The 57,671-nt window shown below is 43.8% G+C and carries 52 protein-coding genes, 1 tRNA gene and 1 pseudogene (1 of these 54 running past the window's edge); 31 read left to right on the top strand and 23 right to left on the bottom strand.

Going from position 1 to position 57,671, the window contains the following annotated elements:
- The 3 genes from ACM0OZ_RS13780 to ACM0OZ_RS13770 all read left to right on the top strand — a co-directional run.
- On the top strand, positions 1–348 hold the end of the coding sequence (locus ACM0OZ_RS13780; protein WP_414583383.1) for an acyl-CoA desaturase. 468 nt of this gene lie to the left of the window's left edge; only the last 348 of its 816 coding nucleotides appear in the window; its start codon lies beyond the left edge, outside the window; it ends in the stop codon at positions 346–348.
- A 261-nt stretch (positions 349–609) separates the two neighbouring features.
- Positions 610–1,662 carry a fatty acid desaturase gene (locus ACM0OZ_RS13775; RefSeq protein WP_414583382.1) on the top strand — a complete coding sequence of 351 codons (1,053 nt, stop codon included), beginning with the start codon at positions 610–612 and terminating at the stop codon, positions 1,660–1,662.
- A 494-nt stretch (positions 1,663–2,156) separates the two neighbouring features.
- Positions 2,157–3,239, top strand: coding sequence for a fatty acid desaturase (locus ACM0OZ_RS13770; protein ID WP_414583381.1), 1,083 nt, complete (start codon positions 2,157–2,159; stop codon positions 3,237–3,239).
- A gap of 89 nt (positions 3,240–3,328) precedes the next feature.
- Here the strand turns inward: ACM0OZ_RS13770 and ACM0OZ_RS13765 are convergent, their stop codons facing one another.
- The 5 genes from ACM0OZ_RS13765 to psbZ form a co-directional block, all read right to left on the bottom strand.
- Positions 3,329–4,597 (bottom strand): glutamate-5-semialdehyde dehydrogenase, encoded by a 1,269-nt coding sequence (locus ACM0OZ_RS13765; RefSeq protein ID WP_414583444.1) that lies wholly within the window; start codon positions 4,595–4,597, stop codon positions 3,329–3,331.
- 2 nt (positions 4,598–4,599) lie between these two features.
- Positions 4,600–5,007, bottom strand: a complete 408-nt coding sequence (locus ACM0OZ_RS13760) for a hypothetical protein (RefSeq protein WP_414583380.1) — start codon at positions 5,005–5,007, stop codon at positions 4,600–4,602.
- Positions 5,008–5,441: 434 nt separating this feature from the next.
- Positions 5,442–5,513, bottom strand: a tRNA-Gly gene (locus tag ACM0OZ_RS13755).
- Between the two features lie 115 nt (positions 5,514–5,628).
- Positions 5,629–6,189, bottom strand: a complete 561-nt coding sequence (ribH, locus tag ACM0OZ_RS13750) for a 6,7-dimethyl-8-ribityllumazine synthase (RefSeq protein ID WP_041034410.1) — start codon at positions 6,187–6,189, stop codon at positions 5,629–5,631.
- Positions 6,190–6,392: 203 nt separating this feature from the next.
- Positions 6,393–6,581 (bottom strand): photosystem II reaction center protein PsbZ, encoded by a 189-nt coding sequence (gene psbZ, locus ACM0OZ_RS13745; protein WP_041035580.1) that lies wholly within the window; start codon positions 6,579–6,581, stop codon positions 6,393–6,395.
- Positions 6,582–6,847: 266 nt separating this feature from the next.
- Between psbZ and ACM0OZ_RS13740 the strand changes: the two genes are divergently transcribed.
- Complete coding sequence (locus ACM0OZ_RS13740; protein WP_414583379.1) at positions 6,848–9,598, top strand: CBS domain-containing protein; 2,751 nt, start codon at positions 6,848–6,850, stop codon at positions 9,596–9,598.
- 15 nt (positions 9,599–9,613) lie between these two features.
- Here ACM0OZ_RS13740 and ACM0OZ_RS13735 read toward each other — a convergent pair whose 3' ends face one another.
- Positions 9,614–10,699: an FG-GAP repeat domain-containing protein gene (locus ACM0OZ_RS13735; protein WP_414583378.1), complete on the bottom strand. Its 1,086-nt coding sequence runs from the start codon at positions 10,697–10,699 to the stop codon at positions 9,614–9,616.
- Positions 10,700–11,765: 1,066 nt separating this feature from the next.
- Entirely contained in the window at positions 11,766–12,851 is a 1,086-nt protein-coding gene (locus ACM0OZ_RS13730; RefSeq protein WP_414583377.1) for an FG-GAP repeat domain-containing protein, read from the bottom strand.
- Between the two features lie 475 nt (positions 12,852–13,326).
- On the opposite strand from ACM0OZ_RS13730, the gene abc-f reads away from it, so the two are divergent.
- Positions 13,327–14,937, top strand: coding sequence for a ribosomal protection-like ABC-F family protein (gene abc-f, locus ACM0OZ_RS13725; protein WP_414583376.1), 1,611 nt, complete (start codon positions 13,327–13,329; stop codon positions 14,935–14,937).
- On the opposite strand, the gene ACM0OZ_RS13720 is transcribed toward abc-f, so the two are convergent.
- The 3 genes from ACM0OZ_RS13720 to ACM0OZ_RS13710 all read right to left on the bottom strand — a co-directional run bounded on the left by ACM0OZ_RS13720 (position 14,934) and on the right by ACM0OZ_RS13710 (position 15,851).
- Positions 14,934–15,230 (bottom strand): hypothetical protein, encoded by a 297-nt coding sequence (locus ACM0OZ_RS13720; protein WP_414583375.1) that lies wholly within the window; start codon positions 15,228–15,230, stop codon positions 14,934–14,936. The two genes, abc-f and ACM0OZ_RS13720, sit on opposite strands and share 4 nt — an antisense overlap.
- Positions 15,227–15,517, bottom strand: a complete 291-nt coding sequence (locus ACM0OZ_RS13715; protein ID WP_414583374.1) for a hypothetical protein — start codon at positions 15,515–15,517, stop codon at positions 15,227–15,229. The genes ACM0OZ_RS13720 and ACM0OZ_RS13715 overlap by 4 nt, the downstream gene beginning before the upstream one ends.
- A 193-nt stretch (positions 15,518–15,710) precedes the next feature.
- Positions 15,711–15,851 (bottom strand): hypothetical protein, encoded by a 141-nt coding sequence (locus tag ACM0OZ_RS13710; protein ID WP_414583373.1) that lies wholly within the window; start codon positions 15,849–15,851, stop codon positions 15,711–15,713.
- 305 nt (positions 15,852–16,156) lie between these two features.
- Between ACM0OZ_RS13710 and ACM0OZ_RS13705 the strand changes: the two genes are divergently transcribed.
- The 6 genes from ACM0OZ_RS13705 to ACM0OZ_RS13680 all read left to right on the top strand — a co-directional run bounded on the left by ACM0OZ_RS13705 (position 16,157) and on the right by ACM0OZ_RS13680 (position 21,975).
- On the top strand, positions 16,157–16,483 hold the full coding sequence (locus tag ACM0OZ_RS13705) for a DUF6825 family protein (RefSeq protein WP_414583372.1): 327 nt from the start codon (positions 16,157–16,159) through the stop codon (positions 16,481–16,483).
- A gap of 110 nt (positions 16,484–16,593) precedes the next feature.
- A complete protein-coding gene (locus ACM0OZ_RS13700) occupies positions 16,594–18,279 on the top strand; it encodes an ABC1 kinase family protein (protein WP_414583371.1) in 1,686 nt (561 codons plus the stop codon).
- Positions 18,280–18,295: 16 nt separating this feature from the next.
- Positions 18,296–19,021, top strand: coding sequence for a PP2C family protein-serine/threonine phosphatase (locus ACM0OZ_RS13695; RefSeq protein ID WP_414583370.1), 726 nt, complete (start codon positions 18,296–18,298; stop codon positions 19,019–19,021).
- 387 nt (positions 19,022–19,408) lie between these two features.
- Positions 19,409–19,993 carry an IS607 family transposase gene (locus ACM0OZ_RS13690; RefSeq protein WP_414583369.1) on the top strand — a complete coding sequence of 195 codons (585 nt, stop codon included), beginning with the start codon at positions 19,409–19,411 and terminating at the stop codon, positions 19,991–19,993.
- Positions 19,977–21,200 (top strand): RNA-guided endonuclease InsQ/TnpB family protein, encoded by a 1,224-nt coding sequence (locus tag ACM0OZ_RS13685; RefSeq protein ID WP_414583368.1) that lies wholly within the window; start codon positions 19,977–19,979, stop codon positions 21,198–21,200. The genes ACM0OZ_RS13690 and ACM0OZ_RS13685 overlap by 17 nt, the downstream gene beginning before the upstream one ends.
- 577 nt (positions 21,201–21,777) lie before the next feature.
- Positions 21,778–21,975 carry an NblA/ycf18 family protein gene (locus tag ACM0OZ_RS13680; protein WP_041034419.1) on the top strand — a complete coding sequence of 66 codons (198 nt, stop codon included), beginning with the start codon at positions 21,778–21,780 and terminating at the stop codon, positions 21,973–21,975.
- 629 nt (positions 21,976–22,604) lie between these two features.
- Here ACM0OZ_RS13680 and ACM0OZ_RS13675 read toward each other — a convergent pair.
- The gene (locus tag ACM0OZ_RS13675; protein WP_414583367.1) at positions 22,605–24,125 is read right to left on the bottom strand and encodes a serine/threonine-protein kinase; all 1,521 of its coding nucleotides are present in this window, start codon (positions 24,123–24,125) and stop codon (positions 22,605–22,607) included.
- A 208-nt stretch (positions 24,126–24,333) separates the two neighbouring features.
- On the bottom strand, positions 24,334–25,806 hold the full coding sequence (locus ACM0OZ_RS13670; RefSeq protein WP_414583366.1) for a PLP-dependent aminotransferase family protein: 1,473 nt from the start codon (positions 25,804–25,806) through the stop codon (positions 24,334–24,336).
- Between the two features lie 108 nt (positions 25,807–25,914).
- Between ACM0OZ_RS13670 and ACM0OZ_RS13665 the strand changes: the two genes are divergently transcribed.
- From ACM0OZ_RS13665 to ACM0OZ_RS13655, 3 genes are all read left to right on the top strand, one after another.
- The gene (locus ACM0OZ_RS13665) at positions 25,915–26,391 is read left to right on the top strand and encodes a GNAT family N-acetyltransferase (RefSeq protein ID WP_414583365.1); all 477 of its coding nucleotides are present in this window, start codon (positions 25,915–25,917) and stop codon (positions 26,389–26,391) included.
- A gap of 3 nt (positions 26,392–26,394) precedes the next feature.
- Positions 26,395–26,880: a GNAT family N-acetyltransferase gene (locus ACM0OZ_RS13660; protein ID WP_414583364.1), complete on the top strand. Its 486-nt coding sequence runs from the start codon at positions 26,395–26,397 to the stop codon at positions 26,878–26,880.
- Positions 26,881–26,946: 66 nt separating this feature from the next.
- Complete coding sequence (locus ACM0OZ_RS13655) at positions 26,947–27,642, top strand: pyridoxamine 5'-phosphate oxidase family protein (RefSeq protein ID WP_414583363.1); 696 nt, start codon at positions 26,947–26,949, stop codon at positions 27,640–27,642.
- A gap of 45 nt (positions 27,643–27,687) precedes the next feature.
- Here the strand turns inward: ACM0OZ_RS13655 and ACM0OZ_RS13650 are convergent, their stop codons facing one another.
- Positions 27,688–28,620, bottom strand: coding sequence for a hypothetical protein (locus ACM0OZ_RS13650; protein WP_414583362.1), 933 nt, complete (start codon positions 28,618–28,620; stop codon positions 27,688–27,690).
- Positions 28,621–28,951: 331 nt separating this feature from the next.
- Between ACM0OZ_RS13650 and ACM0OZ_RS13645 the strand changes: the two genes are divergently transcribed.
- A complete protein-coding gene (locus ACM0OZ_RS13645) occupies positions 28,952–30,394 on the top strand; it encodes a RecQ family ATP-dependent DNA helicase (protein WP_414583361.1) in 1,443 nt (480 codons plus the stop codon).
- 79 nt (positions 30,395–30,473) lie between these two features.
- On the opposite strand, the gene pheS is transcribed toward ACM0OZ_RS13645, so the two are convergent.
- Positions 30,474–31,466, bottom strand: coding sequence for a phenylalanine--tRNA ligase subunit alpha (pheS, locus tag ACM0OZ_RS13640; protein WP_414583360.1), 993 nt, complete (start codon positions 31,464–31,466; stop codon positions 30,474–30,476).
- 141 nt (positions 31,467–31,607) lie between these two features.
- On the opposite strand from pheS, the gene ACM0OZ_RS13635 reads away from it, so the two are divergent.
- From ACM0OZ_RS13635 to ACM0OZ_RS13615, 5 genes and pseudogenes are all read left to right on the top strand, one after another.
- The gene (locus ACM0OZ_RS13635; RefSeq protein ID WP_414583359.1) at positions 31,608–31,811 is read left to right on the top strand and encodes a hypothetical protein; all 204 of its coding nucleotides are present in this window, start codon (positions 31,608–31,610) and stop codon (positions 31,809–31,811) included.
- 90 nt (positions 31,812–31,901) lie between these two features.
- Complete coding sequence (surE, locus tag ACM0OZ_RS13630) at positions 31,902–32,699, top strand: 5'/3'-nucleotidase SurE (RefSeq protein WP_414583443.1); 798 nt, start codon at positions 31,902–31,904, stop codon at positions 32,697–32,699.
- A 291-nt stretch (positions 32,700–32,990) separates the two neighbouring features.
- On the top strand, positions 32,991–33,911 hold the full coding sequence (locus ACM0OZ_RS13625; protein ID WP_414583358.1) for an MBL fold metallo-hydrolase: 921 nt from the start codon (positions 32,991–32,993) through the stop codon (positions 33,909–33,911).
- A 205-nt stretch (positions 33,912–34,116) separates the two neighbouring features.
- Positions 34,117–35,187: a bifunctional riboflavin kinase/FAD synthetase gene (locus ACM0OZ_RS13620; protein WP_414583357.1), complete on the top strand. Its 1,071-nt coding sequence runs from the start codon at positions 34,117–34,119 to the stop codon at positions 35,185–35,187.
- A gap of 99 nt (positions 35,188–35,286) precedes the next feature.
- A pseudogene (locus ACM0OZ_RS13615) lies at positions 35,287–35,418 on the top strand (magnesium chelatase); the annotation flags it as partial.
- A gap of 6 nt (positions 35,419–35,424) precedes the next feature.
- Here ACM0OZ_RS13615 and ACM0OZ_RS13610 read toward each other — a convergent pair.
- Positions 35,425–35,670 carry a hypothetical protein gene (locus ACM0OZ_RS13610; protein WP_073627680.1) on the bottom strand — a complete coding sequence of 82 codons (246 nt, stop codon included), beginning with the start codon at positions 35,668–35,670 and terminating at the stop codon, positions 35,425–35,427.
- A gap of 89 nt (positions 35,671–35,759) precedes the next feature.
- Positions 35,760–36,383, bottom strand: a complete 624-nt coding sequence (locus ACM0OZ_RS13605; RefSeq protein WP_414583356.1) for a TetR/AcrR family transcriptional regulator — start codon at positions 36,381–36,383, stop codon at positions 35,760–35,762.
- A gap of 217 nt (positions 36,384–36,600) precedes the next feature.
- Between ACM0OZ_RS13605 and ACM0OZ_RS13600 the strand changes: the two genes are divergently transcribed.
- The 5 genes from ACM0OZ_RS13600 to ACM0OZ_RS13580 all read left to right on the top strand — a co-directional run bounded on the left by ACM0OZ_RS13600 (position 36,601) and on the right by ACM0OZ_RS13580 (position 40,273).
- The gene (locus tag ACM0OZ_RS13600) at positions 36,601–37,497 is read left to right on the top strand and encodes an oxidoreductase (protein WP_414583355.1); all 897 of its coding nucleotides are present in this window, start codon (positions 36,601–36,603) and stop codon (positions 37,495–37,497) included.
- A 54-nt stretch (positions 37,498–37,551) separates the two neighbouring features.
- Complete coding sequence (locus ACM0OZ_RS13595) at positions 37,552–38,460, top strand: NmrA family NAD(P)-binding protein (protein WP_414583354.1); 909 nt, start codon at positions 37,552–37,554, stop codon at positions 38,458–38,460.
- A 128-nt stretch (positions 38,461–38,588) separates the two neighbouring features.
- The gene (locus ACM0OZ_RS13590; protein WP_414583442.1) at positions 38,589–38,990 is read left to right on the top strand and encodes a nuclear transport factor 2 family protein; all 402 of its coding nucleotides are present in this window, start codon (positions 38,589–38,591) and stop codon (positions 38,988–38,990) included.
- A 19-nt stretch (positions 38,991–39,009) separates the two neighbouring features.
- A complete protein-coding gene (locus ACM0OZ_RS13585) occupies positions 39,010–39,567 on the top strand; it encodes a hypothetical protein (RefSeq protein ID WP_414583353.1) in 558 nt (185 codons plus the stop codon).
- Positions 39,568–39,874: 307 nt separating this feature from the next.
- Entirely contained in the window at positions 39,875–40,273 is a 399-nt protein-coding gene (locus tag ACM0OZ_RS13580; RefSeq protein WP_414583352.1) for an SDR family NAD(P)-dependent oxidoreductase, read from the top strand.
- Positions 40,274–40,377: 104 nt separating this feature from the next.
- Here ACM0OZ_RS13580 and ACM0OZ_RS13575 read toward each other — a convergent pair whose 3' ends face one another.
- The 3 genes from ACM0OZ_RS13575 to ACM0OZ_RS13565 all read right to left on the bottom strand — a co-directional run bounded on the left by ACM0OZ_RS13575 (position 40,378) and on the right by ACM0OZ_RS13565 (position 43,435).
- Complete coding sequence (locus tag ACM0OZ_RS13575) at positions 40,378–41,979, bottom strand: 2-isopropylmalate synthase (protein WP_414583351.1); 1,602 nt, start codon at positions 41,977–41,979, stop codon at positions 40,378–40,380.
- 93 nt (positions 41,980–42,072) lie between these two features.
- Positions 42,073–42,594 (bottom strand): NYN domain-containing protein, encoded by a 522-nt coding sequence (locus tag ACM0OZ_RS13570; RefSeq protein ID WP_041034447.1) that lies wholly within the window; start codon positions 42,592–42,594, stop codon positions 42,073–42,075.
- A gap of 565 nt (positions 42,595–43,159) precedes the next feature.
- A complete protein-coding gene (locus tag ACM0OZ_RS13565) occupies positions 43,160–43,435 on the bottom strand; it encodes a hypothetical protein (protein WP_414583350.1) in 276 nt (91 codons plus the stop codon).
- Between the two features lie 859 nt (positions 43,436–44,294).
- Between ACM0OZ_RS13565 and ACM0OZ_RS13560 the strand changes: the two genes are divergently transcribed.
- Entirely contained in the window at positions 44,295–46,727 is a 2,433-nt protein-coding gene (locus tag ACM0OZ_RS13560) for a CHASE2 domain-containing protein (protein ID WP_414583349.1), read from the top strand.
- A gap of 285 nt (positions 46,728–47,012) precedes the next feature.
- Here the strand turns inward: ACM0OZ_RS13560 and ACM0OZ_RS13555 are convergent, their stop codons facing one another.
- Complete coding sequence (locus ACM0OZ_RS13555) at positions 47,013–48,491, bottom strand: FecR domain-containing protein (protein ID WP_414583348.1); 1,479 nt, start codon at positions 48,489–48,491, stop codon at positions 47,013–47,015.
- A 359-nt stretch (positions 48,492–48,850) separates the two neighbouring features.
- Here ACM0OZ_RS13555 and ACM0OZ_RS13550 point away from each other — a divergent pair, with 359 nt between their 5' ends.
- Positions 48,851–50,389 (top strand): hypothetical protein, encoded by a 1,539-nt coding sequence (locus ACM0OZ_RS13550; protein ID WP_414583347.1) that lies wholly within the window; start codon positions 48,851–48,853, stop codon positions 50,387–50,389.
- Positions 50,390–50,413: 24 nt separating this feature from the next.
- Here the strand turns inward: ACM0OZ_RS13550 and ACM0OZ_RS13545 are convergent, their stop codons facing one another.
- Positions 50,414–51,265, bottom strand: a complete 852-nt coding sequence (locus tag ACM0OZ_RS13545) for a sulfurtransferase (RefSeq protein WP_414583346.1) — start codon at positions 51,263–51,265, stop codon at positions 50,414–50,416.
- Positions 51,266–51,481: 216 nt separating this feature from the next.
- On the opposite strand from ACM0OZ_RS13545, the gene ACM0OZ_RS13540 reads away from it, so the two are divergent.
- From ACM0OZ_RS13540 to glmU, 3 genes are all read left to right on the top strand, one after another.
- Positions 51,482–52,450 (top strand): tRNA (5-methylaminomethyl-2-thiouridine)(34)-methyltransferase MnmD, encoded by a 969-nt coding sequence (locus ACM0OZ_RS13540; RefSeq protein WP_414583345.1) that lies wholly within the window; start codon positions 51,482–51,484, stop codon positions 52,448–52,450.
- Positions 52,451–52,998: 548 nt separating this feature from the next.
- Positions 52,999–54,207 (top strand): HD domain-containing phosphohydrolase, encoded by a 1,209-nt coding sequence (locus ACM0OZ_RS13535; RefSeq protein ID WP_414583344.1) that lies wholly within the window; start codon positions 52,999–53,001, stop codon positions 54,205–54,207.
- Positions 54,208–54,294: 87 nt separating this feature from the next.
- A complete protein-coding gene (gene glmU, locus ACM0OZ_RS13530) occupies positions 54,295–55,665 on the top strand; it encodes a bifunctional UDP-N-acetylglucosamine diphosphorylase/glucosamine-1-phosphate N-acetyltransferase GlmU (RefSeq protein WP_414583343.1) in 1,371 nt (456 codons plus the stop codon).
- A gap of 62 nt (positions 55,666–55,727) precedes the next feature.
- Here the strand turns inward: glmU and ACM0OZ_RS13525 are convergent, their stop codons facing one another.
- Both ACM0OZ_RS13525 and ACM0OZ_RS13520 read right to left on the bottom strand, forming a co-directional pair.
- Positions 55,728–56,696, bottom strand: coding sequence for an isoaspartyl peptidase/L-asparaginase (locus tag ACM0OZ_RS13525; protein ID WP_414583342.1), 969 nt, complete (start codon positions 56,694–56,696; stop codon positions 55,728–55,730).
- A gap of 33 nt (positions 56,697–56,729) precedes the next feature.
- Positions 56,730–56,894 (bottom strand): DUF2256 domain-containing protein, encoded by a 165-nt coding sequence (locus ACM0OZ_RS13520; RefSeq protein ID WP_096570052.1) that lies wholly within the window; start codon positions 56,892–56,894, stop codon positions 56,730–56,732.
- Between the two features lie 222 nt (positions 56,895–57,116).
- On the opposite strand from ACM0OZ_RS13520, the gene ACM0OZ_RS13515 reads away from it, so the two are divergent.
- Positions 57,117–57,623 (top strand): GNAT family N-acetyltransferase, encoded by a 507-nt coding sequence (locus ACM0OZ_RS13515; protein WP_414583341.1) that lies wholly within the window; start codon positions 57,117–57,119, stop codon positions 57,621–57,623.
- Positions 57,624–57,671 lie beyond the last annotated feature (48 nt).

The raw sequence follows: 57,671 nt of genomic DNA, 5'->3' as shown, positions 1-57,671 counted from the left end.
TTCATCCAGGTCGCCCTGGGTGTAGTACTGTTGTTGCTGGGTGGCTGGTCTTTTGTAGTATGGGGGATTTTTGTTCGCCTGATCTTTGTGTGGCATTGCACTTGGTTTGTCAACAGTGCTACTCATAAATTCGGTTATCGAACTTATGAATCAAGCGATCGCTCTACAAACTGCTGGTGGGTGGCGTTACTTACTTATGGTGAAGGGTGGCATAATAATCACCATGCCTTTCAGTACTCGGCTCGTCACGGGTTAAAATGGTGGGAATTCGACCTCACTTGGATGACCATTCAATTGCTACAAGTACTCGGTCTGGCTACGAATGTGAAGCTGGCACCAGAAAAGTAGTAAGCGGTCAGTAGTTAGCAATCCTTATCTTATCCAATTTTCAATGTAAAAGCCCGGTGGGCAGCTTCCCAAAGGGTATTTTGAATTGCTTACTCTCCCCCGCAGCTTCTGGACTACTGCTTAAGCATCGGCGGGGGTTTATTGCGGGTGCGCTGAGGTGCATTAGATTGCTATAATCCAAAGCGCGAATGTTACAAAACTTTGCGACAGCCACTTAGTTTAGTGATTTGGTAGTGAGGTTTGTTGTCTTTTCAGGTATTCATGACTACATCAACAATCAACAGCCAGAAGTCAGGTTATGACTTTGGCAACTCGGACTTTAAGCTAAAAGATATTATCAAAAGCCTGCCAAAAGAATGTTTTGAGCAGGATCGCCGCAAAGCTTGGACAAAAGTGCTACTCAGTGTCTTGATGGTTGGCTTGGGCTACTTCAGCCTCACCATTGCTCCTTGGTTTCTCCTACCCTTGGCATGGATTTTTACTGGCACTGCTTTGACCGGTTTTTTTGTCATCGGGCATGATTGCGCTCATCGTTCATTTGCCAAGCGTCGCTGGGTAAACGATTTGGTGGGGCATTTGATGATGATGCCGTTGGTTTATCCGTTCCACAGTTGGCGCATTCAGCACAATTATCACCACACTCACACGAATAAGCTGCATGAGGACAACGCTTGGCACCCAATCACCATAGAAGTTTTTGAAAATTGTGGAAAAATCCCGCAGTGGGGCTTCGAGCTATTTCTGCGCTATAAATTGTGGTGGATAGGCTCAATCGTTCATTGTGGAATTTTGCACTTTGATTGGTCTAGGTTCCGAGAAAAAGACCAATCCAGCGTGAAGTTTTCTGTAGCTGTGGTTGTTCTATTTGCCGCGATCGCTTTCCCAATTCTCATCGCCACAACGGGGATTTGGGGATTTGTGAAATTTTGGCTACTTCCGTGGCTGGTTTACCATTTTTGGATGAGTACCTTTACCTTGGTTCACCATACTGCTCCAGACGTTCCTTTTGTGGCAGAATCGAAGTGGAACCAGGCTCTAGCCCAGCTATATGGCACGGTTCATTGCGACTACCCCCGTTGGGTAGAAATCTTTTGCCACGATATCAATGTCCACGTTCCCCATCACATTTCGACTGCCATTCCTTCTTATAATTTGCGGATGGCTTATGGCAGTATCAAAGAAAATTGGGGAGCGTATCTGCATGATGAATGTCGGTTTTCTTGGTCTTTAATCAAGCGAATTACAGATCAGTGTCACCTGTACACAACCGATAGTAGCTATCAGTCTTTTAAAGAGTATTACGCAGGGCGATAAATACTGCTTCCTTAAAGCTTCACCATGAGCGCAACTTATGCTCATCAAGTCACTAGTACCGCAGGCGCGGAATTCACGCATTCAAAATTCACGCATTCAAAATGCTTACATCACAAAGTTTGTGCTGATGAGTGAATGGTGAAGCAGCGCTCTTGGTAGGGTTTCCCTCCGCAGGCGACTGCTGTAAGCGCAAGCGCACACTACGTGAACGCATGATTGCGTGCGCTTTGCGCATACCCGAAGGGTAGCTTTATTTCCCTGTCTTGTGTACTAGAGCGCGTTTTTTCTCGTGTCTGTGGATTAGGGATTGGGGACTTTTGCAGACTGTTCCCGAGTCCCTAGTCACCGTTAACAAAAAACGTGCAATTTGGACGCCGAACAACTTAAGGAAATTGCCACATACTAGCCTTCTGCAAAGATTTAGGCATTGCAGAGGTTACATTACATTGCCTAAAAAACTTAACACCCGTTTCATATTCCAATCACAGAATCAAGTGCAATCAAATACAATCAAATCAAACAATCCTCATCGTTTTGAATCATTTGAGGATAAAACCAAGCTGCCCTTCACTCTTCAAGATTTAAAAGCTGCAATTCCATCTGAATGTTTTCAGCCCAAAGTCGGGAAATCACTGTTCTATTTTTTTCGTGACATCCTGATTATCGGTCTGCTTTATGCAGTTGCTCATTACCTAGATTCTTGGTTTTTCTGGCCAATTTTCTGGGTCACGCAAGGAACGATGTTTTGGGCTTTGTTTGTCGTTGGACATGACTGCGGACACCAATCTTTTTCTAAGAAGAAATGGCTTAATGATTTGATTGGACATCTTTCCCACACACCAATACTTGTTCCTTACCACGGTTGGCGAATTAGCCATAGAACCCACCACAAAAATACTGGTAGCCTCGATAATGATGAAAGCTGGTATCCAGCAACTGAGTCAGAGTACAAAGGCGTGAATTGGGTGCATAATATAGGTCGAAATTACTTGTTTTTATTGGCTTATCCGCTGTATTTGTTTACGGGTTCTCCTAATAAACGAGGTTCTCACTTTTTACCTAGCAGCCGACTTTTCAAACCCTCTGAAAAATGGGATATCATCACCAGCACGACACTCTGGACTTTAATGGTAGCTTTCCTGGGTTTCCTTACCTATCAATGGGGTTGGATGTGGTTGTTGAAATACTACGTTGGACCCTATCTTGTATTTGTCATTTGGCTAGACTTGGTAACGTTTTTGCACCACACTGAGCCAGATATCCCCTGGTATCGTGGGGAAGATTGGACTTTCTTGAAAGGTGCTATTTCTAGCATTGACCGCGATTACGGTTTTATCAATCACATCCATCATGATATCGGTACTCATGTAGCTCACCATATATTTCTCAACATCCCTCACTACAATTTGAAGAAGGCAACTGAGGCGATTAAACCGATTATGGGTGAGTATTTCCACAAATCTGATGAACCAATTTTGACGTCATTATGGCGTTCTTGCAAGAACTGCCATTTTGTACCAGATACCGGAGGCAAGGTTTACTACACATCCCTGAAGAAATTAGCTAAATACGAATAAAAAATTAAGAGTGAGGAGTTAATGAAAATTCAAAACTCCTCACTCTCGTACAGACTTGCTAAATAAAGGCGTTTGTACAACTCGTACTTTTAAAACCGCCCATTTCCCTGCACAATATGCTTGACAGTCGTCAGGCTTTCTAGGCTAATCAATCCGCGTCTATGACCTTTTTGATTAGACATGCCTAGAAATACTGACTCTCCTCGTGACGGGTTGCGGGAAAAACGCGGGGAAGCGTTGATGTAGCTAGAGGCGCTGTTCACTCCTAAGGCAAACTGCCGACTTTCTTGGTAAGATTCGGTGACAATGCAGTCGGCATGACCACTGCTATACCGATTAATCCAGGAAATCGCATCCTCTAGACTATCTACCAATTTAAAAGCGACTGTCTTGGTTAAATAAGCGCTTTGCCACTCTCCATCCTTAACCAACTGTAACTGAGGAAAGGCTTCTACCAGTTCGGTATCTCCCTTAATTTCAAAGCCTTTTTCCTTTAAGCTATTCCACAATGTCGTTAAGGATGATGGCAAGGCTTGTCGGTGGATCAGGACTTTTTCAATTGCGTTCACCGGATCTGGTTCGCTTTGATGGCTATCTATAATCAGCCAGCGCACCATTTCTAAACTACCATTTGGCGACCAGTAAAGGTAACAGTTGCCTATAGCTGATTTTAGAACTGGCGAAGTGGAGTGGCGCACGACCTGCTGTATCAAGCTTGAACGTCCGTAGGGAATGACTAAATTCAAGCATTGGTCTTGCGTCACTATGTCCCGAATCGAAGTTCCATGTTCTTCTGTTATCAGCTGTAAACAACCTGCTGGTAAACCCACTTCAGTCACTGCACTCAGGAGTGCGTTAGCGATCGCCGCGTTAGAATGACTGGCTTCAGTACTCCCTTTAAGGATCAGACTGTTGCCGGTTTTGATACATAACCCTGCTGCGATCGCTCCCAACTCTGGAAACGCCTCATAAATAAACGCAATCACACCCAAAGGCATTAACTGCGTATAAGTCTGAGAGTCATCTAGTTGATAGTCACCGTGTCTGACTCGCCGCAGTGGATCTGATAATTCCCCCAGCCGTTGCAAAATGTCTACTGCCATCTCCAGCCGTTTTGGAGTCAGCTTCAGCCAATCCAGAATTAAATCTGGCACTGCCATTTCCCGACTTGCTTCTAGATCCAAGGTATTTGCTTCTAGAATGTCGTCAAATGACCGTGTTATCGCCTCTGCCATTGCCAACACGGCGCGACTTCTGTCTGCTCCTTTTGTGGTTCCCAACTTGAGCGCAGCGTGATGAGCGCGTCTTGCGCTGGCAATTGGTTCTGGGTTTTCATCAAAAGCATCCACTGTCCGCATCGTTATCGTCGGTAGGTAAGCCAGACCATGAGTGCTGGCAGAATTGCCAACAGCACAGCTACCATTGCCCAAGCAATAATGCTATATCCATTTGCCAATCGTAGTGCCAATGGTAACCATATAATCACTAGCACGAAAATAATGCCAAGCGCTACGGGCAAATAGCTTTCTCCTAACCGAGGATGGACAACTTGCCAAATACTCCCTGTCCAGCGCCAAGCTCGCTTGTAGGGATAGGTGGTGGAAAGCTGCTCCAGTACGTAACCATTATCTTCCACCACGAAGATTTGCTGACAGCGATCGCAACCAAATGCTTCTGTCAGTGTAATCGGAATTAACCGCCCCCGACGACGACAGGGACACGGGTATTCGCTATTGAAGTCAATTTTGTCTGCTTTTTGAGGTTGCACAAGCGAACTTTTAACTTGAGCGTGTTTGTCCTAAGTTAGTGAGGATAGCATCCTTTCATCTATGTCTTTCAGGCTGGCTACCCTCCCATGACCTTCCGTTATAACATTAGTCAGTTTGGGTTGCTCATTGCCCTTGGACATATTTTTTCTAAATTCAGTGGCAAAACAAGTTTGGCACTCTAAGGTTTTGAAATTTATTGTGTCATTTTAAGTTTGAAGTATGTACTCTCAAATCAGAAAACTTTTGATTCTTAGCCTTTCTACTTCATTCTTTACTTTCGTCACCCTGAATTAACTGTAGTGCATCTTACAAAAAACTCGTTAGCTACACTTAAATATTATTATGAATGATGAATTCCTATTTTTGTAATTTCGTGAGGCTAATAACGTCACTTCTTTACAAAATATTTCATCATTTTTTTTTATCTTTCACAAGCGGGTAACGCGATTCGAACGCGCGACATTCACCTTGGCAAGGTGACGCTCTACCACTGAGCTATACCCGCAATACTCAACTTTTATTTAATATCTCAGATAATTCATGGTTTGTCAACACCTTTTTTGTTTATTGCCGTGAGTCCTTTGTCATAAGTTATCGAACAAAGGACTCATGACAATAAACTATTCTGCTGGCAATTCTCCTATGCTGGCACTTTTGAGCGATGCTGGCGAAAGAGAATTTCCAGAAAAAGGTTCTTGGAGGTTAGAACGCAATTGCCGCATGAGGCTAGCCATTTCCAAAGCACTCATGGCGTACTCCCAGCCAAGATTGCTTTTAATGCCTGCTCGTTCTAAAGCTTGCTGCATGGTATCTGTTGTCAAAATGCCGAAAATCACAGGTACACCTGTTTGAAAAGCAGCAGCAGCAACGCCCTTGGCGACCTCAGAAGAGACATAATCAAAATGAGGCGTTTGCCCTCGGATAACGGCTCCCAGACAAATGACCGCATCATAACGACCAGAAAGCGCTACTTGGCGAGCCACAACTGGAACTTCAAAACTGCCTGGTACCCAAACATAGTCTACTTGAGAGCCGTGAGGATTGACATCAACACCGTGGCGTTTCAAGCAATCTTGACACCCCTCCAGCAGCTTGGTGGTGACGAGGTCATTGAATCGACCAATAACCACTGCAAACCGCAAAGGTTCTGTCTGAGTAAAAGTTCCCTCGAAAACTGCCATAACTGCCTCTAAATCATCTATACTTCTTGCCAATATACATTTGTTCTGCAAAAAGTATAGAAGCAGGAGAGCAAACAAACATGAAAGCTTAGGAAAACGCGGCGACGTAGACAAGGAAAATATCCCTAAACCTGCGTGTCGCCGCGTCTTTGGTGCTCGTGAGTTTCTATGGTATTTGCCAGCGCTATCAAAAAAGTAGTCGTTTAGACTACGAAAAAGCTTAATGCACCGACTAAAAACACTAAACCAATCCAAGCTCCTGAACCAATCCACAGTAGCCTTTTAGATTCATTCCAGTTTTGTGGAGTAGCATACGCAACAGGAACGCCAACCACTAGGACAAAAGACAGGGCAACTAAAGCTAATAAAGCAACTTGGAATACAATTGTCATCTTCCCTTCTCCCAAAACAGCAAACGAGTTACTAAAGATAGAATATTGTACAGACCAACACTGACAGTTTTTCCTTATTTGTTAAGCTAGCAGAAAATTGACACACTTTAGTCATAGATCAAGAAGAACTCAGAACTCAGAACTTAGAATCCAGAATGGTTCTTGTGGAACTGGGTATTACATTAGAATACACATTAACTAAACCTATTTAGAGAAATATTGTGAGTTCTAAGTTCTCAATTATGAGTTTTGCTCAACACTGAACAATGGACTTAATTCTGTGCCATACAACGGCTGATTTTGACTCGTTAGGAGCAGCGGTAGGGCTATCACGCCTGTTACCTGGAAGTAAGATTGTCCTAAGCGGTGGTTCTCATCCACCTGTAAGAGATTTTTTGGCGCTGCATCGGGATGAGTATCAGTTGATTGAACGGCGTTCGGTCAATCCCAAGGAAATTCGTTCTTTAATTGTGGTGGATACGCAACAGCGCGATCGCCTAGGTAAGGCAGCCGAATGGTTAGATTTACCCCATATTAAGGAAATTATCATTTATGACCATCACCAAGAACAACTTGGGGATATTCCCGCTACAAAAGTACACATTTCCCCGGTTGGAGCCACAACAACTCTGGTTGTCGAGCAATTGCAAAAACAACAAATTTCCCTCACAAGTGCAGAAGCAACCGTGATGGCTTTGGGTATCCATGTGGATACTGGTTCTCTGACATTTGACTATGCCACACCACAAGATGCCTTAGCCTTGGCTTGGTTGATGCAACAAGGGGCAAGTTTGTCAGTTGTGAGTCAGTACGTTGATCCTGGTTTGTCTCCCCAGTTGCAACAACTCTTAAAGCTAGCGCTGGAAAAACTACAAACCATATGCGTTGGGGGATATAAAATTGCTTGGGTGACTCTGAAAACAGATAATTTTGTGCCAGGGTTATCGAGTCTCGCCTCGCAGTTGGTAGAGTTAACAGAAATAGATGCCTTACTGCTTTTGAATGAATATCCTCTCTCCGAAGGTGAATCACGCTTAATCGTGATCGGCAGAGCGCAAATTCAAAGCATCAATCTTAACGAATTATTCCAACCCCTGGGCGGGGGTGGACATTCCCAAGCAGCTGCGCTGAATTTGCGAGGGGTAAACGCTGAGGAAATATTAAACCAACTTCTTGAGGGAATAAAAGCGACAATTCCCCACCCGCCTACCGCCAGAGACTTGATGTCTTCTCCTGTGCGCACCATTCGTCCAGAAACCACAATTGCCGAAGCACAGCGCACTTTGTTGCGCTACGGACACTCGGGTTTATGTGTCGTTGATGCCGAAGGGAAACTAGTAGGTATTATTTCGCGAAGGGATTTAGATATTGCCCTGCATCACGGCTTTAGTCATGCTCCTGTCAAGGGCTACATGACAGTCAATATGAGGACAATTACCCCAGATACCACATTGCCAGAAATCGAGTCGCTAATGGTGACATACGATATCGGACGCCTACCAGTATTAGAACATGGGCATTTAGTAGGATTTGTTACCCGTACTGATGTTTTGCGCGAATTACATCAGAAAGAGGAGAGGGGGAAAGGGAGAGAGGCGGGAGGGGGAGAAAAAAATATTAAATCTCCTACCCTAGGTGAGTTACATTCGCGGCTTGCGCCCCAGTTGTGGCAATTGTTGACTAAAGCATCACTAGAAGCAGAAAAACGCGGTTGGCATCTTTACCTTGTTGGGGGAGCAGTACGCGATTTGCTACTCGCTGAAGAAGCAACAGGCACTTTGCTGATCAAAGATATTGACTTAGTCGTTGATGGCTTTCACAAATCTGCTGATGTGGGTGCAGGTGTCGAATTAGCAAAGGCACTACAGCAAATTTACTCAAGTGCACGTCTAGAAATTCATGGCGCTTTTCAAACTGCGGCTTTGCTGTGGCACAAAGATCCAGAATTAGATTCTTTGTGGGTTGATATTGCGACTGCCAGAACAGAATTCTATCCTTATCCAGCGGCAAATCCTGAAGTTGAAGCGAGTTCGATTCGTCAAGACCTGTATCGCCGAGATTTTACCATCAACGCAATGGCACTGCGGCTGACGCCTCCCCGTGCTGGTGAATTACTCGACTTTTTTGGTGGGTTGGTGGATTTACAGGCAAAACAAATTCGAGTGTTACACGCTAACAGTTTTATCGAAGATCCCACCCGCATCTATCGCGGCGTACGCTTTGCTATGCGACTGGGATTTCAGTTAGAGGCTCAAACAGAAGAGTATATCCGCTATGCGATCAACAGCGGCGTTTACGATCGCACTACCCGAGAAAATAGCAGAACTCCCGCACTGCAAACTCGACTGAAAGCAGAATTGAAACATATCCTGGAAGCTGCCTATTGGAAGCCTGCTTTGCAGTTACTTGCTGACTTAGGGGCGTTACAGTGTATCCATCCCACTCTCAAGCTAGATGAGGAACTTTTACGGCAATTACGTTTGTTAGAGCGCTGTTTGCGGCGGTTTGACTCCCAGCAAACCCTCATCCACTGGCAAATGCGCTTGGAAGCTTTAATAGCCCACTTAGCACCAGAATACCGAGCGCGTGTGGCAAGAAATTTGCAATTGCCGGACGATAGCATTGCTAGGCTAGATAATATAGCACAAGTACAATATATAGTCAACAAAATGACCTCCACGCCCTTTGTAGAAGCACAGAGGGGAGGAGGTGTAGCGTTTGAGGAGAAAATTCGTCCCAGTCAGGTGGTGCAGTTGCTGCGGCAATACGATGTGCCAATGCTGATTTTAATTGCCGTGCAAAGTCCAGGAGTCATCAGGCGCAAGATTTGGCAATATTTGACTATCTGGCGTAACGTGCAGCCTATTTTAAATGGCAATGATCTGCAACAAATTGGCTACAAACCAGGACCGCAGTATCGACAGATGCTAGATGATTTACTTGCTGCAACTTTGGATAAGGTGATTTGCAACAAAACGCAGGCTGAGGAGTTTTTGGCTCAACATTATCCTCGATGAAGTCACGATGCAATTTTATACATGAGACCATGAGGTAGGAACAGTCGCCAGAAAATCCGCAGCAGTGTATGTCGTGCCATTCATCAACCAAACGGCATCTTGTCCTGTTTGGGAATTGCGCCAGAAGATATCGCTCTTGCCATCGCCATTAAAGTCGGTAATGCTAGCATTCCAGGCTAGGGGAACATTGGGTAGAAACTCCGCAGCGGTATACTTGATGCCATCTATCAACCAAATGGCATTTTGTCCTGTTACGGAATTACGCCACAAGATATCGGTCTTGCCATCACCATTAAAATCACCGATATTAGCTTTCCAAGCTGCGGGAACATTGGTGGGCAGAAAAGCCGCAGCAGTATAGTTGTTACCATCCATCAACCAAATACCATTCTGTTCTGTGTTTTCATTGCGCCAGAAGATATCGGTTTTGCCATCACCATTGAAATCGGCAATCTGATACTTCCAACCTGGGACAGGAACGGATGTTAAAGGACTTTCATTAAAGTTAGCACCATTGTTCAACCAAATCTTATTCTCTCCTGTTAACTCATTGCGCCAGAAGATATCAGCCGTGCGATCGCCATTGAAATCAGCAATGCTATACTCCCATTCTTTGTCAAGCCTTGGTACAGAGGGTTGCTCGATTATGTTGGTGCCATTGACCGTCAACCAAAGCTTATTCTCTCCTGTGTCAAAATTGTGTAAGAAGATATCGCTGCTACCATCGCTATTGAAATCGCCAGTACTGTAATCCCAAGTTTTGCCGGAAAGACTTGGCAAAAAAGCTGCAGCACTATAGGTAGTGCCATCCATTAGCCAAACAGCGTTCTCTCCTGTGTCAGAATTGCGCCAGAACAGATCGGTTTTGGCATCATTGTTGAAATCGCCAATAGTGTAATCCCAGGCTATGGGAACAGGTGGTTGCACAAATTCCGCAGACGTATAGTAGTTTGGTTTGGTACCACTCATCAACCAAATACCGTTCTCACCTGTGTCATCATTGCGCCAGAAGATATCAGTCTGGCCATCGTTATTAAAGTCGATTATGGTCGCTGCATCTTTGATAAGCGAATTGGGATTAGGGTTGACGGTTGTTGACATAGTTTTTGTGTATAACTAGTAACGAAAAAATCGATCCTAACCCACATTTTCGTCTCTGTTATATCGGTTTTTACGGATATGCAAATAACTCCTAATACCGTTTTATCGGAATTCACGGATTCAAAATTTACGCCTTATCCTCCCTGCCCCCCTTGTCTTCTTTGTCCCTTCAACAATTGATATCTTTAAAGGCAACTCGATATAACCCAATACGGTTGAGTTAATGATTGTTGGTGATAACAAAAGCGAGTACGTATCGACACACCTGTAGAGACGTTGTATGCAAGGTCTCTACAGGTGTTTTGGTCTTATTTGAACTGTATTGTGATATGAGGGAGTACCAAAAAAGAAATTATCTATTATGTAGGGTGGGTTACGGCGCACGACAGTTGAGGTTTTACATACAGGACTTGCATTGCGCCGTAACCCACCATTGTTTTGGAGAGTACTACAAATTGGAGATTTTTTTAATTGGAAGTCCCTAAGTACAAGATTGCATAAGTTCGTAGCGTTATGATTTGTAGTTGCGCTAGGTGCGTAGATGCCTATCCCTTACGGGACGCTTTGTGACTGTGCGGCTTCCGTAGGGTAGGCAACGCAACGACAAGCTGTTATTGCGATACGAATTTATGAAATGCAGTACTAAGTAAGGTACAGTGGCAAGATGCAAACCTGTTGTTAAATTTCACTGGCTATACTTCATCCAGTTGCAAATCGCGCTATTTCCAGGCTTCAGCCGAAAACTTGTGACAAGTTGCACCCACTAGCGTGACTTCTATCCGTGATTGTACGCCTTCAGCAAGTCAGGCCATTTGAGCCTTTTTCAAGTTTGAAAATGCTTAAAAAATCAATACTTTTAGCTGAGAATTTAGCTTATGAACTTAGAACAAACCTCAGCTATAGACCAAAACTGTAGTATCGGTAGATGCTATCGGTAGATGCTATCGGTAGATGCGAAATGATTTACTTGCTGCTACGTTGGATAGGATAATTTGCAACAAAACGCAGGCTAAGAAGTTTTTGGCTAAACATTATCCTCGGTGAAGTCACTCGTAATAATTTAATCCTATGCAGGAGACCACGATGTGGGAACGGTTGCCAGAAAAGCCGCATCGCTGTATGTTGTGCCATTCATTAACCAAACGGCGTTCTCTCCTGTGTCATCATTGCGCCAGAAGATATCGCTCTTGCCATCACCATTGAAGTCAGCAACGCCAGCAGTCCAGGCTTCGGGAACATTGGGTAGAAACTCCGCAGCGGTGTAGGTGGTACCATTCATCAACCAAATAGCATTATCTCCTGTTACAGAATTGCGCCAGAAGATATCGCTCTTGCCATCATTATTAAAATCACCGGTATTAGCGTCCCAGTCTGCAGGAACATTGCTGGGTAGAGAGGTTTGATTCTGATTCGTTATGGTGGTACCATCCATCAACCAAATGTTAGTATTTCCTGTGTCATCATTGCGCGACAAGACATCGGTCTTGCCATCACCATTGAAATCGGCAATGCTATATTCCCAACCTGTACCAGTAAGGGACGGCAAAGAAACTGGATTGGCGAAGCCATTACCATTGTTCAACCAAACACTATTTTCTCCTGTTGAAGGATTGTTCCAGAAGATATCAGCCTTGCCATCCTTATTGAAATCAGCAATCTGATTCTCCCATTCTTTCGCAAGAGGCGATAGATTTGCTTGACCGGTGACGTTGGTACCATCGACAAACCAAACGCGATTCTCTCCTGTTGACTCATTGCGCCAGAAGATATCGCTGTTACCATCGCCATTCACATCAGCAATGCTCGCCTTCCAATCTTTGGGAAGAGTTTGTGGCAGAACAACGTTACTACTAATGTTAGTGCCATTCATTAGCCAAATGGCGCTCTGTCCTGTGTCCTCATTGCGCCAGAACAGATCGGTCTTGCCATCCTTGTTGAAATCACCAATAGTATAATTCCAGCCTGTGGCAAAGGTTTCCACAAATTCCGCAGAGCTATAGTAGTTTGGTTTGGTACCACTCATTAACCAAATACCGTTCTCACCGTTGTTATTGCGCCAGAAGATATCAGCCTTCCCATCATTATTGAAATCTATTGTGGTCGCCGCATCTTTGAATAGGGCATTAGGATTAGGGTTGACTGTTGTTGACATAGTTTCTGTGTATAACTACTGACTAAACAAACATTAATGATAAGCATAACCATTTTTCTCTGTGCAATTTTTTTAACAAATTCTGGGAACTTCACAAAATCTTTGTCATTTTTAAGCAGCTTTCCGGAATGCATTGCTACTATGATGTAGCTAGTATCAAACCTCAACACGCTTCAAACGAAATAACTGACATGAAGTAGTCGCAAAGAACCGTTGCACAGAAGGCGGCGGATGTGAATTGAAGAAAATCACAACCAACAAGTCCGTTTGCTTAAAAGCAGCTTAGTTAAAAAACTTTTGAACAACTTATATCTACAAGCAGCTGTCGTGTGAACGTTAGATGCGGAAATTTGCACAGGCGAGGACGGGGATATATTTACGTCTTTATCTAATGCCCAAACAGATAACCGCAACTAGCTAGAAGTCTAGAAGTAAACAGCTAGGCACAGTAGAGCTACATTGAGGTTTGAAAATTATGCAGAAAAAATCAATATTGTTAGCTGAGAATTTAGCTTATCAACTCAGCACTACGAGGACTTTATTTAAAAATGTTCAGGTAAACATTGCACAGGGCGATCGCTCACGTATTGCCTTAGTCGGTTCCAATGGTGTTGGTAAATCTACTCTGTTAAAGATTCTTGCAGGTCAACTTAGCCCCACCACAGGTTCTGTGACACGGAATGGAACCGTTTACTATTTGCCTCAAATCAGTACCATCAAACAGAACATGAAAGCAGGTACAGTACTGGATTTTTTGAGTTCTGTTTCTGAGGAATGGTGGAAAATTGAGGAAATTTTGCAGGCGCAATTCAGCACTACGCTTGACTTATCCTTACCGCTTTTCAATTTAAGTGGTGGGGAACTCACAAAGTTATTCCTGGCGATCGGTTTATCTTTTGAACCTCAGCTGTTACTGCTGGATGAGCCAACAAATCATATGGACTTGATGGCGCTAGAAAGTTTGAGGTCTTTTCTTAACGACTTTGAGGGAGCGTTTGTCATTGTTTCTCACAAGCCATTTTTTCTAGACCAAGTTACTGATATAACTTGGGAACTGACACCAGAAGGTGTGAAAGTTTATGGAGAAAATTTTTCTTTGTACCGAGAGCAAAAAGAAATAGAGTTAGAGGCGAGATTGCGATCGCACGAAGTTGCGAGAAAAGAACTCAAACGTGCTAAAACTACCGCATTACAGGAACAGCAACGAGCAGCACAATCTAGCAGAAATGGTCGCGCCAAGGTTCTTAAGGGTAGTGTAGACAGAAAAGCAGCAGAACTGCTTAAATCTAAAGCCCAGGTGTCCGCAGGGATTGCCAAAAAGAAACATGAAGCAGCAGTAGCAAACGCTACTCAAAAAGTTGCACAGACGAAGGTAAGAACGATGAAGGCGACGAGTATTCAACTCGAACAAACAAGCCAAAAACGCCGAAATCTTATTGATATTCAGGGTGCAAATCTTTGGGTAGGTCAGAACCTGCTGCTTGAGAACATCCAGCTTCATATCTCTTCTGGTGACAGAATAGCCATTGCTGGCGCTAATGGTTCAGGTAAATCTAGTTTGGCAAAGGCAATTTTGCACAGGGATACTACAACAGCGATTTTGGAGTCAGGTGAAATTTTACTTGCTCCCACAATACAAGCTGTGTACCTGGATCAAACTTATGAGTTCGTCAATCGAGAGCAAACGATTCTGGAAAATATGCAAGCTGCCAATCCCAATTTAAATTATCAGCTTTTACGGCAGCAGTTGGGACACTTTCTTTTTAAATACGATGATGTACACAAAAGCACATCAATGTTGAGTGGAGGTGAATTGGCAAGGTTGGCGATCGCCATGATTAGTATTTCCCAAATCGACCTGCTGATTCTCGATGAGCCGACGAATAACCTTGATATTGAAACGGTTGACCAAATAGTAGAAGGTATCAACGAGTACCAAGGTGCGCTTTGGGTCATTTCTCACGATTTGGATTTCTTAAGCCGGATTAATATCACTCAGGCTTACAAGTTGAGTGAGCAAGAGTTGCAGGTGACGACATATTTACCCAGTGAATTCGAGCAATATTATCAAGAATTACTGAGTTAGTTGTGTAGAATGTAGTGACCAATAATTTCTTTCAATTCTTGAGGTGCTTCAATAGCTATTGCAGCTCCCAAATCAGGACGAACAACCCACCACCAAATTAGGGTTTCTAAATAACTTGGGGGTTCATCATTGGGGCACCATTCTATACAGCCTTCATTGACACCAATAATATTGGGGCAAAAGTCATTAGCTGTTGCTACACGCTCATCTAGTTTGTCAAACTGTACGATGTCTTGCCAAAGAACTTGGTTTGGAATTGAGCTTAAAATTGATTGTATGTCTATGGTAATCATTCCACTGTACCTCCAAAAGCTTTAATGACTCTAATTCCGAAGTCCTGTTGTTCTTCATAGGATAGAGTATTAACCCATTGCCTGACTGTTATGTCCCAAGATCCAGTTAGCTCTGGTTGTACAGAATTGTATAAATTGGTAATTTCTTGATGAATCGACCCTTTCCCATGTTCTAATCGAACGAGATTACCTGTATTATGAATTGCCTCTGCACCAAATCTTTCTAAGTTTGAGGTAGTTTGCCCAACAATATGATGCCATGCTTTCCCTGCACCTGCAGCACCCATGATTCTTTTGAATTCACCAAACGTTTTAAAACCTTGACCAGGTCTTATAGGCGCAATTACTGTTCTTGATACTAGTTCTCTTGCCAGTCTTATTGCTATTTCCTGCCTTGTTTCTTCTGTGACTTTTGTTAGTTTGGTTGCACTCGTCTACTCAATCGTATCTTGGATGATCTCCAATCACTTATCTCCTGATTCAGTTCTTGTTAGGCAAAATGATCTTGCAGTCAACAATGGATGAAGTGATCGCCGTAGGAAATTGCTCCGCGCGATCGCGCTCGATTGATTCCTTGTATTTGTCAGGCGATCGCTCCGCGCCATCGCAATCATAATTCACCGTTATTTTTAAAATAATCGACTCATCAAAGTCTAAAAAATGTTTGTTTGTACAGAATTACTTTGTTATAAACCTTTGGGCATCAGTCAAACGTCTGGACATAACTGCATAGCTTCTAGCATTTCTCTATCTTTTGGCAATAAGCCTATGAACTACGTTGGGTATTGGTAATCTAGGCTACAAAATAAGAATTGCGAAAAAATCAAAGCCAAACTTCTATCTCCTCACAACCCAAGCACTAAGGCATAAGCAGCAAAGCATCTAGGCAAGTTATAATTTTTTGCAGATGAACGTAACAAAAATTTATGAGTGACCCCCTTTTACAAGCATTTTTCGTTGGTAGAGCAGCTGCTGAGGTTCTTACTGAGAAGTTGGAATTCGCCTTGACTGATGCTCTGTCGGAACTCGGCAAATGGGATGCTGAAACTAGAGAGCAACTGCGACAGTTTACAGACGAAGTCATAGAGCGGGCAAATCGTGCAGCCGAAGCTGCTGGTGCTGCTCCAACCACAAGCTATGGAGAACCCGGTTCAGCGTCAGTTGACTTGCAAGCCACAATTGATGATTTGCGAGCAGAAATTGCCACATTGCGAACAGAATTACAACGCTATCGCAGCAGTAATTCTCTGTAGAGACGTTGCATTGCAACCTTTCTACTAGAAAATTAGAGAGAAACAGTTTTGGAATCAGAGTGTCTTTTCTTCCTACTGACTCGGTCAAAAACCAGCGGTACGCAAAGCATATGGAAAAAGGTTATTCAGATAAGGCATACCGTTGGAATAGCGAAAACTACTCTCGTAGACGCCGCTTTTTAGACATTTGGTCATTTGTCTTGCTTTTGATGTTCAAGCTTTGGCGATACAACAAATCTTGGAGTTACCCAGGAGGAGTTACCGAAGCCAAGCAAGCTGCTCGACGTAAAGCTCAAGCAGTATGGATTCGCACTACCCTGCTAGATTTAGGACCAACCTTTATCAAAGTTGGGCAACTGTTCTCTACCCGTGCTGATATATTCCCCAGCGAATATGTCGAAGAACTTGCCAAGCTACAAGATAAAGTACCCGCATTTAGCTATGAGCAGGTAGAAACAATTATTGAACAAGAACTAGGCAAGAAAATCCCCGAACTCTACCAAAGTTTTGAACCGATACCCTTGGCTGCTGCTAGCTTGGGACAAGTACACAAAGCTGTGCTGCATTCCGGGGAAGCAGTTGTTGTCAAAGTACAACGCCCCGGACTCAAGAAGCTATTTGAAATTGATTTACAAATTCTCAAGGGTATTACTCGCTACTTCCAAAACCATCCCAAATGGGGACGGGGGCGAGATTGGATCGGCATTTACGAGGAGTGTTGTCGCATTCTTTGGGAAGAAATTGATTATCTCAATGAAGGTCGCAACGCTGATACTTTTCGCCGCAATTTTCGTAGCTACGAATGGGTGAAAGTACCGCGTGTGTACTGGCGTTACACTTCTTCACGGGTGGTGACACTGGAGTATGTTCCTGGTATAAAGATTAGCCAATATGAAGCAATAGAAGCAGCAGGTTTGGATCGCAAAGTCATTGCCCGTCAGGGTGCCGAAGCTTACCTGCATCAGCTACTCAATAATGGCTTTTTCCATGCTGATCCTCATCCTGGCAATATTGCCGTCAGTCCGACTGGTGCTTTGATATTCTATGATTTTGGCATGATGGGGCGCATTAAGACCAACGTGCGTGAAGGACTGATGGAAACGCTGTTTGGCATTGCTTCAAAAGACGGCGATCGCGTTGTCAAGTCTCTGGTTGATTTGGGGGCACTGGCACCAACAGAAGATATGGGACCTGTGCGGCGTTCCGTTCAGTATATGTTGGATCATTTTATGGATCAGCCGTTTGAAAACCAATCAGTGGCTGCCATTAGTGACGATTTGTATGAAATAGCCTATGATCAACCATTTAGATTTCCAGCGACCTTCACTTTCGTGATGCGAGCTTTCTCAACACTTGAAGGTGTAGGGAAAGGGTTAGATCCAGAATTTAACTTTATGGAAGTTGCTAAACCATATGCCATGCAGCTTATGACCAATATGAATGGTTCTGAGGGGAATACCTTTCTCAATGAATTGAGCCGTCAAGCAGTTCAGGTAAGCAGTACTGCACTAGGACTACCACGCAGGCTGGAAGACACACTAGAAAAGCTAGAACGGGGAGATATACGCGTGCGTGTCAGATCTTTAGAAACAGAACGCTTGCTGCGACGGCAAACCAATGTTCAGCTAGGCACGACTTACGCTGTAATTGTGGCTGGTTTTACGCTTAGCGCCACAATATTATTGGTACAAAAATATGTATGGTTGGCGACGATTGGGTTTATAATTGCAGCCGCAGTGTCAGGCTTGCTGATTCGACTACTTATGCGCCTCGACCGCTACGATCGTATGTCATAAATGTTGTAAAAAGTATATGAAACTTAATTTTACCGGTGTTAGCGATCCGGGACTTATTCGTTCTAATAATCAGGATGCTTACTACATAGACCCAGAGGGGCGTTTTTTCATTGTCGCCGATGGCATGGGTGGTCATGCAGGGGGCGAGCAAGCAAGCCGCATTGCTACTGGGCAAATAGAGGCGTATTTGAGTGCTCAATGGAATTCTTCTAAACCTTCTGGGCAGTTATTACAGGAAGCTTTGTTACAGGCAAATGAAGCAATTTTGCTCGATCAGCAAAATCATCCTGAACGCTCGGACATGGGAACAACGATTGTGGTCGTTATCTTTCGCCCGAAAGAGCCGCCTTTGTGCGCTCACGTTGGTGACTCAAGGCTGTACCGCTTTCGTAATTCCCAATTAGAGCAACTTACGGAAGACGATACTTGGGTCGCCCGCGCTCTGAAAATGGGTGAAATTACGCCAGAAGAAGCTCGGATTCATCCTTTTCGTCATGTATTATCCCGCTGTTTGGGGCGTGAAGACCTACGTCAGATTGAAGTGCAACAACTGGATGTGAAACCGGGCGATCGCCTACTGTTATGCAGTGATGGTTTAACAGAAGAACTCGCCGATCCCAAGATTGCTGACTATTTCAAAGAAATCTCTTTGGTAGAAAAGGCTGCTGTGTGCCTCGTTGAAGCTGCCAAACAACATGGTGGACACGATAACATCACAGTCGTTATAGTCGCACTGAACTAGATAATAGGGGTAGCGTTAAAAAGAACGCAGAACACAGAACACAGTAATCACAATATCCCCACGGATAGAATCCGGGGGAAATAAGTGCGGAAAAACGCGCGTTGGTCTCCAAAGGATTTATCCGGGGGCACCCTACCAATACTTAGTACAGACGCTTTGGCAGGGCGTCTCTACTCTTAATTCACGACTCAAAAAGCGCGTTTAATATTCTGACGAATGATTCTTTCTTGGTGATAAATTTTTAGTTTTAGAGTTTAGGTGACAAATTTTTCTGTGTTCCCTGTCCCCTACATTTTGTCCCCTGTTCGGTATGATTCTCGTTTCCTCATAATATAGAATTTTGTAGAAAAATGCTGTAATATCTTCACAGGTCGATAAGATTACCGCATGAAACTATCTGATTACGCAAAATCTCAAGGGGTTAGCTATCGAACGGCTTGGAATTGGTGGAAGCAGGGGATTATAAAAGGTCGTCAGCTTCCAACAGGAACTATCTTGGTTGACGTTGAAAACAGCGAACCAGGTACTACTATTGCTTGCATCTATGCAAGGGTTTCCAGTTCAGAAAATAAATCTAACTTGGATAGGCAAGCCGAACGTCTAAACCAATATGCTGTAGCTAAAGGTTATGTCATCCAAAAAGTTGTCAAAGAAGTCGGAAGTGGCTTGAATGACAACCGTAAAAAGCTAAACGCTATCTTGTCAGACAAAAGCTTTAACGTATTGATTGTTGAACATAAAGATAGGTTGACTCGCTTTGGTGCTAACTACATTGAGATTTTGCTATCTAAAACAGGTAGACGATTGGAAGTTGTCAACAACGTCGAAAACAATAAAGACGACTTGATGACCGACTTTGCTGCGGTAATAACGTCTTTTTGTGCGAGACTTTACGGGATGCGTAGAGCGAAGCGAAAGACAGAAAAACTCATCCAGGAGCTACAAGCTAATGGAGATGATGAGACTTGTTGAGAGGCACGTAATTAAGCGAGGTTCTCCTTGTTGGCAAGAGATTGACGAGTTGGCATATCTGTCGAAAAATCTCTATAACCGAGCCAATTACGAAATCCGACAGCACTTTTTTAAGACCAACCAGATTCTTTCCTATAACGAGATGGCATCCCGGATGCAGAAAGAGGAATCGTACTGCAACTTACCCAGAAAGGTATCTCAGCAAGTACTTCGCTGTTTGGATAGAAACTGGAAGGCGTGGCAAGAAGCAACGATTGCTTACGAGAAAGATTCATCTAAGTTTTTAGGTAAACCAAGGCTACCCAAGTACAAAGACAAGGAAAATGGTCGCAATTTACTGGTTTACACCATCCAAGCTATTAGCTCAAAACAGCTGAAGAAAGGTTGGATAAAGCCATCGGGGACAAACTTACTCTTCTCTTGCAAAAAGGAAAATATCAACGAAGTGAGAATCGTTCCAAGAGCTGATTACTACGTACTGGAGGTGATTTACTCTCAACCTATAGAACAACTGGTAAATGGTGAGGTGGTAGCAAGTGTAGATGTTGGGTTGAACAACTTAGCGGCTGTAACTTCAAATCAAAAAGGGTTCAAACCTTTCCTGATTAACGGCAGACCGGTCAAGGCAATCAACAATTACTACAACAAACAGAAAGCTAAACTCCAATCGCAGCTTCAAGGCAAGAAGCAATCCTCCAACAGGATACAAAGACTAGCGACAAAGCGTGGTTTTAAGATAGACGACTATCTCCATAAAGCCAGCCGATTCATCATCAACAAGCTAGTTGAAAGCAACATTGCTACTTTGGTAATCGGCAAGAATGCCAACTGGAAGCAAGAGATAAACATTGGTAAAGCCAATAACCAGCAATTTACCAGCGTTCCTCATGCTCGGTTTGTCGAGATGCTGACCTACAAAGCGCAGCTCGTTGGCATCAAGGTCATTCAAACAGAAGAGTCGTACACTTCCGTTGCCAGCTTTTTGGACTTAGACGCGATTCCCATTTACGGAACGCCAGAAGCTCATAATGCCAAGTTTAGCGGTAAGCGAGTCAAACGAGGTCTGTACAAAGCCTCCTCTGGCATCAAGTTCAACTCGGATATCAACGGAAGTTACAACATCATGCGAAAAGTAGTCCCGGACGCCTTTGGCAACGGGATAAAGGGTGTAGTAGTTCACCCAGTCAAGGTCACGCTTGCAAACTAATTCTATATTTTTCTATGGGATTAGGAACTATACCCACTCAAAATTTGTTCAATTTGAGCATTTTTCTCATTTACAATTTGATACATATAGTTTTAGCCTCCCAAATTTCTAACTTGGGAGGCTAATTCAAGCGTTTTGTGTAATTGACATCTTGCACCTCATAAGGTAAGACGAATATAATTCAATCTTACCTACCTTACATCCCTGAAAAAGGCAAAGTGTAGAGGACAAGGGCGCAGTGGCTTGCGCCTGCGGTTGCAATGTAAAATTTAAGACATTGCAAATTCCACACTTCATCTCAAGCAGGGAATAAGGGAGTTTCAGCCACCATCCATGGTATAAAACTTATATTTTTCCGAAATCTGCTTCAACAGACTTGGGATCTATATCAGTAGGGTGAGAAACAAGGTGTATCCACTAAAAAACTACCCATTAGGGTGTGGGCAATTAGTCAAACAATTGTTATCTTTCGTAATACGGAGGTACAAATGTCCGGCAAACAAAAGTCCTCTTTTTAACCCTATTGGTCTTCAGACAGCTATATCACTTTTACTTTTTTTGCTTTTAGGAGTTAATCATGAACCAACCTATCGAATTAAGCCTTGAACAACAATTCAGCATCCGCTCATTTGCTACTCAAGTGCAGCATATGAGTCCTGATCAGGCTAAGGACTTTTTAGTCAAGCTTTACGAACAGATGATGGTGCGGGAAGCAACCTATAAGGAGCTTCTCAAGCATCAGTGGGGGCTAGATTCTGGTTCCAGTTTGGCATAGAGTTGTAGCGCCTTAGTAGGCGACCTCCTTCTCTTGCTCAGTTCCAAGGAGGAAAAGAGCTGGGGATGTCGGGGCGTCAACTAAAATGAGCGATTGTGATTAGAGAATCTAGAAATGATAACTCATCTAACGAAATAAATTCGCTGTATACCTTGTATCGTTTCAATTGACATTACGAGTCACTAGCTTTGTGCATTCGCCAAACTGCTGCTTTGTCGCAAGCTAGCGTTACACAAATACCTGTGCCTGTTCTTTTCAAACAGTGCTTGACTCATCGAGCAAAGGTAATCACAGCAATTAGTCTATCTGAATTTTGCTGCTCATATTATTTATATTTACATTTCTTATAACTTTTTTGGCAAGTACATACATAATGTTTAACAATAATTAATATGAATGATGAGTCATGCTGCACACTTTGCAGCGCAGCAGGAATAATCCTAGTTTTGAAAAAAGACGTAAAAAGCTTATGAGTGGTCTGTCACATTAATTCTGATGGTTGTATAAGTTCGTAGTAAGGACTTTAGTCCTAGACCCCGAGAGCGCAAAGAGCGCTCACTACGAATCCCTCAAAATTAATGATACAGACCACTAGTCTTGTTCCACTAGTTACAGTGGAAATGTTAGCTCTAACCGGAAAGGTCTAATGGGGAATCTGTATCAAGTGCTTGTATCTTTGCCAAAATTTGAGGCTTAATCTTTTCGTATTCGGTTTTAAGTAAAGTTTTACTAAGTTGCGGCTCAGCGGACGATACTAGCTTGTAGCTCATCGTCTCCCACTGTTGCAGCCGCTGGTGCTGTGCTGAGGCGATACTTGAAAGTAATACATGAACACAACGATTAGGAGCCTCTCTAGTAAAGAACAGTATACGGTAGAAACCTGTTTGTCCCAATAAGCGAGTGATTTCTTGCCCGAAAGTTGTTTTCAAGTCGAGGTAGTATGGCAACCATTTGGCACCATCCCTACGGTTGTAAATCAAGGTAATCCACAGCAGCATCGGGTGAGGAGCAGTAATGAAAAGAAATTGATTGTAGCGTGTACAAACTAAACGTTTTTGAATTTCTAAAACTGGTAGCATCACCCATAAAGCTGGTGAAACTTCTCCATTAGAAGAGAGGCGACTGGGAAAGACGATATCGGCGATGGGTTTATTAGCCGGCCAAGAAGCTTGCTTCGCGATTTCATCAATTACTGCAGATGTTAGGGTCGTTTTTGTAGTCTTGTGTTCAACATCTGTCTTTACTGGCAAAGTTTTGCTTGTACCATAACGCTGTTCCAAGGATGCCAGAACCTTAAGAATTTCGTCTATACTTTGGGGTCTTGAGCTTGGTGCCTTGGCTAAACAACTCATAACCAAATTTTCTACTTCTTTTGGGAGTTGTACAGGAGCAACTTCAGCAAAGGAACGCGGTTGTTGATAGTGGTGTAGTTTATACCAAACTCCAAAAGAGTGGCTTGATGCTATAAAAGGAATTTTACCTGTAAGCATTTCAAACATCATCACTCCCAAACTATAAATATCAGAACGGTTATCTAATTCCTTGCCATCCATTTGTTCGGGAGAAGAATAAGCGAGAGTACCTAAATAGTAGTTAGTATGATCAGTATCTGACTGTAGTAACTTAGCGATCCCAAAATCTAAAACTTTAACTAATTCGCCGAAACTATCATCTTGAATGACAAGCATATTGCTCGGCTTAATATCGCGATGGATAATTGAGTAGATTTTGCCATCTACTGGGATGCCATGATGAGCGCACTGTAACCCCAAGCAAATTTGACGCACCATGCTCAAAAATCTTAGTAAAGACAGTTGTTGCTTGCGGATGACATTGCTCAAGCTTACTCCTTGTAGATATTCCATAACATAGAAGGGAATATTATTCTCGTCTACGCCATAGTCCATAACTCGGACAATGTGGATGCTTTTTTGCCCTAGTAAGGCGCAGGTTTTCGCTTCTCGCTCAAAGCGCTCCTGCACTCGCAATTGTTGATTTTCCATTGATACAGCAAGAAATTTAACCGCAACGGGTACGCCACCCAACAAAACATCCTTAGCACGATAAACTTTACCCATTGCTCCAGCACCAATCATCTCCTGGAGTTCATAGCGTTTGCTGAGTAAACGACCAATGTTGGGATCTGACATAGAAAATTCGACTCCAATGTTTAACAATCCTGGGAGGTTTCTACCCAGCCTACAAGTTGTCAGTGTTTTGGTTTGCAAGTGCATTTAGATAAACGGGGTTAGCACACTGACTGAGAAATTTTGTACTATCCCGTACTTTTGCTCTGATTTAGTTTTCCCAAATTTGACCAGTGAGATAACTTGAGGCGTCTAAAAAAATCGTTTTGATTCATGGGCTGACCAATAGGATTTGAGCTATCCTACAAATGCTCTCCACAAGCTGCTCCTCTGTCAGTTCACCGTAACCAAAGATAAACTCACCTTGAGAATGTGATTTGAGATAATGAGGTGCAGCAGATATCATCCCGACACCAAGCAAAGCAGCACGCTGCATAATCTCTTCATCACTTAAAGGGGTATAGAATCGCACCATCACGTGAATTCCCGCTTTTTCTCCTAAAATCGTTGCTTTCTCCCCAAAGTGAACCTTTAATGCTTCCACAAGGGCTTGACGACGTTTATCGTAGAGCGATCGCATTTTTCTGATATGCCGTTCTAAATGCCCTTGTTCGATAAAATCTGCAAGAACCTGTTGTTCTAGTAATGGTAAGTGGCGATCGCTCAACCATTTAGCACGAGCAAAAGCAGAAACCAAACTTTTTGGCAGCACCAAATAGCCAATTCGTAGCGAAGGAAACAGCACTTTTGAGAACGTACCGATATAGAGTACAGAATCGCTGCGATCCAAGCCTTGCAAAGCTGGAATAGGTCTGTCACCATAGCGATATTCACTATCGTAATCATCTTCAATGATGAAAGCCCCCGTTTGCCTTGCCCAAGTGAGTAATTCCAATCGTCGGGGTAGCGAAAGTATTGCACCTGTGGGGAACTGATGAGAAGGTGTCACGTAAACTAGCCGGACTTGTTCACTGCAATAGTTAGCTAAGTCTTTAACCACCAGGCCAGAGTCATCCACAGCGATCGGTAAGAGTTTAGCACCCCGAGTCTGAAAGATCAGCCGTGCGCTTAAATAGCCTGGGTCTTCCACAGCAATAACATCATTCGGTTCGATGAATAAGCGCATGATTAAATCGAGTGCTTGCTGCGTGCCATTGACGATTATCACTTGCTCTGGTTCGCAGTTGACAGCGCGGGAACGAGAGAGGTAACGGGAAATAGCTTCCCGCAAAGGTTTGTACCCTAGAATATCTGTTGAGTAGTCGAGCCATTCTAAATCAGAGCAACAATAACGAGAAAGTAGCCTGCGCCACAACTTAATGGGAAATTGGTCAATGGCTGGTCGTCCGTAGCGGAAGTTAATTGGCATTTCCACTTCAGTACTTCTGGGGACATCTTCTGTTTTAGTTAAATATTCACCATACTTAGAAAGCTTGACTGGTGGACGAACCATTTTCCCAGTCGATTGAATTGGCGTTGAATTTAGTAAATCATCAGGAAGTTGAGTGCAAACAAAAGTACCAGAACCGACGACAGTTTCTATGTAGCCCTCACTGAAAAGTTGGTCGTAGGTTTGAGTCACAGTCGTGCGCGAAATCCCCAGAGACTTGGCAAGCTGACGTGTGGAAGGAATACGTTTTCCTGGTAATAACCTTCCGCAAAGAATGCAGGAGCGCAGTTCTTCGTAAAGCTGTTGATGAAGTGGTAAAGGAGAATTGCTATCCAGCGTAATGACAAAATCCATAACTTCACAGCTATGAAAGTGGACTTATATCAAATCATAAAAGTGGCTCTTGTAAAAGACCGCTTTGGAGAATTACGCTGATATTGGTTGAATTAAAACTCCTTAAAAATGCTGATAGAGCAACAAATTACTATCAGAGAAGCGACTCAACAGGAAGACTCACTGATTGCAAAACACTTTTACCTAATGTGGCAAGATATTGGCGTTCCTGATGACGCTATTAACCCAAATTGGCTTGAGATAACTCTCCAGTTTATAGAACAGGCTCGTCGGGATTTGTTTTACAAAGCATTTCTTGCAGAGGTTGATAGTGCAGTTGTTGGATCTGCGAGTTGTCAACTCTACTCAGGTTTATACCCGAATGTTTTTATCCCAGAATACCGCAAATATGGATACATTTGGTGCGTTTATGTTGAACCATCTTACCGCAAACAAGGAATTGCCAAGCAACTGACTAGCGCGACGGTTAACTATTTGAAAGCAATCGGTTGTACGCGAGCGGTTCTCAACGCCTCTCCCTTAGGCAAACCAGTCTATGAAAGTCTTGGTTTTTCCAATAGCAATGCTATGCAATTGGATTTATGAAAAATGAAAATTGCTATTAGAGAAGCGACTCAACAGGAAGACCGAATTATTGCAAGGCACTTTTATCAAATGTCGAAAGACCTTGGTGTTCCTGATGATAATATCAATCCTGACTGGCTGGATATTATTCTTCAGTTTATAGAACAGGCTCGTCAATTATTTTACAAAGCGTTTGTGGCAGAGGTTGATGGTGCAATTGTAGGTTCTGCAAGTTGTCAACTCTATACAATCAAAGGTCTTTACCCAAATATTCTCAAGCAGCAATATCGCAAAACTGGTTACATTTGGGGCGTTTACGTTGAACCATCTTACCGCAGGCAAGGCATTGCTAAGCAATTAACTAGCACGACGGTTAAGTATTTGAAAGGAATTGGTTGTACGCGAGTACGTCTTGACGCCTCTGTCATGGGAAAACCAGTTTATGAAAGCCTTGGTTTTTCTAGTGGCAATGCTATGCAGTTGGATTTAATTGATACTAGTTCTTTTTAGTTTTGATGTATGTGGACGGGCAAGATGCCCATCCCACTTATAGAAGCATAATTGGAGTACAAAATTATGAGTCCTTTAGACAACGCAATTAACCAAGAACAGTTGACTCCTACACAACGTAGTCAAATTAAGCGAGTTTCTCAACGGGGTCATTATGAGCGTCAGCTGATTTATGAGATTTTAGATGAAGGGTTAATCTGTTATGTAGGATTTGTTGTAGATAATCAGCCGTTTGTGATTCCAACTGCTTACGGTCGTGTGGAAGACAAAATATACATTCATGGTTCGCCAGCAAGTCGGATGTTGCGTTCTCTACTTACTGGTATTGAAGTTTGCGTGACAGTTACTTTGCTGGATGGCTTAGTACTGGCGCGCTCAGCGTTTCACCACTCTATGAATTACCGTTCTGTAGTGATATTTGGTACAGCTACTGTCGTGCAAGACAGTGAGCAAAAGCTAGAAGCGCTACGAGCTTTTACTGAGCACATCGTACCAGAAAGATGGCCAGAGGTACGCCCACCCAACCGTCAGGAATTACAGGGAACTTTAGTGCTTTCTCTACCTATTACAGAAGCGTCTGCTAAAGTGCGGACAGGTTCACCTCTCGATGATGAGGAAGACTATAGTTTACCTGTATGGGCGGGTGTTTTGCCTTTGCAAGTGGTTGCTGGTGATGCGATCGCCGACCCACGTTTGCACAAAAAAATTACTCTACCAGATTATGTACAAAATTACACTCGTCTTGTTGCGGGGCGCGAGTAGCAGGCGATACTATAGGCGAAAATGAGGCTTGTTTTGCTTAATTTCTCACCAATTCTCTATGTCCAATCGCACAATAGACAAGGTATCATCTGTGTAAAGGAAGAGCTTTGCTCCCCGACCAAAGGCTCGGAAAGACTTTATTTGTTTTCCGCTTTGATCCACAGGTATCAACTCTTGAAATTCCTTGGTGTCTAGGGAAACAAGAAACAATGAATCCGGCTTATAATAATCACCGGTAAACAAGGCATAATCGCCATAGTCACCATCAAACAGGGCGTGATATTCTTTGTTGACTGCAAAAGCACGAGAGTACCGAAGGGGAAAAGGGAAGTATTCTCTACGAATCTCAAAGTTTGATATATGAATTAAACAAAATTCTCCCGGATAGTAAGCTGTATCGCAGTAAGTCCAGATGTCGCGCTCTGATGCAACATTCATTCTATAGCAGAATAACGTAGACAAGCTTGAGTGTGTAGATGAACTTTCACTTGAATACTTGAAAATGAAATTTCCGGTTTCATCCAAACATACAAGTTCCGTTCCCCATCCACAATCAGATGTTATCCAAATTTGTCGAGTTTCAGTTGCTTGAATATCTTCAACACCGTCACGGACACGAAATGAGTGAATGAGTTCACCATAAGACGAATAAATGTGAGCGTTCTTGTCGTGATAGTTTGCTCGTGCGCGAACGACAAGCCACCGATCTGACCCCATTGGTTGGATATCATGGTAGTTGTCGCGTGTTGGCGGCAGATCAACGTGTTTGAGTACTTCTCCCAAAAAGTAATAAATGCGGTAGTTCTTGATACTATGAGATCGAAGTTTGACATGACCGTTTGGGTATCGAGAATCTGGTGTCTTGTCGAGTGATAGAATGACAGGCGTTCCGCAGAAACCAACGCTCACGGTGATCAGATTTCTTCCCTGAAGAATTTCCCTTAGATTAAGCAGGTGTTTGGTCTCAAGTTCTCTCATTGATATTCTCTGTTGTCTGCGAGGATAAACGTAGACAAAGCAGTATCGTGCCGCACGCTACCCCCACGACTTCGACAAGGCCAGGACTTAGGCATTTTAACGAAAAACTGTCATTCTGAGTGTAGCGAAGCGCGAAACGAAGAACTCCCTTGATACTTCGCTACACTCCGTTTCGCTCAGTATGACATTCTCCACTTTGCGTAAGTCCTGAAGGCAAAGAAAAGGTCAGTTTAATAGAAAATAAGTGCCTACAATAATATTAGTAAATTTACTGAGTCAGTAGTGCGAGCGCAGAGGATATATTCAGTATCGTCGCAGTATACTATGGCTCATGAATTCCTCTGCAACAACATCTTGGAATGAAGTCCGTGCTGCATTTCAAAAAATCTGGGGTTATGAAGATTTCCGTCCACCGCAAGGAGAAATTATCCAGAGTTTGTTGGCAAAAAAAGACGCGCTGATTATCATGCCTACAGGTGGGGGAAAGTCAATTTGCTTTCAACTTCCGGCACTGCTACAAACTGGATTAACGCTCGTTATTTCACCTTTAGTAGCGCTGATGGAAAACCAAGTGCAGGAACTTCGGGAACGCAATTTACCAGCTGCGCTTTTGCATAGCGAATTGCCGTCTGACACGCGACGTAAAACTTTGCAAGCTTTGGGACGACAAGAGTTAAGATTACTTTACTTGTCTCCAGAAACTTTACTAAGCAAGCCTGTGTGGGAAAAGTTGTGCCAGCCGCAAGTTGTGATTAATGGCTTGATACTAGATGAAGCGCATTGTTTGGTACAGTGGGGAGACACTTTTAGACCAGCTTATCAAAGGTTGGGGACGGTACGACCAGCGCTACTCAAATCAAAACCATTGGGAACAAATATAGCGCTAGCCGCTTTTACCGCCACCGCGGACCCTCTAGCCCAAACTAAAATTCGACAAATTCTTGAGCTGCAGCAACCCGCAGTTTTTTGCATTTTTCCTTACCGATCTAATATTAACCTTTTTATTCGCATAATTTGGACGCCAAGAGGCAGAAAGCAACAATTATTAAAATTTCTTTTAGATAAACGACAACAAACTGGGTTAGTTTACGTTCGTACAAGGCGAGATAGCGAGGAGTTGGCTGTATGGCTGCAAGAAAAAGGTTACGCTACAGCAGCTTATCATGCAGGATTGGGCGCAGAGGAACGCCGCGCCGTAGAAGCACAATGGCTGAGTGGAAAAATGCTGTTTGTTATCTGTACCTGTGCTTTTGGTATGGGGATAAATAAAAGTGATGTGCGTTGGGTGGTTCATTTTCACCCGCCGTTGTTAATTTCAGAGTACGTGCAGGAAATTGGACGCGCTGGACGTGATGGGAAACCAGCCGAGGCGCTGATGTTGATCAGTGAACCTACGGGGTGGTTAGATCCAGAGGATAAGCAAAGACAAAAGTTTTTTCAGGAGAATTTGCACAAGCAACAGCTATCGGCGCAGCAAGTGCTGAAAAAATTACCAAAAACAGGGGAAGTGAATGCTGTGGCGAGAGAATTTCCCAATGGGGCGATCGCTCTTTCTCTGCTACACAGCAGCGGACAACTCCAGTGGCTTGACCCTTTTCATTACACTATCGTTTCAGGGGCGAAAACTGAGCCAGTTGCACAATTGCAAGCAGCGAAGCAAATGAATCAGTATCTTAGTACTAAGCAGTGTCGCTGGCGTTTTTTATTAAGTGCTTTTGGTTTTGAGGAAGAGATGAAGAACTGGCGTTGTGGTCACTGCGATAATTGCTCATAATTAAGGGATTGGGGATTGGGGTAAGGTGCGAGTATTGCCCAGTCTCCCCAATTCCCAGTCCCCAGTCGCCAATCCCCATTTAAAACTGGCGCAAAAAGCGAAGGTCGCTAGCATAAAGACGGCGAATATCATCAATTTGATGCAGAACCATTGCGAAGCGTTCTACACCAAAACCAGCGGCGAATCCAGTATAAACTTCTGGGTCGTAACCCACAGCTTTGAGGACATTTGGATCGACCATTCCGCAACCCATCACTTCTAGCCAGCGACCCTTCCACTGTAAATCAACTTCAGCAGAAGGTTCTGTAAAGGGGAAATAACTAGCGCGGAAGCGAATGGGTAACTCGCCAAACATTGCCTCCAAAAATACCTTAATGGTGCCTTTGAGGTCAGTAAACGTTAGTCCCTCATCAATTGCTAAAAGTTCTATCTGATGGAAAACCGCTGAGTGTGTTGCATCTACGTTATCTCTCCGGTAGACTCGCCCTGGTGCAACGACGCGAACCGGCGGTTCCTCAGTTTCCATGTAACGAATTTGTACCGATGAGGTGTGAGTCCGCAAGAGATTTCCGTCTGGTAGGTAGAAGGTATCCTGCATATCACGGGCGGGGTGGTCGGGAGGAGTGTTGAGAGCCTCAAAGTTATAGTAATCTGTTTCCATCTCTGGTCCTTGAGCTACGGTGTAGCCCAAACCGACAAAGATATCCAAAGCTTTGTCGATGATGCCATTAAGGGGATGAACGCGACCTTGAGGACGATAAGTTCCTGGCATGGTCACATCCAAAGCTTCAGCTTCTAGCTGTGCCTGAATTTTTGCGCCTTCCAAGACTGCGCGTTGCTGATCTAGGCTGTTTTGCAGGGCTTCTTTGACTGTATTAGCGATCGCTCCTATTGTCGGTCGTTCCTCAGCACTGAGTTGCCCCATACTCCGTAACAGCGCCCCTAGTTGACCCTTTTTCCCTAGGTAGCTGACTCTCAGTTCTTCCAGACGTTCTAGCGTATCAGCGGCGGCGATCGCTTTTTCTCCTTCCTCTCGCAGTTCTAAAAGTTGAGCCTCTAAACTGTTAGTCATTAGTTATTAGTCATTAGTCATTAGTCATTACTGAGCCAGCGCTATGCAGGAGGGGAGCCAGTCCGTTGCGGGGGTTCCCCCCGTTGTAGGACCTGGCGTTTTCCCGAACTCACAGCGACTGGCGTTCGTCGTTCGCGTAGCGTGTCCGTTCGCCCTTGGTGTGCCGTAGGCATAGGACATAGACGTGCCGAAGGCATACCCGAAGGGTCACTAGTCCAAGGCTTTGGGCTACTGGACATTGATTTGTCACGCGACAGTAGTATAGCCCAAACTTCTTTTTACCAGTTTAGCCGCTTTAGAGAACTCCACAACGCACAACGTATGACTCGAAATTTTGAATTTTAGCGTAGGGAGTGCCTTCTGGTCTTGACACTTAAGTAGTAACTAATGACTAATAACTAATGACTAATGACTAATGGCTATTAAGCAATGTCTATGAAAATACTGATTAGCAACGATGATGGGATTTCTGCCCTAGGTATTCGTACTCTAGCAAACACTTTGGCTCAAGCAGGTCATGATATCAGTGTCGTTTGCCCGGATCGGGAGCGATCGGCAACTGGGCATGGCTTAACGATGCACCAACCAATTCGCGCCGAAATTGTGGACTCGATTTTTCATCCTGCTGTCAAAGCTTGGGCTTGTGATGGGACTCCTTCTGACTGTGTGAAGTTGGCGCTGTGGGCTTTGTTGGATTCTCCACCAGATTTAGTTTTGTCTGGGATTAATCATGGTGCTAATTTAGGAACCGAAATTCTCTACTCTGGTACTGTTTCTGCAGCAATGGAAGGTTTGATTGAAGGTCTTCCCAGTATAGCGTTAAGTCTTGCCAGTCATACTAGTAAAGACTTTCAGCCTGCTGCTAACTTTGCCAAAATCTTGGTAGGGCAACTGGCGCAAAACCCTCTACCAGATTTGATGTTACTTAACGTGAATATCCCTGCTGTTAAATGGGAAGAAATTGCAGGAGTGGCTCTTACGCGTCAAGGAGTGCGGCGTTACGTAGATGTGTTTGATAAGCGAGTAGACCCTCGTGGTAAAACATACTACTGGTTAACCGGAGAAGTTTTAGAAGATGTGGAACCGACGGTAGATTTCAATATTCCCCAAAATATACCTATAGACGTACATGTCATCCGTAAAAACTACATCAGTATAACGCCCTTGCAATACAATCTTACTTATGCCAATGGATTGAACAAATTATCTCAATGGAACTTTAAGTTTCTGTAAAGTCTTTTCGGCATGGAGGCGACTATATCAAGGGTTCATAAATGCATGACAGGAAAATATAGGTTATAAAGTAGGAGCGTCATTGAAGATCAGCCATACGCAAACTTTCGGAAAATCTGAGACTGCCATCTGCAAATTTTTCATATATGAACAAAAAAGCAACCTTAAACAAGGTATGCTGTTTTACCAAGAAATTCCTCCACCATCAAAAGCCGTGAGACAACATAAACTTAACAAAATAGATCACCATTTTTTGTATTGATTGCCCGGTGAGTCCAGCAAGCAACACTCATGTCTAGGATAGAAAATCAATTTACCGTGCATTTTTGGGGCGTTCGCGGCAGTATCCCCTGTCCGGGATCACACACCGTCCGTTATGGCGGGAATACCCCTTGCGTTGAGATGCAAGTGGGCGGCAAACGCTTAATTTTTGATGGAGGCACAGGACTGCATGTTTTAGGGCAATCTTTGTTGCCTAGTATGCCGATAGAGGCTGACATTTTCTTCACCCACTCCCACTGGGATCATATGCAAGGGTTCCCGTTCTTTTCCCCGGGGTTTATCAAGGGAAACATCTTTCATATTCACGGTGCGATCGCTCCCGATGGTTCAACCATTGAACAGCGTCTCAATGACCAGATGCTGCACCCAAATTTTCCCGTTCCCTTGCAGATCATGCAGGCAAATTTAGATTTCCACAACGTTATACCAGGGCAACCCATTCACACTCATGACATTACTGTAGAAACAGCTCCACTGAACCATCCAGGTGAAGCTATAGGCTACAGAGTTAACTGGCGTGGTGGCGCTGCTGCTTATATTACTGATACTGAACATTATCCTGATAGGCTAGATGAAAACGTTTTATGGTTAGCTCGTAATGCCGACATTCTGATTTACGATTCCACCTACACTGACGATGAGTATAATTGCCCAAAAAAGCCTAAAATTGGCTGGGGACATTCGACATGGCAAGAAGCTGTGAAGGTAGCCAAAGCCGCTAATGTTAAAACTCTGGTGATTTTTCACCACGACCCATCGCATGATGATGAGTTTTTGGATCGTGTCGGACAAGAAGCAGCACAGAAATTTCCTGGTGCTATTATGGCACGTGAAGGAATGGTGCTCCAAGTTCCTGTACCATTTCCTTTATCAGAATCTTTTTCTGTTAGTAAGTTTTCTGCTTATAGCTTGCAGTCGGAGCAACTTTAGATTTTGGATTAGATTGGTGATTAGGAGCTTTCAGCAGTCAGCACACAGGAAGTTCTGAGCAATGAGTTCTGAGTGGAGTGACTTGTTATCCTACTGATGACTCGTTACTAGGTGCTTATAACTGTGCTAGCTGAGAGCTGTAGACCCCGAAGGGCTTTCCCTAGGGTTCGCTTGAAGCTACAAAATCTTAAATCCCAGAATCGACGTGCTAAATTTGTCTCAAAATGGGTGTTCTGTGTGGGTTACTTCTTCGACCGAATTGGCTTTAACTCCAACTTTTGTTGCTCTTGGCAAATTTGACGGCGTACATCTTGGTCATCAGAGGGTAATTCAACCGATATTGCCCCCTATGAGGACACAAGAGGACGTGGGGAATTCTTCGGCGTTTGCGTCACTCTCCACCCCGTCCTCACACGTCTACTCGACGGTTGTCACTTTTGATCCGCATCCACAAGAATTTTTTACTGGGCAACCCCGTACTTGGTTAACACCACTGGATGAAAAAATTCATGCCTTGCGATCGCTCTTAGTAGAACAACTGGTACTACTACCCTTTGGCAAAGAATTATCTGCTTTAACTCCTGAAGAGTTTGTAGAAAAAATTCTGGTCCAACAACTGCAAGCTGCACGAATTAGCGTCGGGCAAGACTTTTGCTTTGGTTCCAACCGCAGTGGTACTGCTGCTGATTTGCAATTGCTCGCCGCCAAGTACGGCATTCCCGTTACCATTGTTCCTCTAGAAACTTGTACCCGTAATCAGTCCCCAGACAACAGTGGTGCCAGTGTTACTTCCAGCCAGGAAACTCGCATTAGCACTTCATTGATCCGGCAACTCTTACAAAGTGGCGACATTCAACAAGCAAACCAGCTCTTAGGACGTGCCTACACTCTCATCGGTACTGTTGTCAAAGGTCAACAACTGGGCAGAACGATTGGCTTTCCCACTGCCAACTTAGAAATACCAAAAGACAAGTTTTTGCCTTGCCAAGGTGTTTACGCTGTTCGTGTTTTTACCGTCGGTGAGACACTAGACACTCCTGAAAATAGTTACTTGGGGGTAATGAATATAGGTCATCGCCCAACGGTAAATGGTATGTATCAATCTGTAGAAGTCCATTTGTTCGATTGGTCTGGTGATTTGTATGGCAAAAAGCTAGTGGTGCAGCTAGAAAGATTTTTGCGACCAGAACAAAAATTTTCTTCTCTAGAAGCCCTGAAAACACAAATTCAACAAGATTGCGCTGTCGCCAGAGCTTTTTTTAGTGCCGGGCGTTAGTTTATCTCTGCTGAGGGAATACTAATGAAGGGAATAGGGAATGTCTAAGGGAAAAGCTAGTTCCTATTCCCCATTCCCTATTCCTTTATTAATGAGTGCATCAGAGAAAAAATTGATGCTTTGACACAAAACCTGGCTCTTACCATTGTTGGGAAAAGCGAGACAATACGTTTAGTGCTAGTTGCTTTGTTAGCTGGCGGTCATGCTCTACTAGAAGATGTTCCTGGGGTGCTTTAATTAATCGGAGTAAGAGGAAAGCTGCTTATCGTTGACTGATACAATCTTATCCAAGCGAATTTCAGTCCCATCCTTTAGCTTAAGAAAATCAGCTTTATTTGCAGCGTAAACATCGACAATCAAACCTTGCACTTCCACTAACTCATTCGCTGCATTCGAGTAAACAATTCGGCATTCCTGGCGCAACGTCGCCAATGCTTCTAATTCATCATGAAAGTCACAACTGACCGGGATATACGCATCCATTGCGCTTCAGTTCCTGCATATTCTACAACTGTAGTTTAACTCTTCTTTAATAAAAGCATCTGTGTGCAATCCTCAGAGATAAGCAACTATTATGCCCGCATCCCCACCATCACCAAGTTCACCAATTCTTCCGCAAATCCATCGTCCAACGGCGCATGCTTCAGTAATAAGCGATACCAAACAGGACCATAAATCGCATCAATCACCAATTCCAAATTCAAGTTTGGGCGTAGTTCACCGCGTGCCATTCCCCGCTCTAAAATCGTACGCGTAGCTTCTGTGCGGCTTTCGAGAAACTGTTCGCGAAACGCCTTAGCGATATTCGGGTCTGTTTGCGCTTCAGCAATCAGCCCGGTGACAGCAGCACCTGCTGTCGTTTTTGTCAACACTGTAAAAAGTTGTCGCAGAATTTGGCACAAGTCTTTTTTAACCAAACCTGTATCGGGTGTAGGAACATTAGGCGCGGCTTGGGATGCATATGCTTCCATAATCACTGCGGCTTTGGAAGACCACCAGCGGTAAATAGTTTGTTTTCCCACGCCAGCACGGGCGGCGATCGCCTCAATACAAAGTGCGCCATACCCTTTCTCCTGCAATAACTCCGCCGCCGCCTTAAGAATAGCCTGATGGGAACGTTGATTTCGCCTACGATTTGAAGGTACTTTCGGGGGAGATAGCGTTTGAGTTTCCTTGTTTTCTATTTTTTGTGGCATGGGTGCAGGCTCTAGACTTATTTCATATTTTTATTTTAAGCGATACGAAACGACTTGTCTCATATAAATCAGACGATACGGTTCGTACAAATTCAGAAGATGAAAGTTGTAGCAATGAGATACGAACAAGAATTGAATAGATTTCGCAAGAATATGCAAGATTACACTTGCTGCGATTCCGTAAAATACTAACGCTTCCCAAACACAGAGAATTTTTATGACAAATTCTTCTCAGGCACGAGTATGGTTGATTACTGGTAGCTCAACTGGTTTTGGTCGGACGTTGGCAGAAGCAGTGTTAGATCAGGGTGAGACAGTGGTGCTAACGGCACGGAACCCGCAGCAGGTAGAAGATTTAACAGCAAAGTTTCCGGATCGTACTTTGGCGCTGCGGTTGGATGTGACAAAACCTACAGAGGTACGGGAAGTGGTGAAACAGGCGAGCCTGCTTTGCAGGAGCTTCGCTAACGCCACCTTTGGACGCATTGATGTTTTGGTCAACAATGCCGGATACGGGACGCTAGGGGCAATTGAAGAAGCCAGCGATGAGGAGATTCGCCGACAATTTGATACCAACGTTTTTGGCGCACTTGATTTAACGCGGGCAGTATTACCCCATTTGCGACAGCAGCGTAGTGGGCATATTATCAATTTCTCCTCAGTGGGAGGCTTTGTGTCCTTTCCAGGCTCAGGAATTTATTGCAGTACTAAATTTGCGCTAGAAGGGATTTCCGAAGCATTAGCCCAAGAAGTTGCGCCCTTTGGTATCAAAGTCATAATAGTTGAGCCTGGTGCGTTCCGTACTGATTTTAGCGGACGTTCTCTTGTCGTCTCTGACACCCAAATTGCGGACTATGAACCAGTGATTGGTCAGTACCGCCAGTGGGTGCAGGATATTGATGGTCAGCAACCAGGAGATCCTAAAAAAGCTGCTTCGGCAATCATTCAAGCTGTTAACAGCGAGAACCCTCCATTGAGATTGGCACTTGGGGCAGATGCTGTAAATGCGATCGATGCCAAGCTTAAAACCGTAAAAGCCGAATTAGATGCATGGAGACAAGTTGCTGTTGATACTGCTTTTGAGGGAGTTACGGTGAGTGCAATAGGTGGATAAATACCAGGGTGTGCTTGCCCGCTTACTACTCAGCTTCCATAGACTAGCTTGTTTATGTTTCAGTCAATAACTCAATCTAAACCTGTTGCCTTAATTCTCGGTGCGACTGGCAGAACAGGTTCTCACTTAGTCAACCTGCTAGAAAAAGACAGTGGTCCAGACAATCTTGAGATTCGGGTTGCAGTTCGCAAACCCGAACAGGCTGAAACTTTCACAAAACGGGGTATTGCGACGGTACATCTTGACCTTGATGACCTCTCAACCTATGAAAGCGCATTGCAAGGTGTACAGCGCCTATTTATGATTACTGGATACACCGTGGAAATGCTCAGCCAAGGTAAAAACCTGACTGATGCTGCCAAAAATGCAGGCGTTGACTATATCGTTCATGTTGGCACCTTCCACCAACCAGGTCGCCCGCAAACAAAACTCATTCGCCATTACATCTGGCATCAACTTATCGAAACGTACATAGAAGCCAGCGGTATCGCTTGGACTCACTTGCACCCCAATGCATTCATGCAAAACTTCTTCGGTGCAGTGCAGGATGGCAAACTTCGCATGTTCTTTGGTCATGAACGCGTGGGATTAGTGGATTGTTATGACCTTGCTCGTGTTGCTGCTGCTGCGCTACGCCACCCGCAAAAGCACACAAGAAAACGATATTTTCTGAGTGTGGAAGCGCTGACGATGACGGAAGCTGCACAAATCCTCTCGGAAGAACTGGGCAAACCCATCAGCTACGAACCATTACCCGCCTCGGATTTGCGAAAGTTACCTCTTGGTGAAGCAATGGAACCTGCCTATTTTGAGTGCATTGTCCGTCAGATGGAATTGCTTCAAGCTGGACAACTCCCTGATTTTGCGGATGTTTATGACAATATTCCAGAAATTATTGGAGAACAACCGATAATGTTCCGCGAATTTGTTAGAAATAATCATGTTTTGTTTGAGAAAACATAAGTTGAGAAATTAACAAGAGTACAGTTAGGAATTTCACTTTTTAAGCACAACAAAGAGCTACTGAAACCTCATGTTTGAAATCAATTTATGAACGACGCTAAACTCCAACTATTACTAAATAGAGCAGAATTAGCGATATCGTAACCCGTTATGCAATGGGAATGGATCTACAGGATTGGACATTGTTTCGTTCATGCTTAAGTGATGAAGTAGAAGCTGATTATTCGGAAGCTACGGGTCAACCAGCCGCTACCATGAAAGCAAACGATTTTGTGGCTTTCATACAAGGCATTTTAAGCACAGAAAAATTAAGAACCCAAACGCTAAGTACCAACCACGCAATCACGATTGAGGGCGATCGCGCAACCTGTGTTTCGTACTACGTTGCACAGCACTACTTACCAAAAGATAGCGGGAGTGGAGAAGCGTTTAATGTACATGGCTGGTACACAGATACGTTAATCCAAACTGCACAAGGCTGGAAAATAAATGGGGTCAAAGTAACTGTTCGTTGGACATGGACAAGCTGACCCAGAGTTGACGCAAGCGATGCAGCCCTCGTTTGCGATACTTCAAGAAACTGGCAATAAGAAAGTCAGCAATCCGCTTCTTATCCAGTACTGGAGTACGACACCTTACAAATTAGGCTCTCAAGCTATCAAGTTCTCTGTCAAACCTCAACAACAAGAAGAGGTTTCTGATTCACTACCCGACTCTGAGAATTACCTGCACGAAGCAATAGTCAAACATCTGACCGATGAAGGAAAGGACGCTTTTTTTGACTTTTTGATTCAAGTTTATGTAGATGAAGAAAAGACTCCAGTTGAAAATCCAATGCAGGAGTGGAAAGAGGAGGATTCACCTTTTATCAAGGTGGCTACTATTAGGATTCCTAGCCAAAAGTTTGATTTTGATGAGCGAAAACGGTTGGATGAGGGGTTGTCTTTCAATCCTTGGCATACTTTATCTGATCATGAACCAATTGGTAGTGTGAATTTAGCTCGGAAAAAAATCTATCAAGAACTTGCTAAATATCGACGCGAGGAAATTGAAAAGCGTTTGAGAGAGCCGCAACCTTTCGCTTTTGTACAGGATGAGCCTCGTTAAATGTATCTCTTGCAAAAGTCAATTTTTTTGAATATAAAACCACAGATGGACACAGATGGACACAGATAATTTATCTGCATGCATATGCGGTTCCAAATATCCTTAATATCATGTTCGGCTAGTTACCCATAATAAAACTTGTTTGTAGTAAGGATTTTAGTCTTTGCTTTAGTTGAAGAGGACTAAAGTCCTCACTACGAACTTCCCCAGGGTTATTTAACAGAACATGAGCAAATACCAGATTTTTGCAAGAAATAAATTTAATGAACTACAAAAAACGCACAGAATACAGAGGAAGAGATTTACAATGTCTAGTAACAACAAAAAAGTTTGGTTGATTACAGGTAGTTCGAGTGGGTTTGGACGCGCTTTAGCAGAAGCTGTTCTCAAGCATGGCGATCGCCTGATCGCTACCGCCCGCAAACCGGAACAACTGAACGACTTAGTTAGTCAATACCCAGAAACTGTCAAAGCCGTCCGGTTGGATATTACCAATAAAACGGCAGTCAAAGCAGCCGTGGATGCCGCCCTAGAAGCTTTTGGGCGCATTGATGTCCTTGTCAACAATGCTGGCTACGGTTTGATTGGTGCGTTGGAGGAAGTCAGTGATGAGCAGATCTGGCGTAATTTTGACACTAACCTTTTTGGTGCAAATAAAACTTTAGCCCCCTTTTTAAGGGGGTTGGGGGATCGAAAACGAGGCTAAATTGGGTGTTTGAGCGTGATTGTTGACATGTATGAGCAATGCTCAGTACCCCTACCATTTGGTTTGTACTTTATGCAAATAACAAGCGCTGTAATTACAAATTATTAATTATTTGCACCGACTTGCTGTTGCTGTTGTTGATTTTGCAAAGCACCATACAACCTATTAAGTGCATTCACGTAAGCCTGAGCTGATGCCACAATGATATCTGTATTCGCCGCATGACCGGAAAACACTCTACCTTCATGCTTAAGACGGATAGTCACTTCCCCAATAGCGTCAATTCCTGCTGTGACTGACTGTACAGAAAACTCAATCAATTGGTTCGGTACATTAACGACACGGTTGATGGCTTTGTAAACCGCATCTACTGGTCCTGTACCAATCGCTGCATCAATCAATTCTTCTCCTTCTGGAGTACGGAGTGTAACCGTTGCAGTAGGACGGGCGTTGCTACCGCAGGAAACTTGTACTAATTCCAAACGGAACAAATCAGGAGCTTGTTGGATTTCATCATTAACAATGGCTTCCAAATCCCAATCGGAAATTTCTTTCTTTTTATCCGCTACTTCTTTGAATCTAACAAATGCTTTATTTAATTCAGTTTCTGTTAGTTCATAGCCCAATTCTTTCAAGCGAGTCCGGAAAGCATTTCTTCCTGAATGTTTGCCCAAAACAATTTGATTTTCTGTTAATCCAATGAGTTGGGCATCCATTATTTCATAGGTGAGCTTATTTTTCAGCACACCGTCTTGGTGAATTCCAGATTCGTGAGCAAAGGCATTCGCCCCGACAATTGCTTTATTTGGTTGGACTAGCATTCCTGTCAAGCTAGAAACTTGACGGGATGTTTTGTAAATTTGTTTGGTGTCAATATTTGTTAAAGGTTCTTCCGAATCAATTGAACGTCCTAAGAAGGGGTTGAAATATTGCCGCCGGACGTGCAAAGCCATGACCAATTCTTCTAATGCCGCATTTCCCGCACGTTCACCAATACCATTGATAGTACACTCTAACTGCCTTGCACCATTTTTTACAGCCTCTAAGAAGTTAGCAACTGCCAAGCCTAAATCATTATGTCCATGAACAGAAATAATTGCTTGATCAATGTTAGGAACGTTTTCTTTAATGCCTTTAATCAGCGCTCCGAATTCACTTGGGGTGGTATAACCCACGGTATCAGGAATATTAACTGTTGTTGCTCCGGCGGCGATCGCTCGCTCTAATACTTGATAAAGAAATTCTGGGTCAGAACGTCCAGCATCTTCCGGAGAGAATTCTACATCATTAGTGAAGGTTTTGGCGTAAGCCACCATTTCTTCAGCGATTGCCACAACTTCTGATTTTGTCTTTTTCAGCTTGTACTTGAGGTGAATATCGCTTGTCGCAATAAAGGTGTGAATTCTCCCTTTTGCGGCTGGCTTAATTGCTTGGGCTGCTGTTTTTATATCTTCTTGTCGCGCTCTTGCTAAAGAGCAAATCACTGGACCATCTTCTGTCCCCACAATTTGGGCAATCTTGCTCACAGCCTCAAAATCTCCAGGGCTGGCAAAGGCAAAGCCTGCCTCAATAATATCTACACCCAAACGCGCCAACTGCTTAGCGATAGTGAGTTTTTCATCTATATTCAGTGTTGCTCCCGGACACTGCTCGCCATCTCGAAGTGTCGTGTCAAAGATGATTATTCGCTCTGGTTTGGTATTCATTTGCACTTTGTTGTTGAGTTTTTACTTGTGATTTTAAATACCTTCTACGTTATTTTTTTTGCTACTAACTTTGTAAATAATTGCTAAGATTACTTAAGAATCTACTTTTTCGATTCGATCCCGAATATCATTCAAATCTATATATCTATCAGTAGCATTACGTAGTTCTCTAGCTATCATTCCTTCTGTTGATACTACTGTAATATGAGTATTTTTCCCTCGTAACAGTTCTATTGCTCTTTCAAAATCTCCATCTCCACTAAATAAAACAACTCGGTCGTACTGATCTACTGTATTAAACATATCTACAACAATTTCTATATCTAAATTAGCTTTTTGCGAGTACCGACCAGATGAATCATCATAATATTCTTTTAAAATTTTAGTTCTGACTGTATAACCTAGACTAATTAGAGCGTCTCTAAATCCTCGCTGATCCTGTAGGTCTTTTAAGCCAGTGTACCAGAAAGCATTAGTTAAGGTTGTGTCTGATTGTTCGTGTCTAAAATATTCTAAGACTCTTCGCGGGTCAAAAAACCAGCCATTTTTTTGTTGAGCATAGAACATATTGTTTCCGTCTACAAAAATAGACAGACGATTCATCGGAGAACCCATAGTAAAGTTACACCTAATAATATAAAAAGAATTTAGATTGAACAATAGATTATAGCAATTATAAAATAATAAGTTTGCTAATCTCTATAAATTATCTTGTCATATATAGCTTTTATCTAACAAGAGCGCATATCAGAAAATTAACTCAAATATGATAAGTAGTAGCTCTCCTCCTCTCTAATAGTGCTAACTTTTTTCTCTCTTAGCGGGCTCTGCCGCCCCTGTGATCAAAATCTACCAATAAAATTGACTCATTAACAGCATTCTTAGCTCCGTATCAGTCAACTTTACTCCTAAAGAGGTATGGAATAGGTCAGCGATAGCGTACAAGCGATGGTGCAGCTCACCGGGTTTAAGCGTACGCACACACCCGCATTGGCGATGCTCCAAAGGGCGATAGCGAGAAGGGCAGTACCCTTAAAGGCGATCGCACATTTATAAATTTTCTTAACATTTTTAACAACAGTAGGATGCAACAGAGCATTCGTAACAGCTGCACAAAGCGTCTGTTGTAGAGTTCCACAAGAATTCTTCAAAGCGGTCGATTTGGTGAGCCTACCCTACTTTACCTTACTGTGCGAGAAGCCCTTCTCCTATCGGTGAACGCAATCGCACTTGAGTTGACCGAAAGCCCTTCTGGTGTAGCCCAGACGCTACGCGCCGAGAGTGCCTGCGCTTTGCGCTTACGCGTATCTCCTCCGCAGAGGCTGCGCCAACGCTCTTCGGGTATGCGAGCGTGGGTACGGCCACGGCTATCGCCGTTCGGTGAACGCCAGTTCCCAGGGGGCGGGAAACCCTCATTCGCCCTGCGAGCAGGCGACGCCAACAGGACTGGACTCACCAGTCGCCTAGGTGGGGAAAGCCGTCATTCGCGCTGGACTCACCGTCATTTGCACCCCAGTTTCTCGTGCAGGGTTTCCCTCCTTTGAGAACTGCTCGTCTCACCACCCTGCTCACGACACTACGTTGCTTTCAAGAACTCTATCAGGGCTTGTTTGTTAGGCGTCACCTGCGAAGCGGAGGCAAAGACCCGTAGCGTGGCACTTTGCTTTTTAAATAAAGTGTACCCCTTAGGTAAAATCAAAATGCACCTATGGTGGTAAAATCAACTAGCCGTAACTTGTTTGTCCGTGAAATAATAACTATTATGAGTTAAGTAAGGCAAGAGGTTAGGTAGTGTCTGTTGTTGCGTACCTTATTATGTCATACCCTAGTCTCCCTTTTGGGAAGCAGACCTTTGGGTATTTACAGGGTTTTATGACAATACGAGGTTCTACGACAAAACGCTCTGCAGATGATACTTGCAAGGTTTTTTCCTCTGTAGCAAATTGTTCATCCCATCTGCGGGAAAGAATGAAGAATTATCGGCTGTTGTCAAGTCCTACTTAAGAAGAGCCGCCTTAGGTGCATTTACGGCGACATCTACCCTGTAAGGTAAGTGCTTTACTCATCTGGGGAGCGTGAAAGTCTAAACTTCTGAGCAATCAGTCCCGAGTCACTTTTTCCAAATTTTCTGCATACTACTAAGCACTAGACATTTAGCACTCGGTACTCAAAACTGTTTCCGGACATTTGCGGAGTCAGACAAAATAGTTTACAAATGTATAAGTTTTTCATTTGAATCTAATTTCAATTGTGTGGCACTTCAAGAGTGTGTAAATAGATAAAGGCGTTGAAGGTAAATTAATCACTAATACGATATGGCAGAAGAACCTACATCTACATTCACCAAAAAAAACGTCTCTGCTGCCAATCGAGCGTTAAAGATCCCTACAAAAGCGACTTCGACGGTATCGGCACGTCGGTCAAAGCGATTGGCTCACTTAGGTCATCTACTGGCTGGTGTTGCAGCAGTGGGTGCAGCAGTGCTGGCAACTTCTGGTGTGAATTTGGCTAAATTCATGGAAGCTCAAGCTCAAAGCACATTTTATCTATTACAGGGAGGCGTCGCTGCTCCAAAAGATATCGTGATTCTGGCAATAGATGAACAGTCGATATCAGTGGGTGAGCAGTACTATAAAACAGACCCAAAAGAGTATCCTTTCTTTGAACCGCTGCAAGCTTTTCCCTTTAAACGTGCTGCATACGCCCAAGTTATTGAGAAGTTGATCAACGCAGGGGCACGTTCTGTAGCCTTGGATATAGTTTTTGATACACCAAGTAGTTACGGATATGAGGACGATGAAAAGTTGCGCTCCTCATTACAACGCTATGGAAGCCAAGTGGCTCTGGCTGCACTCTACGAAAACTCTGAAACACCCCAAGGCGTCGTCATGCAATTGACACAGCCCCAGCAGATGTTTCGCACTGGGTCTGTCGCCATTGGTACTGTAAATTTCCCTCTAGAGATAGATGGCAAAATTCACAGACTATCTGGTGAGTTTTCCAAGCTTGTAGGTGAAGATGCTTTAACGGTGAAAATGCTTTCTTTTGATGAAGCAGTTTTGAGAGCAGCCCAAGTGAATTATCCACCACCAAAGGGCGATCGCATACATTTTTACGGACCAGCAGGGACTTTTGAGCAAATTCCCTTTTGGTACGTTCTCGATCCGGAAAACTGGAACACTTATTTGCAGCAGGGAAAGTTTTTTAAAGACAAAATTGTGTTGATTGGTGCAACAGCTAAGACAGGTCAGGGGGATGATTATCATCCAGTTGCAGCGATTAGCAGTTGGTGGCATCCAGAGCGAATGTCAGGGGTGGAAGTTCACGCCCATGCGATCGCAACTTTAATGCAAAATAAAGCGATCGCGCAAGCAATTCCCCATCCACAAGGAAACGGTTTATTTGTGCTTTGTTTAGTCAGTGGATGTGCGGTCATAGTTGCCTCAAGAAAAAGAGGTATGACTAGATTTCTCTTTAGTATCGCCCTCGCGATGACCTGGGGAGGAATCAGCTATTTCACCTTTGTCTACGGACAATTAATCTTGCCCACCGCTGTACCTGTGATGGCGATCGCCACTATCGGGTTGTGTTACCTAGGAACAGAAATGGCTAGAGAAATCATCAGAAAAAGCCAATGGATCGATATTTTTCGGAAATATTCCTCTGATCGTGTTGTCCAAGAGATTCTCAGCCAGCAGGACGATCTCAAAGACTTGCTACAGCAAAGGGAGATGGCAATATCAGGAAAAATCCTGGACGCACGCTACAGAATTGTTAAAGTTCTCGGTTCAGGTGGATTCAGTGAAACTTACATTGCTGAAGACACCAAACTTCCGGGCAACCCTTTGTGTGTTGTCAAGCAGCTAAAACCAGCTAATAGTAAACCAGAGCAGTTAGCAGTAGCCAGACGTTTATTTACTTCAGAGGCTCAAACACTGCAAAAACTAGGAACTCACACACAAATACCACAGCTTTTAGCTTATTTTGAAGAAGAAGAAGAATTTTATTTAATTCAAGAATATATAGTTGGTCATGCTCTCAGCCAGGAAATGCCATCAGGTAAACGACTCGATGAAACAGCAGTCATCGAGATTTTAAGGGACTTATTGCAAACATTGGCATTTGTCCACAACAATAGGGTTATTCACCGGGACATCAAACCCAGCAACATCATAAGACGAGAGTCAGACGGCAAGCTGGTACTCATTGACTTTGGTGCCGTTAAAGAAGTCACTACACAAGTAATGGATAATTTAGAGCAAACTGCCAATACTATTGGGATTGGTACTAGGGGTTATGCACCTAGCGAGCAGTGCTACGGACGTCCACAATATAGTAGTGATATCTATGCAGTCGGCATGATTGGCATAAAAGCGTTAACTGGTATGGCTCCCCACGAGATAGAAAGAGATGCTAATGGAGAACTGAAATGGGTTGACAAAGCATACGTGAGCCACTCCTTATCCAACATTCTCAGTAAAATGGTGCGCGAAGACTTTCAACAACGTTATCAATCTGCATCTGCAGCTCTTAAGGCGTTGCAAGAGTTAGTTGGTGACAACACACAAAGTTTGCCCAAGGACGACTCATCACTCAATACTGTTTCTTTAGAAGAGCCAGATATTGCCACCACACCTTGGACAGGAATATCTGAGAACACTGCACAAACTTCCTCCACATCCATACTGCCAACTTATTATAAAAATTCAATAAAAGACCGTAAGGATTTTCCTCCCTCTACAAAGTAGGGCAAAAATAGAGCGTTGCAAAATTGAAGAAGAACGCAGAACACAGAATAGACATCTCCAGAAATTAATTGTGCGTTGTCTACAGCCCTTGTAGAGACGTGCCATGGCACGTCTCTACATTATTTTTTGGAGAGGTCTATTTGTCTGGGTCCAATGCTTTGTACATCTACGGTTCCAAATAGCCCATTACCAGATTTTTGCAAGAAATCTAATGACCAAATCAGCGAACAGAGGATAACTGACAACTGATGACTATTAACGGAACTTAATATTACGAAGTTGATTTCATGTGCTAGGTGGTATGACTGGAGCTGGTTGTAAAGGTTGACTATTTGTAGTTGGCGCTGATGACGGGTTTGCCGGAGTAGGTGGTGTCACTGGCGGTGTTGTCACTGGCGGTGGTGATGGGTTAGCAGGAGTAGGTGGTGCGACTGTTGATGTCGGCGGTGTTGTCACTGGCGGTGGTGACGGGTTAGCAGGAGTAGGTGGTGTCACTGTTGATGTCGGCGGTGTTGTCACTGGCGGTGGTGACGGGTTAGCAGGAGTAGGTGGTGTCACTGTTGATATTGGCGGTGTTGTCACTGGCGGTGTTGTCACTGGTGGTGTTGTCACTGGTGGTGTTGTCACTGGTGGTGTTGTCACTGGTGGTGGTGTCACTGGTGGTGGTGTCACTGGTGGTGGTGTCACTGGTGGTGGTGTGACGACTGCTGGCGGTGTGACGACTGCTGGTGGTGTGACGACTGCTGGTGGTGTGACGACTGGTGGCTGCGGTGTGACGACTGGTGGCTGCGGTGTGACGACTGGTGGCTGCGGTGTAACGACTGGTGGCGGCGGTGTAACGACTGGTGGCGGCGGTGTGACGACGACTGGTGGTGGCGGTGGGGGATTTTTTCTATCTCTATTGTCAGATTGTGCAGCAGTATTTGATACGATTTGTCCTGTATCAAGCAAGGTGCCAACTGGTGAATTGTCTCTAATAATGTTACTAGGTGAATTTGGGGAAGTCGTCGTCGTTGGCTTTCCAAAAGATGGGTTTTTAACAATATCTTGACCAGTTAGTGGCGGTTGTGCGGCAACAGCTGCAGCAGTTTCAGCTTGAACGCTGGCGATCGCTGGATCTGAATTCGGTACACCCTGTTTTAAAGTTAGATCTAGCCCCTTAACTAGGCCACCCGTTTCATAAAAAGTTCTCAGATCAAAATCGTATAAGCCCTTAAATTTATCTTTAACTATAATTATCACTTGCCCTGCTTGTAGCTCCTGATTTTGAGAAGCATCCTTGTTAGAAACTTGAATGCCGCTGTTTGTCAGTGCGCCGACAAGCGTAGTGTCAGTTTTCTCGTCGTAGCGTACAAATAATGCTGAACCGCGAATTGCTGCTGCTGCATTTGGCGTATTTATACGTGTTTGCCCCCTTCCTGGTGGGATGAGCAGCAGTACTGTCCCAGTCGTCAGTTTGAAATTTCTTGTTTTTGGTAAGAATCGAAAGACTGCCTGTTCTCCTATCCGAGCCAAAGAACCGTCGTTAAAACGCAAGTCTGCTAAGGCAGATCGCCCAGTGGATAACCCATCCCCAGGACTCATGGCATCCGATTTGCGTGCCTGACGATTTGGTTGGTTTTGCGGCATCAGTTGTACCAAATTGCGGAGATTCTGAATGACAGCAAGAGTCAGAGGAGTTCTAGCATCCGCCCGGTTTGGCACCGACAGCAGAACTGCTCCCCATAAACTAATTACTATGAGTAGAAAAAACTTGCGAAACATAGTTTGGAGCCTCGGATAATTTCATTGATACCAAACCAATTGAGAACAGGTTCTGATGTTTACGGTTTAAGCCTGTTATCTGTTATAACAAGTTTATTGACGTACGTAATATTGCTTAAGCTGTACTAATAATTCTGTCAATAAAAACCGTGAATCTACTGTAGATGCATGATTTAAGTTTCTTTTAAGAAAAATCAGTTTTTTGGATACCATAGTATATACTTCGTAATTTTTTTACTCTTTAAAAAAATTAGGTATATTTACCACATCTTGTGGCTAAAGTTTCTTAGAAATTTAATATTTTTTCTTGGAACTTTTAGCACAGTCCGTGAATCTACGTTTGCCAAAAAAGATTAAATATGCAACCCAAGGGCTGGATAAATTTGTTCTTTTGGATTGTATTAGCTTCTAGTAGTGCAAACTTGTTTTGCATCAAGAAGGTAGATGCGGCGCAGGCTGCGAATACAGACCTATCAATTACTGAAGATGACCTAGTATCAACCATACCATCTTTAGGGGTTGCGTGGGTACTGGCTCAGTTGTGCCAAGAGCGTGAGCAAAAAACATCTCGCCAAGAAGTACACAAAACAATTTTTGGTAAAGGAGCAGGGGGATCACAGCGAAAAGAAGGCTTCTCTTCTAACTATTGTGGCTCCTCAGCCTACTTTGCAAGTGCTTATACTAAGAGCCCAAGTTTATATTCGCAGACTCCGCCAGAGCCACCATCTCCACCACCCGAACAAAATCCAGTCCCGCCACCACCTCCACCACCAGAACAAAATATCACTCCACCACCACCTCCACAACCCGCGCCAGCGCCGCCAACCGCACCACCTCCACAACCCGCGCCAGCGCCGCCAACCGCACCACCACCCCAACCTTCTGTACCGAATAACCCACCACAATTAGAAGGTCAGCCAGCCGATTTTCCCAATCCTCTCTCTCCACCCTTAGAGGAACGCTTGCAAGTACCTGAAATAGATAACGCACAAAGATTGGAAAGACTATTGCAACGGTTGCAAGAGAACAAGCAACCGCCGCAAGACGAAGCTAGCAATGATGAACTAGGAACAGTGCTGCTGCGAGAGGAACGACCACTAGAACAGCAACAACCCCCACCGCGTCCTCAGGCTCAGCCTCAGCCTCAGCCTCAGCCTAAACCTATAGGCTACCTACAGGCTCATGTTGGCTATTTCCATACAAACAACATTTTTTCCTCAAAAGTAGATCCAATAGAAGATGGCTTAATTTACTCAGGACTCACACTAGCCTCTGCGCCTTTAGCCTTAGGAAGCAAAACTTATTTGAATGCATCAATTAATGGCAACCTAATTCGTTACATAAATCAATCAAAATACAATTACAACCAACTGAGATTCAACGTTGGTGTTTACCAGCAGCTATCACCGCGAATGTACGGAGAAATTGGATGGAGCAATCAACAGTTGTTCTATGCCAGAAATGGCAGTAACTTTGACGCAGGCGATCGCTTTTTGAACGAAAATGCCTTCCGTCTGTCTTTGGGACGACGAGATCCCCTCACACCTAAATTGATGTTAGATAGCTTCTACGAATTGCGTCTGAGTTTGACTGACCCTCCCAGTAAAGAAGAGAACCGCGATCGAGTCATTCATTCTGCGTGGATTTCTTTAAACTACTACTTAAAACAATCGCTCCAAGTTGGGCTTGACTACCAGTTTGGTTTCTCAGACTTTACCCGACGCCAAAGAGAAGACCTGTACCATCGGTTCTATGGTCACTTAACTTACGGAATATCCAACTACACAAATCTGAGCTTGCAGGGAGGTGTTACCATAGGTAATTCAACCGACAGAAATATTGATTTTGATGGCTGGTTCTTCAGTGTTAATTACAATTTGGAATTAGGTCGATTTTGAAATCAGTCATGAACGATTGCAAATTTACTCAGTTGCTAGTTCCTCGTCCTCAGTCCCTAAATAAGTAATCCAGTCACTCCAGCTACCAGCATACAGTTTACCCGTGTGAATGCCAGCCATCTCTAAAGAAAGTAAATTCACACAAGCAGTGACGCCAGAACCGCAATAGACAAAAATTTCCTTTGGATTTTCCAATTCCAACCATCGCTCTTGTTGCTGTTGTTGTGGAAGTATATAGCCGGAGGAGTCTGTCACTTGCTGCCAAGGATAGTTTATAGCTCCAGGAATATGACCAGCGATTTTATCAATTGGTTCTGTTATCCCTAAATAACGCTCTCTTTCTCGTGAATCAACCAACGCTACCTGTTGTGAATCTTTACGACTTTTCACTATCGAAATATCCACTACCATTTGTGGTTGTAGATTAGGGACAAAAGTCGCCTCTTGAGTTTCAGGAATAACATTTGTCACGGGATATTCAGCTTTTTTCCAAGCAGAAAACCCTCCATCTAGCACCGCTACTTGCTCATGTCCAAGGTAACGCAATAGCCACCACAAACGAGATGCAAAGGCAAGGCGGGAGTCATCGTAAGCTACAACGAGAGTTTTTTGGGAATTCACCCCTATTGCTGATAACTTATCAGCTAATTCAATAGGGTTGGGTAAAGGATGCCTTCCTCCATGTTCTCCTACGGGACTGGAAAGATCCTGGTTCAAGTCTAGGTAATATGCTCCCTTGATGTGACTTTCTTGGTATTGCTGTCGTCCTAGTTGTGGTTCGGCGAGAGAAAAGCGACAATCCACTATAACAACTAGCGGTTCGTCAAGATGTTTTAATAGCCACTCACAAGAAACAACGAAAGGGCTCTCGGTCATAAACTAAAGCTGGTAATTTGTAATTATTAGTTGTAGAGACGCGCTGTTTGAAGCGTCTGTACATTTGTTAGTTGTTCCATTCCTACTAATCACTGACTAGTAGTTTATGTGATTAATTTTGATATGTCGTAGGGGTCAGATCCCCGACTTCTTTAAGAAGTCGGGGATCTTGTAACCCATTAGAATTAATGCGATAGACCACTAGTCTTTATTACTATGTCAGACTTAGACAATTTTACACCTAAGCCAACAGCAGATGGCTCGTTCACTTTTTTTTCTCATGAGTTTGGGGAGTCGTTCCACAGCCATTATGGAGCGCGTCAAGAGAGTTTTCTCAAGTTTGTTGGTCCTACTCAATTGCAAGAAAGAGCAAACAAACCAACATTGCGGCTGTTGGATGTTTGTTATGGGTTGGGATACAATACAGCCGCTGCTTTACAAGCCATTTGGGCAGTCAATCCCAATTGTTATATAGAAGTCATTGGTTTAGAAATGAATGCTGCTGTACCACAAGCTGCGATCGCCCATGACTTATTCGACAACTGGGGATACGAATATACCCAAATTTTGACTCAGTTAGCCTTTAAGCATCAAGTGCTGCAACACCGTCTCAAAGCAACCTTATTGATTGGCGATGCTAGAAACTCGATTAAGTTTGTGAACAACTCAGGTTTTCAGGCTGATGCAATTTTTCTCGATCCGTTTTCACCGCCTCATTGTCCTCAGTTATGGACTGTTGAATTTATCAAACAACTTTCTATGAGTTTAGATGTATCTGGCTTACTTGCAACTTATTCCTGCGCTGCTGCTGTACGTACGGCTCTTTTAGCCGCTGGGCTAGAAATAGGGTCTACACCACCAGTGGGAAGAAAGACACCCGGTACTGTAGCCGGACATCAAGGAGTTGGGGGAGTAGGAGAAGCGCAGTTCGTAAACGAGCAACAAATTTCTCCCCCATCTCCCTCATCTCCCTCATCTCCCTCATCTGTGCTTCCGCCGCTTTCCCAGGCTGAACACGAACATTTACTCACGCGTGCTGCCATTGCTTATCGCGATCCACAATTGTGCGATACTGCTGATGTGATTTTGAGACGACGACAACAAGAGCAACAAGCCTCTTTCCTAGAGCCTACGTCTCGTTGGCGCAAAAGATGGTCATCGAAAAGTCAACTAGAAATTGTGTAATTTTTATTACCATGTATTCCAAAAATCTTATAATCTTGGGCAATGATCTCTTGTGATTCACATCACCTTATAATAAGTAAGTGGTCACTGCTACTTAGTGATAAGCGTAGTTTGATGGTTCGCATAAATAGATCGGCAATGATGCATAACTAAATATCTCAGAATTACAACTTAAACAAAATACACCTTAGTTTGATATAAAATTCGGCAGTTAAACATTTTTTTTGAATGTGATATGAATCAATCTCCGTAAAAAACCTGATTTAAGATTTGCAATCATTGCTCATGCCGGAAAAACAGGAAGGAAAATAGGACAGCAATATTTCCAATGCTCTAAGAGTATAAAAAAATATACTTTTTAGGCAAAAAAATAGATATGTTTTGTGTAAAAGCCTTTAAAAGAAAGGTATGCATAAAGTCAATAATTAGGGGTGTAAGGGGATAAGATCTCACGGCGAAGCCTTACACCCCTAACCCAAGTGTCTTGGTCAAGTACTAACAAGACGCTTGATAAATGCTACTGTTAACAATTTCTATGGAGTACGCTTGTGGTTGAATCGAAAACCAAATATATCGGCTCTAAAGATAATATTCTTGGTTTCAAGAACGTCTTAGTCAGCAAAGATGCAGAAAGTTATTCTTTGGATTTCTCCAAGAAAGACATCATGCAACAAAAGACGGAAGCCGCGCCTTGTTTGATGAATAATCTTGTTAATTCTATGCATGATTTATTCGTTTCTAAAAGGGTACAAGCCCAAGGTCTGATAGTGAATGAGTTTGATTGTGATGCGCCTAGAGTTTTAGTGGTGGATGACCATGGAGCCTGTCGGATGGCTACTGTCGCCGTTTTAGCTATGGAAGGTTACGAAGTCATAGAAGCAGACAGTGGTATTACTGCTATGGAACTGGTAGCACAGAAAGCACCAGACCTGATTGTACTGGATGTAATGATGCCAGAAATGGATGGATTTCAGGTGTGCCAGTTGCTTAAGCAGAATGAACATACCAGACTCATCCCAATAATTTTTATTAGTAGTTTAAATGACAAGCGATCGCGCATTCGAGGAATTGAAGTTGGGGCAGATGATTTCCTCAGTAAACCATTTGACCGTTTGGAGTTGACGGCGCGGGTAAAATCTTTGGTGAGACAAAAGCGTCTGAATGAAGAGTTAGACCACGCTGAACAAGTGCTGTTTTCCATAGCAAGGGCAATTGAAAGCCGTGATCCCAAAACCGGGGATCACTGTGAACGGCTGGTGAAGTTTGGCAAAGCTTTTGGTGAATATCTCAATCTCACACGCAACCAAATTCGGGATTTGATGTGGGGGGGTTATCTGCATGACATCGGCAAAGTGGGTATTCCAGACGCAGTGCTGCTGAAAACAGGGCAATTCACGGCACAAGAGTGGCATATTATGAAGCAACACGTTTTGATTGGAGAAAAAATCTGCCAGCCACTACGCAACATACAAGGTGTGATTCCTATTATCCGCCACCATCATGAACGTTGGGACGGTTCTGGGTACCCTGATGGGCTTGTACGAGAAGACATTCCTTATCTAGCGCAAGTATTTCAAATAATGGATATTTTTGATGCTCTGATCAGCGAACGACCCTACAAAAGAGCTTTTACACTAGAAGAAGCCTTGGCTGTGATGGCGGAAGAAACAGCCTTAGGATGGCGTAATCCTAGACTCATGCAGCAGTTTACAGAGTTTATTTCTTCTTTTCAAGATTGGCAATTATGGGTGAGTTAGGTTTTGAGTTTCTGAGCGCGTTAGTATAAATTGAGCCTAGACTCAAATGAGCAGGCGCATTCAAAGCAATTCACTCATAGCTAAATTATGGTTGTTGTAGCAATTCTGGCGGCGGGACGTGGAACACGTATGAAATCAAACCTGCCCAAGGTTTTACATTCTTTGGGTGGGCGATCGCTCATTGGACGAGTTATCGACAGTGTCAAACCGCTTTCGCCGACTCGACAGATGGTGATTGTTGGGTATCAAGCTGTTGAAGTGCAAGCAGCCATGCAGTCTATTCCCGATTTAGAGTTTGTCGAACAGACTGTACAACTGGGGACAGGTCATGCTATCCAGCAATTACTCCCCCACCTTGAGGGCTACACAGGCGATTTGCTCGTATTATACGGCGATGTCCCTTTGCTTCGCACAGAAACTCTGAAAAATCTGTTGCAAACTCATACTCAGCACCAAAACGCCGCCACTATCCTCACAGCACACTTAGATAATCCCAAAGGCTACGGACGCGTTTTTTGTAATAGTGACAATATTGTGCAACAAATCGTTGAAGACCGAGATTGCACACCGACTCAAAAACAAAATAACCGCATTAATGCTGGAATTTACTGCTTCCGTTGGCAGGATTTGGCAAAAGTTCTGCCTCATTTACAAGCAAATAATTCTCAGAAAGAATACTACCTCACAGATGCCGTCAGTCAAATAGAACCAGTGATGGCGGTGGATCTGGAGGATCACCAAGAAATTCTGGGCATTAATGACCGTTTGCAACTGGCAACAGCATACGAGATTTTGCAAACGCGAGTCAAAGAAAAATGGATGGCAGCAGGTGTCACCCTCATTGACCCGGCAAGTATTACAATTGATGATACTGTAGAAATCGAGCCAGATGTGATTATCGAACCCCAAACTCACTTGCGGGGTAATACAGTGATTAAGACAGGAAGTCGCATCGGACCAGGAAGTTTAATTGAAAATAGCCAGATAGGTGAAAATGTCACGGTGCTGTATTCAGTAGTGAAAAATAGCATTGTGCAGACAGGAACCCAAGTTGGTCCCTATACTCATTTGCGTGGTGATGTGGAAGTGGGTGCTCGCTGTCGTGTGGGAAATTTTGTGGAATTGAAAAATACCAAGTTGGGCGATCGCACTAATGTTGCTCATTTGTCATATTTGGGTGATACAACTGCGGGAAGTCGCGTCAATATTGGTGCAGGTACAATTACCGCCAATTATGACGGTGTCAAAAAACATCCTACCAAGATAGGCGATCGCACCAAAACTGGTTCCAATAGCGTTTTAGTTGCTCCCCTGACGCTGGGAGACGATGTGTACGTGGCGGCTGGTTCCACGATTACAGAAGATGTCCCTGATGATTCTCTGGTGATTGCCCGTGCTCGTCAAGTTGTGAAACCAGGGTGGCGCAAAAAGAGTCCTGAGTCCACAAAAGACGACTGAGCTCTGAGTCCGGAGTTGAAAGAGAGTTGTGAGTGCCAAGTCACTTGCAACCCTTTATATTATCAACACTCTGGATTGAATACACAGCCAATTTCTGTTCCAACGGGAACTTCTAAGGTATCGCCAATCTTCTCGCCGTTGTGGTATGCGGCGAGAAGAGCTTGGCTAGTTTTCCCCCAAGCGATCGCTCCACTAGCATCTAAGGCGATCGCTCCAAAATCCCGCTTGTGTTCGTGTGCTTCCGCAAATGTACGCTGCATTGCTTCTTTGAGAGACATACCATCAGTGACGCGTACCACAATTCGTGGTGCTAAACACTCATCAATAATGTCTTCTCCAATACCAGTACAACTAACGGCTGCATATTGTGTCGCGTAGTTTCCTGCTGGCATGGCAGAATCACTGACGCGTCCAATCCGCTCAAATCCCTTACCCCCTGTAGAAGTACCTACAGATAACCTTCCTTGAGTATCTAATGCGACGACACCTATCGTACCGCGTCGGGCATTGCTGGTTTCCACCAGTTCTGCCTCTGCTACCACTCCAGCCATTGTTCTTTTAAAATTGTCTTGACGCTCTTGTATCCACTCTTGCAACCGCAACTCGGTTAAGCCATTGTAGCTAGGGATTTGTAACTCCCGCGCTAGTTCGGCTGCGCCATAATCTGAGAGTACGCGGTCAGGAGAGGATTGGAGAGCGATCGCCAAGTCAATGGGATTTTTCACTCGTGAAACATTTATTACCCCACTAAAGCTTTGGGATGCACCATCCATCAGGGAAGCACTCATACGGATTTGACCATCCGATTGCAGCACCGAACCAGTACCAGCATTAAAGCGGGGGTTGTCTTCCAACATTTGACAACCCCGCACAACCGCCTCTTTTGCACTGATTCCGGATTCTAGGAGAGAATAGATTTCCTCTATAATTTGGTAGAGAGAACGGCGTACCGTCTCAACTCCTCCTTTTCCCTTCAGAGAACTACCAGCCCCCCCATGAATAATTAATTTAGGTTGTACCTTGATCTCCATCTCTTTGTTTATTTCCCCGTACCTTTACGGGCATTAATTTGTTTCATCTTTAGCCGACGAACGGCGACGACGGCAACGTTCTGAGCAGTATTTTACGTCATCCCAGCACTCTGCCCATTTTTTGCGCCAAGTAAAAGGGCGCTGACATACCGGACAAATTTTTGTAGGCAAGTCAGATTTAGAACGAGCACGTCCCATATTATTAAGCAACAGAACTGAGCTGGATTTCTGAGATTTGGAAGATAATTATAACTAGTTTGCTACACCCTAAGGGTAATTTTTGTAACTTATTGTGGGGTGAAACCCCTCATCTTTGTGAAACGATCTGTTTGAGCAGGCTTTTGAGGTAATAGGGAACAGCGTTTTGCGATTCCTACTGATAAGCAGCTTCCAGATTTTCAGTCATTAGGTGAAAAAAGCATGGAACCTGTGGTAACGAAACGGTTAATTATACGCCGTATGACTGAGACAGATTTGCTTGATTTTCTGACATATCAAACTCACCCTGAGGTTTTGCGGTATATGCCTGTAGAACCACTTACCGAGGAGCGAGCTATAGGCTTTCTCGCCCGACAAGCAGTAGTGGAAATTGGCGATGAAGGCGGTTATATCGTGTTTGCCATTCACCATATAGGCGATGCCAAGATGATTGGCGAGGTTGGCATTAACCTATTGCCTTTGGCGCACAGTAAGGGCGAAATCGGGTGGTCACTTCACCCAAGCTATCAGGGGCATGGTTACGCAACAGAGGCGGCACAAGTATTACTCACTTATGGCTTTGCACACCGCAAGTTGCACCGAATCACCTCTATCTGCGACATACGTAATACAGCATCGTTTCGCCTGATGGAGCGTCTTGGCATGAGGCGTGAGGGGCATTTACGGCAAAGCCAATTCATAAAAGGCTCATGGCAGGACGAGTATTGAAATAAGTTGCATAAAGTATTAGCAAACATTAGCAAGCAATAGCAGATG

The sequence above is a fragment of the Scytonema sp. PCC 10023 genome (assembly GCF_963920835.1).
Taxonomy (GTDB): Bacteria; Cyanobacteriota; Cyanobacteriia; order Cyanobacteriales; family Nostocaceae; genus Kalymmatonema.
This window is presented reverse-complemented; position numbering and strand designations above follow the sequence as displayed.

Coding starts and splice junctions, on each gene's coding strand:
- ACM0OZ_RS13560 (WP_414583349.1), top strand. CDS start 44,295: ATGGCAGAAGAACCTACATCTACATTCACCAAAAAAAACGTCTCTGCT.
- ACM0OZ_RS13605 (WP_414583356.1), bottom strand. CDS start 36,383: ATGCCACAAAAAATAGAAAACAAGGAAACTCAAACGCTATCTCCCCCG.
- ACM0OZ_RS13650 (WP_414583362.1), bottom strand. CDS start 28,620: ATGAGAGAACTTGAGACCAAACACCTGCTTAATCTAAGGGAAATTCTT.
- ACM0OZ_RS13700 (WP_414583371.1), top strand. CDS start 16,594: ATGGAAAAAGGTTATTCAGATAAGGCATACCGTTGGAATAGCGAAAAC.
- ACM0OZ_RS13705 (WP_414583372.1), top strand. CDS start 16,157: ATGAGTGACCCCCTTTTACAAGCATTTTTCGTTGGTAGAGCAGCTGCT.
- ACM0OZ_RS13570 (WP_041034447.1), bottom strand. CDS start 42,594: ATGGGTTCTCCGATGAATCGTCTGTCTATTTTTGTAGACGGAAACAAT.
- ACM0OZ_RS13595 (WP_414583354.1), top strand. CDS start 37,552: ATGTTTCAGTCAATAACTCAATCTAAACCTGTTGCCTTAATTCTCGGT.
- ACM0OZ_RS13550 (WP_414583347.1), top strand. CDS start 48,851: ATGCAACCCAAGGGCTGGATAAATTTGTTCTTTTGGATTGTATTAGCT.
- ribH (WP_041034410.1), bottom strand. CDS start 6,189: ATGGCAGTTTTCGAGGGAACTTTTACTCAGACAGAACCTTTGCGGTTT.
- ACM0OZ_RS13765 (WP_414583444.1), bottom strand. CDS start 4,597: ATGCGGACAGTGGATGCTTTTGATGAAAACCCAGAACCAATTGCCAGC.
- glmU (WP_414583343.1), top strand. CDS start 54,295: ATGGTTGTTGTAGCAATTCTGGCGGCGGGACGTGGAACACGTATGAAA.
- ACM0OZ_RS13600 (WP_414583355.1), top strand. CDS start 36,601: ATGACAAATTCTTCTCAGGCACGAGTATGGTTGATTACTGGTAGCTCA.
- ACM0OZ_RS13655 (WP_414583363.1), top strand. CDS start 26,947: ATGAGTCCTTTAGACAACGCAATTAACCAAGAACAGTTGACTCCTACA.
- ACM0OZ_RS13540 (WP_414583345.1), top strand. CDS start 51,482: ATGTCAGACTTAGACAATTTTACACCTAAGCCAACAGCAGATGGCTCG.
- ACM0OZ_RS13555 (WP_414583348.1), bottom strand. CDS start 48,491: ATGTTTCGCAAGTTTTTTCTACTCATAGTAATTAGTTTATGGGGAGCA.
- ACM0OZ_RS13680 (WP_041034419.1), top strand. CDS start 21,778: ATGAACCAACCTATCGAATTAAGCCTTGAACAACAATTCAGCATCCGC.
- pheS (WP_414583360.1), bottom strand. CDS start 31,466: ATGACTAACAGTTTAGAGGCTCAACTTTTAGAACTGCGAGAGGAAGGA.
- ACM0OZ_RS13515 (WP_414583341.1), top strand. CDS start 57,117: ATGGAACCTGTGGTAACGAAACGGTTAATTATACGCCGTATGACTGAG.
- psbZ (WP_041035580.1), bottom strand. CDS start 6,581: ATGACAATTGTATTCCAAGTTGCTTTATTAGCTTTAGTTGCCCTGTCT.
- ACM0OZ_RS13610 (WP_073627680.1), bottom strand. CDS start 35,670: ATGGATGCGTATATCCCGGTCAGTTGTGACTTTCATGATGAATTAGAA.
- ACM0OZ_RS13545 (WP_414583346.1), bottom strand. CDS start 51,265: ATGACCGAGAGCCCTTTCGTTGTTTCTTGTGAGTGGCTATTAAAACAT.
- ACM0OZ_RS13730 (WP_414583377.1), bottom strand. CDS start 12,851: ATGTCAACAACAGTCAACCCTAATCCTAATGCCCTATTCAAAGATGCG.
- ACM0OZ_RS13625 (WP_414583358.1), top strand. CDS start 32,991: ATGTCTAGGATAGAAAATCAATTTACCGTGCATTTTTGGGGCGTTCGC.
- ACM0OZ_RS13715 (WP_414583374.1), bottom strand. CDS start 15,517: ATGGGTGCTGCAGGTGCAGGGAAAGCATGGCATCATATTGTTGGGCAA.
- surE (WP_414583443.1), top strand. CDS start 31,902: ATGAAAATACTGATTAGCAACGATGATGGGATTTCTGCCCTAGGTATT.
- ACM0OZ_RS13585 (WP_414583353.1), top strand. CDS start 39,010: ATGCAGCCCTCGTTTGCGATACTTCAAGAAACTGGCAATAAGAAAGTC.
- ACM0OZ_RS13580 (WP_414583352.1), top strand. CDS start 39,875: ATGTCTAGTAACAACAAAAAAGTTTGGTTGATTACAGGTAGTTCGAGT.
- ACM0OZ_RS13520 (WP_096570052.1), bottom strand. CDS start 56,894: ATGGGACGTGCTCGTTCTAAATCTGACTTGCCTACAAAAATTTGTCCG.
- ACM0OZ_RS13675 (WP_414583367.1), bottom strand. CDS start 24,125: ATGTCAGATCCCAACATTGGTCGTTTACTCAGCAAACGCTATGAACTC.
- ACM0OZ_RS13670 (WP_414583366.1), bottom strand. CDS start 25,806: ATGGATTTTGTCATTACGCTGGATAGCAATTCTCCTTTACCACTTCAT.
- ACM0OZ_RS13695 (WP_414583370.1), top strand. CDS start 18,296: ATGAAACTTAATTTTACCGGTGTTAGCGATCCGGGACTTATTCGTTCT.
- ACM0OZ_RS13775 (WP_414583382.1), top strand. CDS start 610: ATGACTACATCAACAATCAACAGCCAGAAGTCAGGTTATGACTTTGGC.
- ACM0OZ_RS13660 (WP_414583364.1), top strand. CDS start 26,395: ATGAAAATTGCTATTAGAGAAGCGACTCAACAGGAAGACCGAATTATT.
- ACM0OZ_RS13690 (WP_414583369.1), top strand. CDS start 19,409: ATGAAACTATCTGATTACGCAAAATCTCAAGGGGTTAGCTATCGAACG.
- ACM0OZ_RS13720 (WP_414583375.1), bottom strand. CDS start 15,230: ATGATTACCATAGACATACAATCAATTTTAAGCTCAATTCCAAACCAA.
- ACM0OZ_RS13735 (WP_414583378.1), bottom strand. CDS start 10,699: ATGTCAACAACCGTCAACCCTAATCCCAATTCGCTTATCAAAGATGCA.
- ACM0OZ_RS13740 (WP_414583379.1), top strand. CDS start 6,848: ATGGACTTAATTCTGTGCCATACAACGGCTGATTTTGACTCGTTAGGA.
- ACM0OZ_RS13665 (WP_414583365.1), top strand. CDS start 25,915: ATGCTGATAGAGCAACAAATTACTATCAGAGAAGCGACTCAACAGGAA.
- ACM0OZ_RS13645 (WP_414583361.1), top strand. CDS start 28,952: ATGAATTCCTCTGCAACAACATCTTGGAATGAAGTCCGTGCTGCATTT.
- ACM0OZ_RS13525 (WP_414583342.1), bottom strand. CDS start 56,696: ATGGAGATCAAGGTACAACCTAAATTAATTATTCATGGGGGGGCTGGT.
- ACM0OZ_RS13685 (WP_414583368.1), top strand. CDS start 19,977: ATGATGAGACTTGTTGAGAGGCACGTAATTAAGCGAGGTTCTCCTTGT.
- abc-f (WP_414583376.1), top strand. CDS start 13,327: ATGCAGAAAAAATCAATATTGTTAGCTGAGAATTTAGCTTATCAACTC.
- ACM0OZ_RS13575 (WP_414583351.1), bottom strand. CDS start 41,979: ATGAATACCAAACCAGAGCGAATAATCATCTTTGACACGACACTTCGA.